55 protein-coding genes (1 of these 55 running past the window's edge) are annotated in these 57,671 nt (G+C 56.6%); 31 read left to right on the top strand and 24 right to left on the bottom strand.

All coding sequences use genetic code 11. From position 1 onward, the window contains the following. Window positions 1-153 precede the first annotated feature (153 nt). The 5 genes from HCU74_RS08170 (at window position 154) to HCU74_RS08150 (ending at window position 2,952) form a co-directional block, all read left to right on the top strand. Complete coding sequence (locus HCU74_RS08170) at window positions 154-348, top strand: hypothetical protein (RefSeq protein WP_168449889.1); 195 nt, start codon at window positions 154-156, stop codon at window positions 346-348. A 277-nt stretch (window positions 349-625) separates the two neighbouring features. After that, window positions 626-925: a hypothetical protein gene (locus HCU74_RS08165; RefSeq protein WP_168449888.1), complete on the top strand. Its 300-nt coding sequence runs from the start codon at window positions 626-628 to the stop codon at window positions 923-925. Then, a complete protein-coding gene (locus HCU74_RS08160) occupies window positions 922-1,482 on the top strand; it encodes a DUF1643 domain-containing protein (RefSeq protein WP_168449887.1) in 561 nt (186 codons plus the stop codon). The genes HCU74_RS08165 and HCU74_RS08160 overlap by 4 nt, the downstream gene beginning before the upstream one ends. A 1-nt stretch (window position 1,483) precedes the next feature. Beyond that, complete coding sequence (xisR, locus tag HCU74_RS08155) at window positions 1,484-1,699, top strand: excisionase family protein (protein WP_168449886.1); 216 nt, start codon at window positions 1,484-1,486, stop codon at window positions 1,697-1,699. Then, window positions 1,696-2,952: a tyrosine-type recombinase/integrase gene (locus tag HCU74_RS08150; protein ID WP_168449885.1), complete on the top strand. Its 1,257-nt coding sequence runs from the start codon at window positions 1,696-1,698 to the stop codon at window positions 2,950-2,952. The genes xisR and HCU74_RS08150 overlap by 4 nt, the downstream gene beginning before the upstream one ends. Window positions 2,953-3,327: 375 nt before the next feature. Here the strand turns inward: HCU74_RS08150 and HCU74_RS08145 are convergent, their stop codons facing one another. Further along, a complete protein-coding gene (locus HCU74_RS08145; protein ID WP_168449884.1) occupies window positions 3,328-4,779 on the bottom strand; it encodes a hypothetical protein in 1,452 nt (483 codons plus the stop codon). 283 nt (window positions 4,780-5,062) lie between these two features. Further along, window positions 5,063-5,425, bottom strand: a complete 363-nt coding sequence (locus HCU74_RS08140; protein WP_246864556.1) for a VOC family protein — start codon at window positions 5,423-5,425, stop codon at window positions 5,063-5,065. Window positions 5,426-5,446: 21 nt separating this feature from the next. On the opposite strand from HCU74_RS08140, the gene HCU74_RS08135 reads away from it, so the two are divergent. From HCU74_RS08135 to HCU74_RS08095, 9 genes are all read left to right on the top strand, one after another. Next, the gene (locus HCU74_RS08135) at window positions 5,447-5,809 is read left to right on the top strand and encodes a hypothetical protein (protein WP_168449167.1); all 363 of its coding nucleotides are present in this window, start codon (window positions 5,447-5,449) and stop codon (window positions 5,807-5,809) included. Between the two features lie 110 nt (window positions 5,810-5,919). Further along, entirely contained in the window at window positions 5,920-7,605 is a 1,686-nt protein-coding gene (locus HCU74_RS08130) for a hypothetical protein (protein ID WP_168449882.1), read from the top strand. Continuing rightward, window positions 7,602-10,454 (top strand): tetratricopeptide repeat protein, encoded by a 2,853-nt coding sequence (locus tag HCU74_RS08125; RefSeq protein WP_168449881.1) that lies wholly within the window; start codon window positions 7,602-7,604, stop codon window positions 10,452-10,454. The genes HCU74_RS08130 and HCU74_RS08125 overlap by 4 nt, the downstream gene beginning before the upstream one ends. After that, entirely contained in the window at window positions 10,438-11,073 is a 636-nt protein-coding gene (locus HCU74_RS08120; RefSeq protein ID WP_168449880.1) for a tetratricopeptide repeat protein, read from the top strand. The genes HCU74_RS08125 and HCU74_RS08120 overlap by 17 nt, the downstream gene beginning before the upstream one ends. Further along, complete coding sequence (locus tag HCU74_RS08115; RefSeq protein ID WP_168449879.1) at window positions 11,070-11,402, top strand: hypothetical protein; 333 nt, start codon at window positions 11,070-11,072, stop codon at window positions 11,400-11,402. The genes HCU74_RS08120 and HCU74_RS08115 overlap by 4 nt, the downstream gene beginning before the upstream one ends. Window positions 11,403-11,452: 50 nt before the next feature. Then, a complete protein-coding gene (locus tag HCU74_RS08110) occupies window positions 11,453-12,094 on the top strand; it encodes a MotA/TolQ/ExbB proton channel family protein (RefSeq protein ID WP_168449878.1) in 642 nt (213 codons plus the stop codon). Between the two features lie 3 nt (window positions 12,095-12,097). Then, entirely contained in the window at window positions 12,098-12,688 is a 591-nt protein-coding gene (locus tag HCU74_RS08105; protein WP_168449877.1) for a biopolymer transporter ExbD, read from the top strand. Further along, on the top strand, window positions 12,685-13,212 hold the full coding sequence (locus HCU74_RS08100; protein ID WP_168449876.1) for an ExbD/TolR family protein: 528 nt from the start codon (window positions 12,685-12,687) through the stop codon (window positions 13,210-13,212). The genes HCU74_RS08105 and HCU74_RS08100 overlap by 4 nt, the downstream gene beginning before the upstream one ends. Then, window positions 13,209-14,186, top strand: coding sequence for a hypothetical protein (locus HCU74_RS08095; protein WP_168449875.1), 978 nt, complete (start codon window positions 13,209-13,211; stop codon window positions 14,184-14,186). The genes HCU74_RS08100 and HCU74_RS08095 overlap by 4 nt, the downstream gene beginning before the upstream one ends. Window positions 14,187-14,192: 6 nt before the next feature. Here HCU74_RS08095 and gspG read toward each other — a convergent pair whose 3' ends face one another. The 7 genes from gspG to HCU74_RS08060 all read right to left on the bottom strand — a co-directional run bounded on the left by gspG (window position 14,193) and on the right by HCU74_RS08060 (window position 20,398). After that, window positions 14,193-14,654, bottom strand: coding sequence for a type II secretion system major pseudopilin GspG (gspG, locus tag HCU74_RS08090; protein WP_168449874.1), 462 nt, complete (start codon window positions 14,652-14,654; stop codon window positions 14,193-14,195). A 56-nt stretch (window positions 14,655-14,710) separates the two neighbouring features. Continuing rightward, window positions 14,711-15,751, bottom strand: a complete 1,041-nt coding sequence (gene sohB / locus HCU74_RS08085; protein WP_168449873.1) for a protease SohB — start codon at window positions 15,749-15,751, stop codon at window positions 14,711-14,713. Window positions 15,752-15,808: 57 nt separating this feature from the next. Beyond that, entirely contained in the window at window positions 15,809-16,459 is a 651-nt protein-coding gene (locus tag HCU74_RS08080) for a hypothetical protein (protein ID WP_168449872.1), read from the bottom strand. Then, on the bottom strand, window positions 16,446-18,182 hold the full coding sequence (locus HCU74_RS08075) for a FimL-related protein (protein ID WP_486813334.1): 1,737 nt from the start codon (window positions 18,180-18,182) through the stop codon (window positions 16,446-16,448). Before HCU74_RS08075 ends, HCU74_RS08080 begins: the two co-directional genes overlap by 14 nt. Before the next feature lie 220 nt (window positions 18,183-18,402). Beyond that, on the bottom strand, window positions 18,403-19,122 hold the full coding sequence (gene dnaQ / locus HCU74_RS08070) for a DNA polymerase III subunit epsilon (protein WP_168449870.1): 720 nt from the start codon (window positions 19,120-19,122) through the stop codon (window positions 18,403-18,405). 51 nt (window positions 19,123-19,173) lie between these two features. Further along, on the bottom strand, window positions 19,174-19,605 hold the full coding sequence (gene rnhA / locus HCU74_RS08065; RefSeq protein WP_246864555.1) for a ribonuclease HI: 432 nt from the start codon (window positions 19,603-19,605) through the stop codon (window positions 19,174-19,176). Window positions 19,606-19,636: 31 nt separating this feature from the next. Next, window positions 19,637-20,398, bottom strand: a complete 762-nt coding sequence (locus HCU74_RS08060) for a class I SAM-dependent methyltransferase (RefSeq protein ID WP_168449868.1) — start codon at window positions 20,396-20,398, stop codon at window positions 19,637-19,639. A 91-nt stretch (window positions 20,399-20,489) separates the two neighbouring features. On the opposite strand from HCU74_RS08060, the gene gloB reads away from it, so the two are divergent. The 10 genes from gloB to HCU74_RS08010 all read left to right on the top strand — a co-directional run bounded on the left by gloB (window position 20,490) and on the right by HCU74_RS08010 (window position 32,127). Continuing rightward, complete coding sequence (gene gloB / locus HCU74_RS08055; RefSeq protein WP_210425150.1) at window positions 20,490-21,260, top strand: hydroxyacylglutathione hydrolase; 771 nt, start codon at window positions 20,490-20,492, stop codon at window positions 21,258-21,260. Window positions 21,261-21,267: 7 nt separating this feature from the next. Continuing rightward, window positions 21,268-22,890: a lytic transglycosylase gene (locus HCU74_RS08050; RefSeq protein ID WP_246864485.1), complete on the top strand. Its 1,623-nt coding sequence runs from the start codon at window positions 21,268-21,270 to the stop codon at window positions 22,888-22,890. A gap of 58 nt (window positions 22,891-22,948) precedes the next feature. Then, on the top strand, window positions 22,949-23,977 hold the full coding sequence (locus HCU74_RS08045) for an ABC transporter permease subunit (RefSeq protein ID WP_168449867.1): 1,029 nt from the start codon (window positions 22,949-22,951) through the stop codon (window positions 23,975-23,977). After that, the gene (locus HCU74_RS08040; RefSeq protein ID WP_210425149.1) at window positions 23,977-25,038 is read left to right on the top strand and encodes an ABC transporter permease; all 1,062 of its coding nucleotides are present in this window, start codon (window positions 23,977-23,979) and stop codon (window positions 25,036-25,038) included. The genes HCU74_RS08045 and HCU74_RS08040 overlap by 1 nt, the downstream gene beginning before the upstream one ends. Beyond that, the gene (locus HCU74_RS08035; RefSeq protein WP_246864484.1) at window positions 25,031-26,905 is read left to right on the top strand and encodes an extracellular solute-binding protein; all 1,875 of its coding nucleotides are present in this window, start codon (window positions 25,031-25,033) and stop codon (window positions 26,903-26,905) included. Before HCU74_RS08040 ends, HCU74_RS08035 begins: the two co-directional genes overlap by 8 nt. Further along, complete coding sequence (locus HCU74_RS08030) at window positions 26,902-27,897, top strand: ABC transporter ATP-binding protein (protein ID WP_168449866.1); 996 nt, start codon at window positions 26,902-26,904, stop codon at window positions 27,895-27,897. The genes HCU74_RS08035 and HCU74_RS08030 overlap by 4 nt, the downstream gene beginning before the upstream one ends. Further along, window positions 27,890-28,885, top strand: a complete 996-nt coding sequence (locus HCU74_RS08025) for an ABC transporter ATP-binding protein (protein WP_210425148.1) — start codon at window positions 27,890-27,892, stop codon at window positions 28,883-28,885. The genes HCU74_RS08030 and HCU74_RS08025 overlap by 8 nt, the downstream gene beginning before the upstream one ends. Before the next feature lie 90 nt (window positions 28,886-28,975). Further along, the gene (locus HCU74_RS08020; RefSeq protein ID WP_168449865.1) at window positions 28,976-30,091 is read left to right on the top strand and encodes an AraC family transcriptional regulator ligand-binding domain-containing protein; all 1,116 of its coding nucleotides are present in this window, start codon (window positions 28,976-28,978) and stop codon (window positions 30,089-30,091) included. After that, complete coding sequence (locus tag HCU74_RS08015; protein ID WP_168449864.1) at window positions 30,088-30,978, top strand: tyrosine-protein phosphatase; 891 nt, start codon at window positions 30,088-30,090, stop codon at window positions 30,976-30,978. The genes HCU74_RS08020 and HCU74_RS08015 overlap by 4 nt, the downstream gene beginning before the upstream one ends. Before the next feature lie 6 nt (window positions 30,979-30,984). Beyond that, window positions 30,985-32,127: a methyltransferase gene (locus tag HCU74_RS08010; protein ID WP_168449863.1), complete on the top strand. Its 1,143-nt coding sequence runs from the start codon at window positions 30,985-30,987 to the stop codon at window positions 32,125-32,127. Between the two features lie 14 nt (window positions 32,128-32,141). Here the strand turns inward: HCU74_RS08010 and HCU74_RS08005 are convergent, their stop codons facing one another. Then, entirely contained in the window at window positions 32,142-33,527 is a 1,386-nt protein-coding gene (locus HCU74_RS08005; RefSeq protein WP_168449862.1) for a TRAM domain-containing protein, read from the bottom strand. Further along, window positions 33,527-33,787 carry a hypothetical protein gene (locus HCU74_RS08000; protein WP_210425147.1) on the bottom strand — a complete coding sequence of 87 codons (261 nt, stop codon included), beginning with the start codon at window positions 33,785-33,787 and terminating at the stop codon, window positions 33,527-33,529. Before HCU74_RS08000 ends, HCU74_RS08005 begins: the two co-directional genes overlap by 1 nt. A 129-nt stretch (window positions 33,788-33,916) precedes the next feature. On the opposite strand from HCU74_RS08000, the gene HCU74_RS07995 reads away from it, so the two are divergent. Next, the gene (locus HCU74_RS07995; RefSeq protein WP_168449860.1) at window positions 33,917-34,996 is read left to right on the top strand and encodes a 3-deoxy-7-phosphoheptulonate synthase; all 1,080 of its coding nucleotides are present in this window, start codon (window positions 33,917-33,919) and stop codon (window positions 34,994-34,996) included. A gap of 260 nt (window positions 34,997-35,256) precedes the next feature. Here HCU74_RS07995 and HCU74_RS07990 read toward each other — a convergent pair whose 3' ends face one another. From HCU74_RS07990 to nfuA, 4 genes are all read right to left on the bottom strand, one after another. Beyond that, window positions 35,257-36,000 (bottom strand): endonuclease/exonuclease/phosphatase family protein, encoded by a 744-nt coding sequence (locus tag HCU74_RS07990; RefSeq protein WP_168449859.1) that lies wholly within the window; start codon window positions 35,998-36,000, stop codon window positions 35,257-35,259. Between the two features lie 6 nt (window positions 36,001-36,006). Then, entirely contained in the window at window positions 36,007-36,468 is a 462-nt protein-coding gene (locus HCU74_RS07985) for a YchJ family protein (RefSeq protein ID WP_168449858.1), read from the bottom strand. Next, window positions 36,468-36,887, bottom strand: coding sequence for a thioesterase family protein (locus HCU74_RS07980; protein ID WP_168449857.1), 420 nt, complete (start codon window positions 36,885-36,887; stop codon window positions 36,468-36,470). The genes HCU74_RS07985 and HCU74_RS07980 overlap by 1 nt, the downstream gene beginning before the upstream one ends. A 66-nt stretch (window positions 36,888-36,953) precedes the next feature. Beyond that, entirely contained in the window at window positions 36,954-37,556 is a 603-nt protein-coding gene (gene nfuA, locus HCU74_RS07975) for a Fe-S biogenesis protein NfuA (RefSeq protein WP_168449856.1), read from the bottom strand. Window positions 37,557-37,736: 180 nt separating this feature from the next. Here nfuA and metH point away from each other — a divergent pair, with 180 nt between their 5' ends. From metH to HCU74_RS07950, 5 genes are all read left to right on the top strand, one after another. Continuing rightward, on the top strand, window positions 37,737-41,432 hold the full coding sequence (metH, locus tag HCU74_RS07970; protein WP_168449855.1) for a methionine synthase: 3,696 nt from the start codon (window positions 37,737-37,739) through the stop codon (window positions 41,430-41,432). A gap of 104 nt (window positions 41,433-41,536) precedes the next feature. Continuing rightward, complete coding sequence (locus tag HCU74_RS07965) at window positions 41,537-41,755, top strand: DUF2970 domain-containing protein (RefSeq protein WP_210425146.1); 219 nt, start codon at window positions 41,537-41,539, stop codon at window positions 41,753-41,755. A 546-nt stretch (window positions 41,756-42,301) separates the two neighbouring features. Further along, window positions 42,302-43,945 (top strand): nitrite/sulfite reductase, encoded by a 1,644-nt coding sequence (locus tag HCU74_RS07960; RefSeq protein WP_168449854.1) that lies wholly within the window; start codon window positions 42,302-42,304, stop codon window positions 43,943-43,945. Beyond that, window positions 43,938-44,426 carry a DUF934 domain-containing protein gene (locus tag HCU74_RS07955; protein ID WP_168449853.1) on the top strand — a complete coding sequence of 163 codons (489 nt, stop codon included), beginning with the start codon at window positions 43,938-43,940 and terminating at the stop codon, window positions 44,424-44,426. Before HCU74_RS07960 ends, HCU74_RS07955 begins: the two co-directional genes overlap by 8 nt. Before the next feature lie 126 nt (window positions 44,427-44,552). Then, window positions 44,553-45,719, top strand: a complete 1,167-nt coding sequence (locus HCU74_RS07950; RefSeq protein WP_168449852.1) for a cation:proton antiporter domain-containing protein — start codon at window positions 44,553-44,555, stop codon at window positions 45,717-45,719. A 12-nt stretch (window positions 45,720-45,731) separates the two neighbouring features. On the opposite strand, the gene HCU74_RS07945 is transcribed toward HCU74_RS07950, so the two are convergent. The 3 genes from HCU74_RS07945 to HCU74_RS07935 all read right to left on the bottom strand — a co-directional run bounded on the left by HCU74_RS07945 (window position 45,732) and on the right by HCU74_RS07935 (window position 48,129). Beyond that, window positions 45,732-46,301: a YceI family protein gene (locus HCU74_RS07945; RefSeq protein ID WP_168449851.1), complete on the bottom strand. Its 570-nt coding sequence runs from the start codon at window positions 46,299-46,301 to the stop codon at window positions 45,732-45,734. 149 nt (window positions 46,302-46,450) lie between these two features. Next, a complete protein-coding gene (locus tag HCU74_RS07940) occupies window positions 46,451-47,380 on the bottom strand; it encodes an electron transfer flavoprotein subunit alpha/FixB family protein (protein WP_168449850.1) in 930 nt (309 codons plus the stop codon). Next, window positions 47,380-48,129 (bottom strand): electron transfer flavoprotein subunit beta/FixA family protein, encoded by a 750-nt coding sequence (locus HCU74_RS07935; RefSeq protein ID WP_168449849.1) that lies wholly within the window; start codon window positions 48,127-48,129, stop codon window positions 47,380-47,382. Before HCU74_RS07935 ends, HCU74_RS07940 begins: the two co-directional genes overlap by 1 nt. Before the next feature lie 372 nt (window positions 48,130-48,501). Between HCU74_RS07935 and HCU74_RS07930 the strand changes: the two genes are divergently transcribed. After that, the gene (locus tag HCU74_RS07930; protein WP_168449848.1) at window positions 48,502-50,157 is read left to right on the top strand and encodes a 4Fe-4S dicluster domain-containing protein; all 1,656 of its coding nucleotides are present in this window, start codon (window positions 48,502-48,504) and stop codon (window positions 50,155-50,157) included. Window positions 50,158-50,278: 121 nt separating this feature from the next. Here the strand turns inward: HCU74_RS07930 and HCU74_RS07925 are convergent, their stop codons facing one another. From HCU74_RS07925 to lon, 6 genes are all read right to left on the bottom strand, one after another. Then, on the bottom strand, window positions 50,279-50,827 hold the full coding sequence (locus tag HCU74_RS07925; protein ID WP_168449847.1) for a DUF1285 domain-containing protein: 549 nt from the start codon (window positions 50,825-50,827) through the stop codon (window positions 50,279-50,281). 24 nt (window positions 50,828-50,851) lie between these two features. Beyond that, window positions 50,852-52,021, bottom strand: coding sequence for an NAD(P)-dependent oxidoreductase (locus HCU74_RS07920; RefSeq protein ID WP_168449846.1), 1,170 nt, complete (start codon window positions 52,019-52,021; stop codon window positions 50,852-50,854). Between the two features lie 46 nt (window positions 52,022-52,067). Beyond that, complete coding sequence (locus tag HCU74_RS07915; RefSeq protein ID WP_168449845.1) at window positions 52,068-52,835, bottom strand: 4'-phosphopantetheinyl transferase family protein; 768 nt, start codon at window positions 52,833-52,835, stop codon at window positions 52,068-52,070. Between the two features lie 83 nt (window positions 52,836-52,918). After that, entirely contained in the window at window positions 52,919-54,799 is a 1,881-nt protein-coding gene (locus tag HCU74_RS07910; RefSeq protein ID WP_168449844.1) for a SurA N-terminal domain-containing protein, read from the bottom strand. A gap of 109 nt (window positions 54,800-54,908) precedes the next feature. Then, window positions 54,909-55,181 carry an HU family DNA-binding protein gene (locus HCU74_RS07905; protein WP_168449843.1) on the bottom strand — a complete coding sequence of 91 codons (273 nt, stop codon included), beginning with the start codon at window positions 55,179-55,181 and terminating at the stop codon, window positions 54,909-54,911. 254 nt (window positions 55,182-55,435) lie between these two features. Next, window positions 55,436-57,671 carry the 3' portion of an endopeptidase La gene (gene lon, locus HCU74_RS07900; protein ID WP_168449842.1) on the bottom strand. 191 nt of this gene lie beyond the right edge of the window, so 2,236 of the gene's 2,427 nt are visible here — the last part of the coding sequence; its start codon lies off the right edge, out of view; its stop codon occupies window positions 55,436-55,438.

Raw genomic sequence — 57,671 nt, 5'->3', positions numbered from 1 at the left:
GACCCTGACGGCAGCATGTGCAACCAGTTGCACGTTGAGTTTTTTACTGGCCAGAAGTGAGTCAGTTAACCTTGCATTAACGGGCGCGTAGCAACGCGGAGCGTCCGAGCCGAAGGCTGAAGTTAAATGCGTTGTTATGTTTTGGAGAGCACGATGGAACCTAAAGATTTAGAGAAAGAGCTGGCAGAAGCCTACAAGAGCCTTGATAAAGCAGACCGCCAGATTAAAAACCTGCTCATTGAGCGTAAGCAGAATCAGATGGTGCTGGAGCTGCTGGAGACTGCTGGATTTATCTCAGAGGGCAAACTGCAAGAGGCCCGCGAGTTTGTGCAGACGTTTAAAACATAACCCTTTTATTCAGCAGCCGAAGGTCTGGCTGCAATTACTTGTTATTCGCTGGGAGTGAGGATGATGGAAATAGAATGCCCCATATGCACCGAGGAGGTCGAACTGGATTGCGACGATCTACCGAGTCACGCATGTGATGACGCGGAATGGGAGTGCCCAAACTGCGAAGCAACAATGACGATAGGCTGGTATGCGACTGCCGAGGTTCGTGGCAAAGCAACACCAAGCGAATAACACTGGATTATCAAGACAACGCAAGGTAGGGGTCTGAGAATCAATGACTTACAGAACAACACGCAAAGCCAAGAAGCTGTGGAGCGAAAACGCCAACGCTGCTCGGGAACGCAAGCGCATGGACAGTGCCGGAACCGCACCCCTGCCGCCCCCGATCGATGACGAAATTACAATCACGGTCACCCGAAAACTGACGGGGGAGGTGGCCACGTTTGAGCTGTTACCCGGTGATCGTGTCGACAACTACAGCGTGTACTGTAACAACCGCCATCTGGGCATCATGGGTATCACCCGGGTGTGCGAAGGCATCAGAAAGGCATTGCCCAGGGTAAGAGCAATATGAACGAACTCGCTTTCATTGAACCCGAAATCCACAAGGCCGCCACGCTCAGCCACTGCGGGAAGCTGCGTTGGTCTCTGCGCCGCTGGTGGCGCGTGGACAGCCGCGTGTGCTGGGTGATGCTGAACCCCTCTACCGCCGATGCAAGCGCTGACGATCCTACCCTGAAGCGCTGCATACATTTCTCCCGGGCATGGGGCTATGGCGGTTTGATTGTGGTGAACCTCTACCCCTTCAGATCCCCTTCCCCGGCAGACTGCCGGCGCTGGGCTGACTGGGAAAGCAACGGCCCGGACTGGCACGTGCGGGATGTCTTAATGCGGAATGAGGCCATCGTTGTCGAGGCCTGCCAATCCAGCGACCTGATCGTCGTTGCTTGGGGGAATCAGCCCTGGGCGATGGCATGCTCCGAGCACATGCTGGAAGCGATACAGGAAAACATCGACAAGCCTTTGCACTGCTTGGGTATCACCAAGAACGGAAGCCCGAAACACCCAATGGCCCGCGGCAAGCACCGTGCGCCAGTCGACCAACAGCCTGTAATTTGGAGAAATATCTAACATGTCTGCAGCAGAGAAACTCGACCAGCCACACTACGCAGCAAAATGGGTGCGCGGGAACGTTATGGAATCCACCTTCGGCATTACCCAGGAGGCTGCTCGGAAGTACCGCGAGCGCGGTGTTTGGCTGGAGGGGCGGCACTGGCGCAAAGACCCCCAAGGCCGCATTGTGTATTCCCCTGCAGCAATCGATACGTGGTTTGAATCTGGGCAATGAATTTACCCAAAGGCATGGAGAAGCCGCCCAAGGGTGTCGAGGTGCGGGGCAACCAGGTGCGCATCGCGTTCACCTACCGCGGGGAGCGGTGCAGGGAGCCGATCGAAGGCTACAGCAAAATCACAAAGGCTGTGCTGGCTTACGCCGACAACAAGCGCAGAACGGTGCTGGCTGAAATCAAGGAAGGGAAGTTCGACTACGCCGCCCACTTTCCCAATTCAGAGCGCGCTCACCGGTACTCAGGCTATGGCGGAAGTGTTGCAGATCGTACTGTCGTCCGTGGCGTCAAAAAATGGTTGGCCGTGCAAGAAGCCAAAAAGGCGCCCAGCACATATCGAAACTACAGGCACAAAGCCGCCCATGTCGAACGGAAATGGCCCCATGAGCGCATCCGAGATCTGAACAAATCCGACATCGAGCTTTTCCAGTCAGAGCTGCTTAAGAACGATCTGGCGCCCAAAACGGTGAACGATATATTTACCGTAGTGCGAGGGGTCTGGTCAGACGCCTTTCACGATGGGGTGATTAAGTCCGACCCCCTGCAGCGCATCAAAAACATTGAGCGCGACGACAACGAGGAAACCGCTGACCCCTTCTCCCGCGAAGAACTAAACCGGATCGCCAGTACAAAGACGCACCGCCAACAAGACATCAATATGATTATGTTTGCCTCTTGGTCGGGACTATCGCTGTCGGAGGTCATCGCCCTGGCGTGGGAGGATGTGGATACCACCAACTGGACGATCAAGATTCAACGTGCCAAGGTCCAGAATGAATACAAGGTACCCAAGGAAAAATCACGTGTCCGCATCATTGAACTGATCGACCCTGCAATCGAGTGGCTAAAACGGCAAATGCCGCACACAGCAATGCTGACCGCAAAGCCAGTCACCATCAGACAGCGCGACAATGTCACAATGAGAGAGGAATCCGTTCGCTTGGTGTTTCTGAATGGCAAAAGCCGTCAGCCTTGGCACGATTCATCTGTACGTAGGTGGTTCACCAGCCATCTGCGAAAAGCCAAGGTACGGCACCGGGGGCCCAATCAGTGCCGCCATACATTTGCCAGCCAGCTGCTCTCGAACTACGTTCCTATGGAGTGGGTGGCGCGCCAACTTGGCCATTCCGACACCAATATGGTCAAGAAGCATTACGGCCGCTGGATCCCCAGCGACACCAAGAGCATGGCCGGGATTATTTCGGAGATGATGGGTTTTCGGGGCGAGAAAGAATCTGGGATAAAATTGGGATAAAAGCAGGGCCTTTTATGTCCGTTTCTGTCCTTTTTGAAAATAAGAACTCTTTAAATACCGCGGACTTACGCGGACTACACCACCCCCGTTGAGGGTTCGAATCCCTCCCTCACCGCCATTACTAAGCGAAAGCCCCGATAAATCGGGGCTTTCGCGTATTTGGCATCCTGGTTTTAAACACCCGCCGGGGTCTTTCCTTAAAGCAGGACAGACCCCTCGCATACCCGCAATTTTTTACATGACTGTAGCGCACCAAAAAAATCGCAACATTGTGCCAATTATAAGCGCGACGTGAATCTAGCAATAAATATTGGCCGCTGCGTAGAACTCCGGCGACCAAAACCCTGGCTGCGTAACGCACGCACGCCCTCGTCGTTACGCTACGCTTTCGTCAGCACTGTCTTCGGCAACTTGAGGAGGAACGACAACTTTAATATCTTCGGATGAAACATCCTCGTCACTATCCCGCGTAAGCTCCAAGCGGTCAGCCTCCTCAGAAAACGCCCCGGAAGTTACATTAATACTGGAACGTTCACGCTCCTTCTTTTTGATTTCAGGAGCCTTCGGCTGCCATTTTGTCAGCTTCTGACCAATAGTCTTGTAAAAGAATTTGAGGCCATTTTCCGACTCATCAACAAAAGTTTGCGAACCTCGAAATTTCCCAGCCAAATCAACAACGATTACAACTTCCAACTCTTTGGGGATTTCCTTGCAGTTCTCCGGTATTAGCAGCTCTGGCTTGTCGTGCGCCAACTCCAGACTCGCCACCGTCATTGCTATTCGCTTCGGCCAATGCACTCGAACAGTAACAGAAGCCTTGTCTTTCACATCTTTTAGCTGACGCGTAAGCCAGTTTATCGCCGCCGTAGGGCGCTTAATGTCTTGAGGCGACTGGAGCTTCATAGATACAGAAAGCACTCGTCTAGCAAAATCAGCAGAAACATCCAATGGCGCGGCCGCATTAGGTACCGTCAATGACGCGTCCAAACAATTGGATTTAGTCAGATTCAGTATTAACTCTTGCTGTTGGGCCGGAGCGTCGTCTTGAAACCGCCGTTGAACTACTAGTTGAACTGCCGAGGCAGTAGCAATGCTTAGCCTCAGACTAAGAAACTTCATTAGCTGCAACCAACTACCGATAGCATTTTCTACGTCTTGCTGAATGCCTTGCAATGGCGCGCCCTGTTGCACTCTGTCACAGACCTCCCTCCAGCCTGGCCCCATCCGTGTGAATGCTGATACACCTGAATTCGGAGAGTTAAAATAGCGAATCATCTCTGCCAATAAATATGCCTGCTCTGGGTCGTCAACAACTTTATTTTCTGAGAGCAGGATTGCTTTACAAATTAGGCTGAGCCAAGAAAAGTGGAATATGTTGACTTTTTTCGCGAGGGCTTTGTTGATCTCGACAGGATGATGGGTTGGTAGTGCTGCAAATTCATTGGATATTGTGACAAAAGCATCGGCTCCTAACTGTTTGACTGCCTGCGCGTAACTCTCGACTTGCTCAGGTTTTAATCCAGCATTGCCAATTTTCGACTCGACTAGCGCACTCCACTCCTTTTTGCCGCTATAAACGACTATTAGTCCATCAGGCCGAATCCCTTTCAGCGCGTCACCCTTGAAAGTCACCTCTGTGTAACACTCGACCCTTGCTCGAGCTCCGACACTTGCCCCCGTCAGTTCCAGAACATCTTTAGCGAAGCTGGGAACCACCCTGAAAATTGACAATAGAACAGAGGTAGCACGCTCTTCCTTCTTACTATCTGGCAACGTCGGCACCAACCTTGCCAGCTCCCCTGTTTTTAGCTTTTCTACAATTGCCATACCTGACTCCATTCAGTTTTTCTTTCAAATGTAGAGGAAAAAGCGATGCGTGTCACACGGGATGGCATTTCGGGCAGCTGGGTCTCTAGGAATACTTCCCCGCTGATCAGGCTAAAGCAAGCGTGAATTTAATCAACCAGATGGGACTAAGTCACGAAGCGAGAGGCCAGCCCTGTCCGCGCCTAAGTTGAACGGCTCCCGAGATCGGCTTCCTTGCAAGTATTTACCAGCAGCTCCCATCTGTTCATGTACAGACGCCACTCCAGCTGTCGGGCCCGCGGCATCACTCGTCGCTAAAGTTCAGTTCATAGAGAATTCCCGCGGGGTCTTCAACAAATAGCTGCCGAAGCCCCAGGCTTGTTACGTGACGCTCGCGAAAGTGAACGCCACTGGCGACGATGCGCTCGCGCATTTCGTTATGGTCACTGCAGTTAAGCGCCACATGATGAATAGCGCCACTGCCAAAGGGCGGCGCGTCGGGCACGGGTTCTCCCGGTGCATTGGGGATATCGGCGCGTACGATATGAAGCACGGCATGGCCTTCGCTGTCGCAGACCCAGGCGACTTTTTCCATTGAGTTTAGGCCTTGAACCGGTCGTGGAACCAAGCCTAAGGTATCGCGCAGAAACGCGAGAGTGCTTTCCATTGCGCCAGTGCGGATGTTGATATGGTCAATGCCATGTACGGCCATGCTGGACTCCGTTGCTGTGAAACTCGTTTTTGGGGTATGCAGGGGCCTGTTCATCCTGCGCGCGAGCCGCCTTGGTCAATTCATTGCCGCGCCTGCCAGGTGCTCGAGTATAAATTATTAAAAACATCGAACAGGGATGCACTGACGCGCCCTTCCCTTTTGCTGTTCTCATTGTCCCCTATGTTTTCTCTGTTGCTTTATCGCTTCTTCCCGTTCTGTTTTTACGCCCTTTATACACAACCTCATGTACTGGCACGGCTATTGCTCTTTCAAGACCAAGTACAGCACCACCCGGACAACTTTGCCAATATCAGGATACTCTTGTGTGGACGCGTTTAAATCCATCAGCTTTACAGCGGAATAATAGTGCCGGACAAGCGCGATTCGCCTCTGTTTGGTGCTTGCTGCTCAGCGCTTTGCTACCAGCTTTGGTGCATAGCGACCAGCATGTGGGCATAAAAACCGAGGCGCTACGGCTCGACCTTGAGGTTCGCAGGCTGGCAGATCAACACCCCTCTGTCGCCCACCCGCCATCGTCAGTGTATTTAACAAGTCGTGCTGACACGCTGGTTATTCAGTCGGCCACACTGCGAATCGACGACCAAAAACACCGTTACGACTATAGCCTCACCGAGGCCCATGCTATTAATGAAGGCGCTGCCCACCCCCTGGTTCGGCTGCCCCTCTCTCCGGGTGAGCACCGCCTTCGCGCAGAGGTTGTCGCGCTGCCGGGCGGAGACCCCAGGGGCAAGCGGGTGGTTGCCCGAATAGACCAGCCATTCTCCCTACCCGAGACCGGTGGCAATATTGAACTCCACCTCGACAACAGTGGTATGAAACACTTGCTGGGTGGGGCCTCGCTGCTTGTTAGGCAACACGGCGCAGCGGATTTATCTTTGACCTCACCCAGTGCGCAGTTTTTCACCGTGACCGGCCAATATTTCCAGGCGATCAGTGCCCTGCAATATGCTGCCTCCCGTGGCGTTCATATTTCGCATGCCACCCTTACAGAAAACACTCGCGCCTACGGTATCGCCGCTGCGAGTCCACCTGTAAACGACCCGGTCTATGACCGCTACAACCAGGCGGTCGCATTGCTGGAGTCCGGCTCAGACGAGCAGGGGCTGGCGATGCTGAAGGCGCTGGTCGACGCTGATTACGAGGACTACGACAAGCAACAATTGCAGGATAAAGTCAGTTTGGCTTTGGGCTATTACTACCTCTCCCGCTACTTGCCCAGTGAAGCCCAGGAGCATTTTCGTCGAGTGCGCCGGTTGACGGACTACGCCAATCACGCCCTGATTGGGCTCGGCTGGGCCCTGCTCAAACCGGATAATCCCGCACTCGCGGGTAGCAAGACCGCCGCCCCGGCCCCCGGCCAAGCCGGAGCGAACTATCTTTGGTCCAGCTCTGATGATGAAGTAGCCTGGGCCCGTCGCCGAGCGCCGTTCAGACGCGCGTGGTCAGTCGTCAGCGGCGCCATGAAGGAAGATCTGCGCAATGCGCTGGTGCCGTGGATGGAGTTGATTGCCGACGATCCCTTCGACCCAGCGGTTCAGGAAGGCATGTTGATTATTCCCTACGCGATGACCCATATGGGCGATTTCGCGCAGGCAGAGCGCTATTACCTGCGTGCCCAGGAACAACTTCTCACAGTGCGCAGCAGTATTCAGGCGCGAATGCAGCATGTACAAAGCGGTCAACTCAGCACAGGTATCGACCTGTATCTACAGCGGCGTGACAACGGCTGGGACGCGTGGCTGGCACGGGTGATTGCCGACCCCGCCACCGAATACGTCAACGACCTGATCAGCAACCCCGGTTTCCTCGATGCGGTGCAGGACTACCGCACTCTCTCTGAGCTCGACGACGCAATGCGCGAGCACCGGCAGCACCCCGCCCTTGAGATTGACGAGGCTCAGCCTCTGCGCGACGGCATAGACGCCGTGCTGGCGAGAATTCACAGTGAACGCCACGATGCGCGACAACGCATGGAGCTGGCGGCCCTCGCATCCCTATCAGTGCACTATAACCGGGTGGAGACCTATCTCGCCGAAGCCGGCTTCGCCCTTGCCCGCATTCACGATTCGCCGCGGCTGTCCGGCGGCGCAACGCCCCAGGGAAGGCGCCCATGAATCGACTACTTGCTACCGTGCGCCCGATCAGCAGACCGTCTTCACGCCCCGCTCGTCTGCTGCTCATGCTCGCCATAAGTTATGCCCTGGTTGCCTGCGAGTCTCACCCACGCACCATCGGTGAGTTGATCGACAGCAATGGGCAGAACGCCGACCGGCTGCGGATGAAACGCACCGCCGCCACTGCAACCGTTCAGGCACCCGAACAAAACGCGCAAACCGCTGTGGCCCACTACGAACAGATTCTAGACTTGCACGCCGCACCGGAAACCCGGGCCGAGGCCCTGCGGCGGGCTGCCGATATTCGAGTGCAGGCTGCAGATTCCGAACAGGCTGGCACAGTGGATTTGCCCCGCGCTATCGCCCTGTACCAGCAATTGCTCAGCGAATTTCCTGACTATTCCAATACTGCCCATGTGCTTTACCAACTGGCGCGGGCGCAGCAATTGAACGGCGACGACGATGCCAGTATTGATACCCTTCGCCAATTGGCGGACCGTTATCCCCGCGCCCAGCGGTCGATTGATGCGCGCTTTCGCGCAGCGGAATCACTTTTTGTGCACCGCCGATATGAGGAGGCCGCACAACAGTACCAGCACATCATCGACCTGCAGGACCTCACGCCATTGCTAGACATGGCCCGGTATAAATACGCCTGGACCCAATACAAACTGGCCGATTACGATGCGGCAATCTCTACGTTTATTGCGCTGCTCGACGAGCTGTTACCCCCACAAACCGCCGACACAGCAGATGAATTGCTCGCCGCCGTGCCCAATCAGCAGCGGGAAATGGCACGGGATTCCCTGCGCGCCCTAGGCCTGTCGCTGGCCGCCGATGACGGCGGTCGCAGTATCGCCAGGTACTTTACGCCAGTGGGGACCCAGGACGTTGGCAACTCACCCTATGTCACGGTGGTGTACAGCGATCTCGGCGAATTATTGCTGGAGAAAAAGCGCTACAGCGACGCCGCCGGCGTATACCAGACCTTTGTAGAGCAATACGCCGCCCACCCCCGCGTCCCGGAGTTTGCCAGTCGCGCAATAAGTGCCTTCGACAGCGGCGGGTTCAGCGAACCGGCGCTACTGGCACGACAGTCCTTTGCCGAGCGCTATCGCCCCTCAGCACCCTACTGGCAGGACCGGGAGGTTGATGCCGACACCCTCACGAAGGTGCGCGACGCCATGCAGGACATCGCCCTCGCCCACCACGCCAGCGCGCAGAAGGCAGAGAAAGACAGTGCAGAAAGCCTTCAGGGCTTTGACACTGCCGCCGCCTGGTACCAACAACTACTGGAAGACTTCCCCGAGGACGCCGAGGCCAGCACATGGATGCACCAGTACGCCGACGCCCTGTTCGACGCGGGCAAGCTCGAACTGGCTGCCCAACACTATGCGCAGGCGGCCTATCGCTTTCCCGGCTATTCGGCCGCGCCCCGCGCCGCACTGGCAGCGGTCTCGGCCTGGGCGCAGCTCTGTGACAGACAACCCGACCACCGCCCCTTTGTCGATGCCCGAGTGAATGCCAGCGTGAAATTGGCGGAGGTCTTTCCAGACCACCCGGACAAGCACACAGTGCTGATCAGCGCAGCGGAAAATCTGTTCGCTATGCAGGACTATAGCCGCACCATTAATATCGCCAGCCGAATCGACGAAGGCCCCGTGGCCACCCGCTCGCTGAGTCTGCTGGCTGACGCGTATTTTGCTCAGGAACGCTACGCCGACGCCGAGCGCCGCTACCGCCAGTTACTCGCACGGCCCGACACTGACGCCGGGCTGGTCACCCTGGCCACCGAGCGCCTTGCGGTCGCGGTATACCGCCAGGGCGAAAAGGCGCGTCACGAGAACAAGCTGGCTCTGGCAGCCACCCTGTTTCAGCGCGCCGCAGAGGTGGATCCCGCCACGGCATTAGCCGCTGACGCTACCTATGACGCCGGTGCCGCGCTGTTCGAACTGGAGCAGTGGCGGGAGGCCAGCGCTCTCCTTGAGACCATGGGGCGACATTATCCCGAGCACCGTTTGATCGCCGATGCCGACAAATTACTGGCCACCGCTTATGAGCGCGAGGGCCGCTCCGGTCTCGCCGCTGCGACGTATCAGCGCATTGCTGCGAGGCCAGAGGAAACCCATGCCACTCGACGTTCGGCCAGCTTGCTTGCCGCGCGCCTTTACGACTCGACCAATCAAACTCAAAACGCAGTGGCAGCCTACCAAAACTACCTGCGCCAATACCCGCAGCCATTGGAACCGGCGATTGATGCTCGCCGCCGGCTTGCCGATATCGCAGCGACACGGCGCGACCACAACACCTATCGGAATTGGTTGCGGGACATTATTGCCAGCGATGCCAACAACCCGAGCACCCGCACTGCCCACACCCGTCAGGCGGCAGCACAGGCGAGTCTGGAACTCGGGCTTATCGCAGTGAAAGCCGCTAACAGTATCATGCTCGACGCGCCGATTTCCGCCAGCCTGCCTCGGCGTAAACAGGCTATGGAGCAGGCTATCGAGCTGCTTAATCAGGCCGCGGGCTACGGCGTTGCCGAGATCACCACAGCGGCCACCTTCGAACTGGGGGGGCTTTATCGCCAGTTTGCGACCGCCTTGCTGTCGTCGCCGCGACCCGCACTGGGCGCCGACGCCCTGAGTGAATACCAGTTAATGCTGGAAGATCAGGCATTTCCCTTTGAAGAAAAAGCCATTAACGCCTTTGAAGCCAACCTGAAACGCTTGCAACAGGGGCATTGGAATAACGGCATACAAGACAGCGCGGCGGCCCTCGCGGAAATGGTTCCCGCCCACTATGGCAAGCATTGGCGTACGGAGACCCACTATGAAACCCTTGATTAGAATCGCTACCCTGTGTGTGCTCGGCACATTACTCGGTGCCTGCGCCAGCAGCCCAACAACGTCTTCAGGCTACCGTTCCAGCACGACGGCAAAACCCGCAGCCACGGAGGTGGAGTCTGAGTTTCGCGCGGCGCTGGAATTGATGAATATGGGGCGCACCGACGAAGCCACACAACAATTCGCCCATCTCGCCCAGCGCCACCCTGGCTATTCCGGGCCCTGGACCAACCTGGGTATTTTGCAGGCCCAGGGCGGTTACCTCAACGACGCCCACAATGCCTTTCAGAGCGCCCTGCGCGCCAACCGCCACAATGTGGTAGCCATGAACTGGCTTGGCTATGTCTGTGCACAGCAAGGTCAGTGGGCACAGGCACAGCACTGGTACGAACGCGCCCTTGCCACCCAACCCGACTACGCCCTGGCGCGGCTCAACCTGGCCCTGCTCTACGACACCGCCCTGCGGCAGCCCCAACTCGCCCTTGAGCACTACCGCCGCTACCGCGCTCAGGCCGACAGCGACAATGTCATTGTCGAAGCCTGGATCAGAGAGCTGGAAAGCAATACCGCAACCGTGCCTCGCAATGCCCAACTCACCACTGAGCCCCGGAGCGCATTATGACCTCTCGCTTTCTGCAGAGCCCCCGGCGCTTTTTCCTCACCGCATTCTTTTTTGTTGGCACAGCGGTCGCAGAAACCACCGAAGACATGCCCGCACTGCCCGCTGCCACCACGCTCGAAATGGGCACCACCATCATCGGTGACAACGAAGCCGCCGTCGGCCTTTTTTTGATGCCCTGGAGCGAGGAACCCATGGGCGATGTCGATCGGCCTCCGCGCCTGTTGGAAGAGAGGCTGGAACCGATCAACGCCGAACACTTCAAGCGTGAGGCCGAATGGCGGCGCGCCCAGGCTGACTATCGCTCACGGCGACTGCAGGCCAATTACTAACCGGGCGACTCAGTGTCTGCCCGGAACATAGACCAACAGGAGATGTACCCATGGAGCTAATCGCCGCCATTGCCCATTATTTCGAGCTGGGTGGCTCGTTTATGTACCCCATTGCGGTGGTCTTGGCCGTAGCCACAGCGATCGCACTTGAACGACTGATTTTTCTCGGCAAGGCCATTCGCGAGAATCGGCGATTCTGGAGCAAGGTAGCACCACTGATCGCCAGTGGCGATCTCGACGCAGTAGACAAAATGACAAGTGACTCGTCCACCGCCGTGGCGAAAATTCTCGCACGTGGACTGGAGCAGTCCCGCATCGACAGCCGCCGCAGCGAGGTGGAAATCGCCACCGAAGAGGGGCTGATGGAGTTGTTGCCCGCCATTGAACGGCGCACCCACTACTTAGCCACCTTTTCCAACGCCGCCACCCTGCTGGGCTTGTTGGGCACGGTGATTGGCTTGATTACCGCCTTCTCGGCCCTGGGCGGCGCCGACCCGATAGAAAAAGCCAATATGCTGTCTGCCGGTATTTCGGAGGCGATGAGTTGCACCGCCTTCGGGCTAATGGTGGCCATACCGACATTATTGATGCATGCCTATCTGCAAAGTCAGACGACAGAGCTGATAGACACCCTGGAATCGGCCTGTTCGCGCCTGGTGAGCACACTCTGTCGTAAATCAACCCTGGGCTAGGCAATGGGTCATATACATCAACCGAATCAGGTCGACTTTACTGGCAGCGACGATACGACTGAGGATCAGGCTCGGCGATCACTCTACAGCCGCCGCCGCGAACGCCGGCGGCGACGAAAACAACAGTGCGAACTCAACATTGTCTCACTGATCGATATCTTCGCCGTTATTGTATTCTTTTTGTTGATCGGCTCATCGGTGTCCGCCAGCCGCCTGCACGCCTTGAAACTCGACATACCCTCGGCCGCTCCCCCAATTCCCCCCCCCGGCGACGAGCGCCCCCTGCAACTGCGCGTGGTGCTGCACTCCGACGGCATCGTGCTGTCCAGCCGTGAGGGCCAACTGGCCAGCTTTGCCAACTCCGGTAACGACGGCGACACCGCCTCCCTCACACAACACTTGATGGTATTGAAGCAGCAGCACCCCGACGAAGAGCGGGTCAGCCTGCTGGCCGCTGCGAATATTCCCTATGCCCGTATCGTCGCCGTCATGGATGCCATTCGCAGCCATCGGGAAAACGGTGTCGATCAGCCCTTGTTTCCGCTGATCGCACTGGGCGATGCGCCAGTCACGCCGAGGAGTCCTCAGCCATGACCAGTCGCCGACGAGAACGCCGCGCCGAACAGTCGGCAAAACGCGCCGAGCAATCAGGCGAGATGAACATCGTTTCGCTGATCGATATTTTCGCCATTCTGGTGTTTTATTTGTTAGTGAACGCGCTGGTGGTCGAGGTGATCCCGGCCTACGAAAATCTCACTCCCCCCCTGTCGAGTGCTCGAGAAACACCTATTGAAACCGTGAATTTGGCGGTCAGTCGCCGGGACATTCTGGTGAACGACCGCGTAGTAATGACCCTCGACGAGGCATTGGCAGCGGGCACCGGGCCCTTGGCTGCTCTTACCCGAACCCTACTGCCACTGGCCGGGAAGGCACCCCGGAGCTCCGGCACAGAGTCCACAGCGACAAGCGCCGCGGTACCCCTTAATGAAATCAATATCGTCGCTGACGAAAGCATTCCCTACCATCTGTTAAAACGCATACTTGCCAGCTGCACCGAAGCGCGGTTCGAACGGATATCGCTGGCAGTAGAGCAAGCACCGGGAGCGAGTGAGGTATGAACACCATTGCTATCAGCACAGGTCGGCTGGGTCGGGACAGTTGGGGGATTACCGACGCTGCCGACCGGCGCTTTTACCGCATTTTGTTTGAGGTATTTGCCCTGTGGTCAATTTTTTTTGCGGTGTCGTCCTTTTTGCCTGAGGATGTTTCGGTTACCGACCACCGCGAAACCACCCGCCACTTTCTGGAGCTATTGCCCGATACCCCGGTCGCCACACTCGAGCCGGTTCCGGTCGCGGTGCCGCCGGAGCCCGCAACACCAATCGCCCGGCAAGCCCCCAAACCCAAGACTAAAATCACTCCGCCTGCAGAAACACCCAAGCCCCGGCCCAGCGCCGAGCAACAGCGTGCCGCAGCTCGCGCCGCCGCCGAACAGGCAGGCATTGCCACCATTCGCGAACAACTGGCATCATTGAAAAACAGCGACGAAGCCGCGCTGGACAGCAGCATGGCGCTGCGTAGTTCGAGCAGCAATACCCCCATCAACAACCAGGTCGATGTTATCAGCAGCGCCCGCAGCAGCAGTAACGGCGGCGTGGGGGCCGCGAGTCGTTCGGTGTCCAGCAGCCAACAGAACACCGCGCTGGCGGGTCATCAAACCCAGCGGGTACAGGGGCCGTCAACGGCAAAGGGGTTTGCCGCACCAGCGGGCGCCGCCACAGGAGGAAGTAAAGTCGCGGGCCGGACTCTGGAGGAAATTCAACTTGCCTTCGACCGCAGCAAGGGGGCGTTTTACGCCATTTTCAGCCGCGCCGCGCGCACCGACCGCAGCATCGCCGCCGGCACCATCCTCGTCAGTTTAACCATCAGTCCCGACGGCAGCGTGACCGCCTGCGATATCGTGTCGTCAAGCTTTCGCAACGCTGACCTTCATCGCCGCATTCTTCAACGGGTAAAATTATTGAAATTTGCCCCGAAGGACGTGCCCCCATACACCTACCCCAGCTATCCGATCAACTACTTGCCGTCGTGACGGCAATCAGTAATCGGCATCGCTGAAAAATTTGATCAGCACATCGGCGTTGCGACTTTCGCCGCCTTCCTCGCCATCGGCACCCAGGGTTTTGATTTCAAAATGCGGCGGTGCGTCAGAACTGTCATAGAGATAAGGCCGCTTCCAGGGATCGACCAACAGGTCTTCACGGCTGAGGTAGGGGCCATTCCAGTCCTGCGCAACAGGGCCGGTGTCCGGGGGGTAAACCAGGGCCTTCAAGCCCTGCTCTACTGTCGGGTAGCGTTTGTTGTCCAGTTTATATTGGTGAAGTGCATTGGCAATACGCTCCAGCTCAAGCTGGGTTTGCTGCGGCACAACATCGTCCATTCGGGATTTCACCACCTGGTTCAGCCATACCGCGAATATGGCGACAATCAACAACACGACCAGAATTTCGCGGCGGGTAATCCCTCTGCTGCGATATAGAGAGCTATGCAGAACCTTCATAATCAGTGCGAACTACCTTGTTTACTGCATTGCGCTAGCCATGAGCTATCGGCCCTTCAACCGATAAAACGGCTATTGCGCAGTTTTTCAATTATTTTCCAGGTTCCCCGGTCTACCGCAGCCTCAGCGGCAAATCCAAGACGCTCCGGCAAGCTGCGTTTTTGTTTGTAGTGCACGGCAAAAATATCGGTAGTTTCACGGCGCGACAGCAGATAGTCGTCACTGGTCGCCACTTCGTCAATCAGAGCCTTGTCCACAGCGCGGCGGCCGTACCAGACTTCGCCGGTGGCGATGCTGTCGATATCGAGCTGAGGGCGGTACTCGCTGACAAACTCCTTGAACAGCACATGGGTTTCCTCCAGCTCCTCGACAAACTTTTTGCGCCCTTCCTCGGTGTTTTCACCCAGCATGGTCAGCGTACGCTTATGTTCGCCGGCGGTGTGCAGTTCAATATCCACATCGTGCTTTTTCAGCAGACGGTGGATATTCGGCACCTGGGCAACCACCCCAATTGAACCAATGACCGCAAAGGGCGCCGCCAGCAGACGGGTGCCCGTACAGGCCATCATATATCCACCGCTTGCCGCCACCCGGTCTATCGCAATGGTCAGCGGTATGTTCCGCTGCCGCAGGCGCAGCAGCTGTGACGCGGCAAGACCATAGCTATGCACCAGACCGCCAGGGCTTTCCAGGCGAAGCAGTACCTCGTCTTCAGGACGAATAATGGTCAATATGGCGCTGATTTCCTCGCGCAGGTTATCCACCGCCGAGGCCTGAATGTCACCGTCGAAATCCAGTACGAACAGGCGTTTGCGCTCAGGTTTGCTGTCTTTTTTACCTTTCTTTTCGGCTTTTTCCTGCTTTTTTCTGTCTTTTTGCAGTTTTTTGTAGTCGCCCTCTGGCAGCACCGAATAGGCCATGGTGTCCTGCCAATCTTCAAAGCGATGGTGCAAGGCGGTCACTTCTATCTGGCCATCTTCACCTTCGCGCTTACTGCGCTGACTCATTGAAAACACGGCGCCCAGGAGCAGGACAATGAACAACAATGCCGTTATTGATTTGGCCAAAAACAGGCCGTATTCCACGATAAAATCCAAGTATTTCTCCACAAGCGACGCAAAAGATCGCCATATTGGTATGGCGGCGCTCGCCAGTCAAGCAGACCAATCGCGCAGGGCCTGAATAGCGATGGGATTCTCCGGCTGTATAAACATGCCGCTGCGTCCCAGATAGATGCCATAGGCCGCGCCATCCACCAGCGGCGCAAACACCCCGCTACCGAAATCCACATCGACCCAGCGCCAGATCAGGTCACCCTGGCGCAGCCACCGCCAGGTATCGACCACCTCGTCGCGGTGGATATTGTGCTCGGTGGCCGCCGACACGGCCTGACGACCGAGGTCAGCATAGCGGCCCGACACACGCTGTAATTTCACCAGGTTTTTCACACCGGTGCTGGCAATCGCCTTGTCCCAGCGAATTACCCGCGCTTCCAGCCGCCATTGATCGCCGTGCACCCGGTATTGCGCTACTTCGCCATCGGGGTGTTCAAGACGCAAGGTAAATTCCCGCGGCGAGTTTTCGACAATATAGATTGCGCCGATCTTGTCTTCTTCAGCCAAATTCCGGTAGGCCATCATGTCGTGACTGACCAGCAGCAGCCCGCCACTGAGAGGGGTTAGCACAACGAGCAGAAGTAATGACGAGCCAGGCCGACGGCGCAGGCGCAACAGAAAAATCAGGTTGAGGGCCACCACCGCCGCGGCGACGGCCCACAGCACAGTGTGCAGATCAAGCTCCGGCATGGCTCCGCGGCTCGGTAGACACAGGGAAACCCAATTGGCTCAGGGCATCTTCAGCGACCTGGAGGATTTTTGCATCGGGCAAGTGCCGTCGCTCCAGTTCACCAAGGTAGTATTCGATACTAATCATCGCGTCGGCCAGGGTTTCCAGCGAGTGGCCGTCCTTGCCTGCGTCAGACTGGCTATGTGCGATATAGCGGCCAACAAACTCCGCCGAGGACTGGCACACCGCGGTCAAGCGCTGCATTTTCAGAATTTGAAAGGCACCGCGTACGGCATTCAGGCTGGGGGGCACATTGGCGATATGGGTTTGATCGAAGCCCGAGTCTATATAGGCCGCAATGGCCCTTTTCACCATACTGATGGTGTTTTTCGCCTCTTCAATCACGATGCTGACCGCCTCATTCACCTGGTTATCTGCGCTGATGGCGTCGCGCTTGTCCATACTCAGATCGTTGAGTTCCTCATAGTTTAATTTGCGGCGATCAATCTGCGCCAGACTGCTTTCGATAAACAGCAGGGTTTCAGCAAGTTCCTCCAAACCGTCGCGATGCTGACTCAGGTCCTTGCCGATAAAGCCGAGCAGTGTTTTGGCGTGCTCACCCAGCACCTCTGCCAGGGCGGGTAAATTCAGCACCAGCAGTACATCAGCGCTTTGCTGGAGCAGTTCGCCCAAAGGCCGCAGTTCCTCGTCTTCGCTGCGACCGTGCTGGGCAACCAGTTCAAGGATGTCCTTGGCGTGACGCAATTCCATACGCAGTTCGCTGAGTACCGACGACACCGTGTCGTAGCTCAGCCCGAGCATTTGCTGACGCAGCTTGCGCACTTCACCTTCATTTACCGCAAAGGTTTTCACTTTGGCGGCGCGAATCAGCTTGCCGGCAAAGCCCTCCTGCCAGGCAGACAGGCGCAGCAAGAACATCAGTTCCTGTTCCAGCACTTCGTCATGGGGTTTGCCACTCCCCAGATTACGCAGCTGTCCCTCCAGTGACGCCAGCAGCCGCTTGCGCTGCATATTGAGTTCAAGGCCCTCATGCAACAGGGCATCGACCACCGCACTGGCCAGCAGCCAAAATCGCTGCCGTGGCCCGGCTTCAAGGCCACTGCACAGGCGCTGCAGGGCGCGCGACAACAGGGTGAGTTGCAAGCCTGGCTGGGCTTCACGCAGCAAGCCAAGCAAACCCGATTGGTAGAGTTTGCGCACTCGAGTCAGCAGCTCGGCAAAGGCACTGCCAGAGACATTGGCGCTGCGCAGCTTCAACTGACTGTCGCGGCTGAAAAGATAGGGACCGGGGTCATTGAAATAACTGTCGGGCAACAGTAACTGCTTGTGCGCAGCGCGCAGTTCGTTGGCGTGGGAGATAGCCATCAGCGGAATTTCATAGCCGTTGCCGTTGACAAATTCGAGGTAGCGAGGGATGACAAAAAATGCCGTGCTGAGGGCATTGAGCTGGCCTTCCGGCACCGCTACGGTACTGGAAATTATGCTTTTGCACAGAGCACGCATCTCGTCTGCCAGCAGCGCGGCGCCGGGCACCTCGATCAAACGCAGAGTACCGCCAATCTGCCGCAGATCGCTTTCGCACTGTTCCAGCAGTGACAGGTCGTGACGCTCGGCGAGATAGGTCTCAAAGATATTGGTAGCCTGTTGCAGCGTATTGCTCAGTTCTGCGCTGACCAGCGCATAGGAACTGGAATTAATTTCTCGCTTGATCTGGTCTTGCATCGGCACCCGGGACTACTCCGTGAAATTACCCAGTTTCGACTCACCCCAAGGCAAAGCCGATCACTGATTTTATCTTCAATAACGCAGCACCGAGATCATACCTTCAAATACTGCTGTACAGCGCGGCATCAGTTACCGCCTTACACCGCTTTTTAGCAGCTAATGGAGCGCGAGCACAGGGGGAAACCGCGGAAATACCTACCAGTACTCAGAACGCCGTTCAGGAATCGCCGGATCGCCATAAACAGTTGCCGCCGCTGCTTTTGTCGATGATGTCCAACTGCTCCTGGTGGGCCGCCAGCTCCTCTGCCGAGGCGCGAATGACCTTGAGGGGGGGACGGTCAGCACTGACTCTGCGCAGGGTGCTGCTGCCGTCGGCATTTTTGCTGTCGCCGCTTTCGGCGGCCAGCGCCAAATCCGTTTGCCCGCCGGTCATCAGCAGGTAGACGTCTGCCAGAATCTCGGCATCCAGCAGTGCCCCGTGAAGGTCCCGCTGGGAGTTATCAACGTAGTAGCGCCCGCACAGTGCGTCCAGGGTATTGCGCTGCCCCGGGTGCTTTTTGCGCGCCATTACCAGGGTATCGACGATCGAACACACCTGTGCCAATTTGGGAAAGCCGCGATTCAGTCTGGCCAATTCCATATCGAGAAAGCCGACGTCAAAGGGGGCGTTGTGAATCACCAGCTCCGCGCCCTGAACAAACTCAAAAAACTCGTCGGCAACGGCGGCAAACAGCGGCTTGTCGCGAAGCATTTCATTGGTAATCCCGTGAACCTCGATGGCCCCCGCCTCGACCTCCCGCTCGGGATTGAGGTACTGATGAAAATGCCGACCGGTCAGTTTGCGGTCGATAAGCTCAACGCAACCGATCTCTATGATGCGGTGCCCGTCATTCAGGTCGATACCGGTGGTTTCGGTATCCAATACAATCTGGCGCATAGTTTTCCCGGAGCTGTATGTTTGCCGCGACTTGGCGGCAAGATGAAGGGATCAGAGTTCTTCTATACCGCGATTGGCAAGCTGGTCGGCAATTTCGTTTTCGCGGTGCCCGCTGTGCCCCTTGACCCAACGCCAATCAATGCGATGGCGACTGTTCAATTCGTCGAGCAGCTGCCAGAGGTCGGCATTTTTCACCGGTGCCTTGGAAGCGGTACGCCAGTTACGCTTTTTCCAATTGGGCATCCACTCGGTAATGCCCTTGCGCACGTATTGCGAGTCGGTGGTTAACACCACCTCACAGGGCTTCTTTAACGCCTTCAAGCCCTCGATGGCAGCGGTTAATTCCATTCTGTTATTGGTGGTGGCGCGCTCGCCGCCGTGCAGGGTTTTCTCCTGCCCCTTGCTGCGCAGCAGCACTCCCCAACCGCCGGGACCTGGATTTCCCTTGCAGGCTCCGTCAGTAAAAATTTCCACTACATTCAAATCTGTCATTCAGTACCTTATACAGAACGGGTTAATCCCGCACATTGCGTGTCGCGCCCGCCAGGCTCGGGTGGCGCAGAATTTGGCCCCGCTTTTTAAAGTCTGCCGCCGGTGTCAGTGGCGCCCGGTATTTCGTCGCGGCCAGCACAAATACACCGCCCAGGGGCACTTGGCTGGATAAACTGGCATGATTCATGAAATAAGCCGGTCGGTTGATCGGCAAACGATGAAAAGCGTAGCGCGCATTATAGGATTCAAACCCAAGCAAAGACAGCCAGTCGTTGATGCGGTTGATGCTCAGACTGTGGTTTTGCCACATGGCACTGCGCTTGAGACGCCCCAAACGGCCGCGCAGACCGAGCAAGGACCAGGGATTAATACCGCACACCACCACCTTGCCGTGGGGAACCAATACCCGCTCAACCTCTCTCAACACTTTGTGAGGATTCTCAACGAATTCAAGGAGGTGGTGAAGCACAACGATGTCCTGTGACTCGTTGGCAATCGGTAGCTGGTGAAAGTCGCAAACCGCGTCCAGCACCTGGCTGAAGCCGTACTGGGCGATATTGCCGAGGTTGAACTGCCGCTGATTAAAGGCAGCCTCCAGATTGCAGCGCTCGGGAATCGCGCTTAGTTTAAGCAGGCAGCGCCCGGCGGTGCTGCGATCACTCAGCGCATCGACAATCAGCGCCTGCTCTTCCTGCAACACCGTTTGCCCCACCGGAGTGCGAAACCACTCCCGCAGCGCGGGGTGCAGAATATCGGGTGAGTGCTGTGTTCGCCAACGTGACATTGCTGAACCTCCCTTGCCAAGGCGCTGGACCAGCGCGCGACTTGTCTAACTAACAAGATATGTTTACCCTGAGCACCACGAGGTAAAAATAATGACCCAACTGTCAATATCGCCTATACCGGCGTTCAGCGATAACTACATCTGGTGTATCACATCCGGCGCCGACGCTGTGCTGGTTGATCCCGGCGAGGCGGCTCCAGCCCTCGCCTATTTGCGCGAGCACCATTTGCAGCTTACCGCAATTCTGGTGACGCATCACCACCCAGACCATGTCGGTGGAATTGGCGAAATTATCGAAAAATGCGGCGATGTACCGGCAATTGGGCCGAAATCATCGACATCTGCATTAAACTGCGTCGTTGCTGACGGCGACACTGTCGCCGTACACGGCGTCGAATTCACAACGATTGGCGTACCCGGTCACACACTTGACCATGTTGCCTACTTTTGCGCAGAAAATAAGCTGCTATTCTGTGGGGATACCTTGTTTGCCGGCGGTTGCGGTCGGCTGTTTGAAGGAACCCCGGAACAGATGCTCGAATCGCTAGGTCGGCTCCAGTCCCTACCCGCGGACACCCGAGTGTACTGCGCCCATGAGTACACCCTTAACAACCTTCGTTTCGCCCTGAAAGCGGAACCGGAAAACGCCGATTTGCAACAGCGCTATCGGGAAACCGAAGCCCTGCGCGCGGCCAATCGAATCACCCTTCCCTCGACCATCGCCGTCGAACAAAAAACCAACCCGTTTCTTCGTAGTGCCATACCGAGCCTGCAGCGCAATATTGCCCGCGAGCACGATCTGGATAACTACACGCAGGTCGAGATTTTTGCCGCCCTGAGAACGTGGAAAGATAATAGTTGAAGCCATCATGACAAACCTGACCTTATCCGGCCTGATTCGGCCCTTTACTGTGACCTTGATTAGCGCCGCATTGCTCAGTGCCTGCGCCAGCAACGCACCGCGACAGTACAGCACCTACAATAAACAGGGACGCTGCAGCAAGCCGGAAAACGCCGCGCTGATTCAGTGTCAGGCCTATATGAAAAAGGCCATTAAAAAGAAAAAAATCGACAACACAGAATTTGTCGAGCCCGAGGACATTGGCGAAAGCGAAGCCCTGGCCAGCTACGCCAATGTGTGGGATCGCATCAGCGACAAGCTGACATTTGCCGAGCACGTCAGCCGCAGCGAGGTCGACGCACTGGAGGCCTGGTACGCCGAGCACAGCTACTACCTGGGCAATGTCAGCAAACGCGCTGGCCGCTATATTCACCATATCGTCGAGGAGCTGGAAGCCCGGGATATGCCGGTTGACCTGGCACTCCTGCCCTTCGTAGAAAGCGCCTACGACCCCTTTGCCTACTCCCACGGCCGCGCCGCAGGACTGTGGCAGTTTATCCCCAGCACAGCCAAGTACGTGGGTATTGAACAGAACTGGTGGTATGACGGTCGCCGCGACGTACTGGTGGCCACCGACGCCGCGCTGAATTATCTCAGCGACCTGAACCGGCGCTTTGACGGCGACTGGATGCTCACCCTCGCCGCATACAACGCCGGCGCAGGCACAGTTAACCGCGCCATACGACGTAATCGCAAAGCGGGTAAGCCGACCGATTTCTGGTCCCTCGATTTACCCAAGGAGACCGAGCGCTACGTGCCCAAGCTGTTGGCACTGGTAAAAATATTTGGCGCGCCGTCCAGCTACAACCTGACACTGCCGGAAGTGCCGGACACCCAGCACTTTGTTAAAGTCGATGTCGGCAGCCAGATCGACCTGGCCAAGGCCGCCTCCCTCGCCGATGTCACCCTCGACGAGCTGTACCGCCTGAACCCCGGATTCAACCGCTGGGTCACCGCACCGGAGGGACCGCACTACCTGCTGATTCCCGAAGCCAAGGCCGACCTGTTCAGCCAGAACATCGCCGACCTCGCCCCGGAAGACCGGGTACGCTGGACCCGCTACAAGGTTGAAAGCGGCGACAATCTGATTACCATCGCCCGCAAATTCCACGTCGATGTTGCCAGTTTGCGCACCAGCAATAATCTCGACTCGGATTTACTGAAAGCCGGCCAGCTGTTGTTGATTCCCGGCGGGTCGAAAAACACGCCCTTGCAGTCGCTCAACCGCGGCACCGCGAGCACTAAAAAGCGGGAATACCGGGTAAAATCCGGCGACACCCTGAGCGAGATCGCCAGCGCCCACAAGGTATCCACTCGCGACCTCATTCGCTGGAATCGCCTGGACAAAGGGGCTTTGATCAAGCCGGGCCAGACGCTGGCGATCTACACCAAAAGCGGCCACAACCCCGACGGCCATCTCAAGAAGGTCGGCTATCGAGTGCGCAATGGCGACAATCTCTCGCGTATCGCCAGCCGGTTTAATTTGAGTGTGAATGATATCGTCAAATGGAATTCACTGCGTCCCGGTCGCTATTTGCAACCCGGCCAGGCACTAACTCTGTATGTGGACATCACCACAGCCGATCTTTGAGGTAGACTAGGGAAAATTTTGCGGAAGGTGTTGCCCTCCCCGAGGGCTACAGACATATATGGCAGGTTATTTTTTACGCCGTTTTCTCCTGATTATTCCCACATTTATCGGCATTACGCTGCTCGTTTTCGCCATTACCCGAGTGGTACCGGGTGGGCCCATTGAACGCATGATGACCCAGGCACAGCTGGGCGGCGAAACCGGCGGCCTACAGCGCAGTCAGGGCGGCGGTACCCTGTCGGAAGAGCAGATGGCCGAGTTGGAGAAATATTACGGCTTCGACAAGCCGATTCTCACCGGCTACGCCCTGTGGCTCAAAAAAGTGCTGCAACTGGACCTCGGTCTGTCTACCCGCTATCAGGATCCGGTGTGGCAGATTATTCGCGAGCGCTTTCCGGTATCGATTTTCTACGGGGTCACCACCCTGATTCTGACCTATCTGGTGTGTATTCCCCTCGGCTTGCTCAAGGGCATGTATCACGGCGGGCGCTTCGACGGCGCATCGTCTGCGGTGGTATTTCTGGGCTACGCCCTGCCCAGCTACGTTATCGGTATTGCGCTGATCTCTCTCTTTGCCGGCTACTACGACTGGTTCCCGCTGGGGGGCTTTGTGTCCGACGATTTCAGTGAACTTAGCCCCTGGCAAAAGACCAAAGATATCTTCCATCACGCGGCGCTGCCGCTGATTGCCTACCTGGCTGGCAGTTTTGCGGTCACCACACTGATGATGAAAAACGCCCTGATGGATAATCTGTCCACCGACTATATGCGCACCGCTGCCGCCAAGGGGCTTGGCCTGGGCCAGAGTGTGCGCCGCCACGCCCTGCGCAACAGTCTGATTCCGGTGGCCACCTCCTTTGGCAGCAATATCTCCCTGCTGATCAGCGGCTCGTTTCTGATCGAGACCATTTTCAATATCGACGGCATTGGTCTGTTGGGCTACGAAGCTATTATTGAGCGGGACTACCCGATCGTGATGGGGATTCTGGTGATCTCCTCCCTGCTTTATCTAATCGGCAATATTCTTTCCGATATTTGCGTCGCTCTGGTCGACCCCCGAATTCGCTTCGGCGGAGGCGTTCACTGATGGCTCTGGTATCACGTTTGCTGCGCAACCCCGTCGCTAGAAAGCGCTGGCAGCGCTTCAAGCAGTCCCGGCGCGGATACATCTCTGCCTGTCTGTTGATCCTGCTCACCGGCCTCAGTTTTGCCGCCGAAATGCTCGCCAGCCATCGGGCGCTGGTGGTGTACTACCAGGGGGAGCTGTATTTCCCTACCTACGGTGCCACCCATAGCGGGCGGGATTTCGGTCTGGACTACGCCTACGAGGTCAACTACCGGGAACTCAAGTCTCAATTTGCCAACGCCGACGAAGGCAACTGGGTATTGATGCCGCCGGTGCCCTTCGGCCCGTTGGAGACAGACCTTATCGCCGGGGATTTCCCCCCCCATGCCCCCTCCCTGACCAGTGGTCACCTGCTGGGCACCGATACCAGTGGCCGCGATGTCTTTGCCCGGTTGATCTACGGGTTTCGCACCGCCATGGTGTTTTCGCTGCTGCTGCTGGGTTTTACCTATCTGGTCGGCGTCGCCATCGGCTGTTTGATGGGCTATTGGGGTGGAAAATTCGACCTGTTCTTCCAGCGGATTATCGAGATCTGGTCCAATATCCCCTTCCTTTACGTGATTATGATCGTCGCCTCGGTCATTACTCCGGGATTCTGGACCCTTTTGCTGATAATGGCCTTTTTTGGCTGGACCAGCATGACCTGGTATATGCGCACCGCCACCTATAAGGAAATGGCCCGAGACTACGTTATGGCTGCGCGGGCGCTGGGCGCCTCGGGCAGCCGGATTGTGTTTCGCCACATTCTGCCCAATAGCGTTTCCACATTGATTACCTTTGTGCCCTTTTCCGTTGCCGGCGGCATCACCTCCCTCACCGCTCTGGACTATCTGGGCTTTGGCTTGCCACCACCGACCCCCAGCTGGGGAGAGCTGCTAAAACAGGGCACCGAGAACCTGGAGTCACTGTGGCTGGTGGGCTCTGTGGTCACAGCGATGACCCTGATACTGATGCTGGTCGCCTACGTTGGCGAAGCCATTCGCGATGCCTACGACCCGAGAAAATTCAGCTTTTATGAGTAACTACTGTCGTCATTTTTCGTCAATGCTGGGTATCCTCAGTCTCGCGCTGCTGTGCAGCCTGTTCGCCACGCCCTTTGCCTTGGCCGAACAAGGCGAAAACCGCGCGGCCGACGACACCCTGCATTTACCCGCCACCCTGCCCCCCGGGCTGACCTGGGAAACCAATACCAGCGACGCTCCCTTTGCCAGCCCTCAGGCAAAACGCGGCGGGCGCTTTCGTGATTTTATTACGACCTTTCCGTTGACCCTGCGTCTGGTTGGCCCCGACTCCAATGGCAGCTTTGCCAACTATATGCGCGCCAACAATCTGAGTCTGGTGGGCATTCACCCCAACACACTCAACCCGATTCCCGAGCTCGCCACCCACTGGGCCTTTGGCGACGATGGCCACAGCATTTTTTTCCGCCTTGACCCCGACGCGCGCTGGTCTGACGGCACGCCGGTCACCGCCGACGACTTTGTGTTCGCGCTGGAGTTTATGCGCTCGCCCCATATTCTGGCTCCCTGGTATAACAACTACTTCACCGAGGTGATACGTGAGGTGGTCAAATACGACGACCACACTCTGGGGGTACTGGGTGCGGTGGCCAAACCCCGGGACGAAATGCTGTTCGAATACAGCCTGTCGCCGGTGCCCCGGCAGTTCCACAAGCTCGATGAAAACTGGGTCAGAGACTACAACTGGGCCATTGAGCCCAATACCGGGCCCTATATCATCGACAGTATTCGCAAGGGCAAGTACATCGAGTTTCGCCGCAAGGCCGACTGGTGGGCCAACGACAAGCGATTCTTCAAGCATCGCTACAACCCGGATTTTATTCGCGTCAAATTGATTCGCGACATCAATATCGCCTACCAGTATTTTCGCAAGGGCGAGCTGGACAGCTTCCCGTTGATCATGCCGCGCCTGTGGCATAAAAAGGCCCAGGGTGACATCTACGACAAGGGCTATGTCGGCAAAATCAAGTTCTATAATGATGTGCCGCAACCCATATCCGGCCTGTTTTTAAATGAGGATGCGCCGCCCCTCGACGACATCAATGTGCGCCACGCCCTCGCCCACGCACTGAATATCGACAAGGTCATCAACACCGTATTACGGGGGGATTACGAGCGGCTTGAAACCGCCCATGTTGGTTACGGTGACTACACCAATCCAACGATTCGGGCACGCCGTTTCGACATTGCCAAAGCCAGCCAATTGCTTGAGGCATCCGGCTGGACGGAATTCGGCAGCGACGGCATTCGCCGCAAGAATAATCGCCGCCTGGAAATCCGGGTCACCTATTACAACAGTGGCCATAACGACCGACTGGTGGTGCTGGCTCAGGAGGCACGCAAAGCGGGTATCGACCTGCAACTGCGCCTGCTCGACCCTTCGGCGGCCTTTAAGCAAATTCTTGAGAACAATCACCAGGCGGCGTGGATGGGCTGGTCCGGTGGGGGTCTGTCCCCGAGATACTGGCAGTTCTATCACTCCGACAACGCCCACAAGCCGCAAACCAACAATGTAACCAATACCGATAATCCGGTAATCGACGCCAAAATCGACGCCTACCGCAAGGCCACCGCGAAAGAAGAACGGGTGCGTCTGGCCCACGAACTGGAGCAGTTGGTGCACGACCAGGGCTCGTTTATTCCCACCTTTATGGTGCCCTACACCCGCGAGGCCTTCTGGCGCTGGCTGAAACTTCCCGAACACTACGGCACCCGTACCAGCGACCGCTTGTTCGACCCGCTGGGGGGCAGTGGCGGCCTGTTCTGGATCGACGACGAGGAGAAGCAGCGCATCGAAACCCTGAAAGCCGACGGCAAGCCCCTGGAGCCACTGATGATTCTCGACAAGCGCTGGCCGGAGGCTCCATGACTGATTCCTCTCCCCTGCTGTCGGTTGAGCAGCTTCATGTTGCCATCCGCAACGATCACGGTATCTCCCGGGATATGGTCAGCGGCGTCAGTTTTACCGTTGCCGCAGGAGAAACCCTTGGCCTGGTGGGCGAATCCGGCTGCGGCAAAAGCCTGACCGCAATGTCGATTCTCGGGCTGCTGCCCCGCCCTCAGGCGGGTATCAGTGGCGGCCAGGTACGCTACCGGGGCGAAGACCTTGCCGGCGCTTCCCGGCAGCGACTGCGCACGCTGCGCAGCGCCGAGATCGCGGTGATATTTCAGGATCCCATGACCGCGCTGAACCCGGTGCACACCATAGGACGGCAGGTCGAGGAAGTACTGCGCCTGCACTTTCCCGGCCTCAAGGCCGGTGACCGTCGGCAGCGGGTACTGACACTGCTGGAGGATGTCGGCATTCCCGCAGCAGCAGAGCGAGTCAACGCCTACCCCCACCAGCTGTCGGGGGGAATGCGCCAGCGGGTGATGATCGCCATTGCCCTGGCCGGTGAGCCCAAATTGCTGATTGCCGACGAACCGACTACCGCACTGGATGTGACAATTCAGGCGCAAATTATCAGTCTGCTGATTTCCCTTCAGCAACAGCGTGGCATGGGGATGCTGTTTATCACCCACGACCTTGCCCTGGTCGCCCAGTTGGCCGACCGTATTGCAGTAATGTATGCGGGTAAAATTGTCGAACAGCAACCCGCAGAGCAACTGTTTGCCTCGCCCCGACACCCCTACACCAAGGGCCTGCTCGCGGCGCTGCCCGCCGCCGCGGAACAGCCAAAAACCCGCTTGGCGGCGATGACCGGCCAGGTTCCCGGTATCGATCAGATGCCCACCGGCTGCCGCTTTGCCAACCGCTGCCCCCACGCAGATGATCTTTGCCTGAACACCGACCCGGCCCTTGAGTCGTTCACCGACGGCGCCGCGGTGGCCTGCCACCACTGGAAGAAGCTCAATGATTAACCCCTTGCTCAAGGTTGAAGACCTTACCTTGCACTTTCCCCAGAGCCAGGGGTTTTTACAGCCAAAACGCCTGCTGCGGGCGGTTGACGGGGTCAGTTTCAGTATCCAGCCAGGAGAGACACTGGGGCTGGTCGGCGAGTCAGGCTGCGGCAAAAGCAGCCTGGGCAAGGCCCTGCTCAATTTGCACCGGCCCACCTCAGGACGAGTGCTGTTTCGTGGCGAGAACATTGCCGGGTTGAGCGATCGCGAGAAGCGCCCCCTACGCCGCAAGATGCAAATAATCTTTCAGGACCCCTCGGAATCCCTGAACAGCCGCCATACGGTGGGTACCATTATCGAGGAACCGTTGATTATTCATCGTCTGGGCGATCATCGCTCCCGTCAGGCACGAGTGAACGAGCTGCTGGATATGGTCGGCCTGCCCGCCAGCGCCGCCGACAAATACCCCCACGAATTCAGCGGTGGCCAGCGCCAGCGCATCGGTATCGCCCGGGCGATTGCCTTGAAGCCCGAGTTGCTGGTGTGTGACGAGGCGGTGTCCGCCCTCGATGTATCGGTACAGGCACAAATTCTCAATCTGTTGCTGGATATTCAACAGGAACTGTCGCTGAGCATGCTGTTCATCTCCCACGATATTTCGGTGGTACAGCATATGAGTGACCGCATTGCGGTCATGTACCTGGGCCGCCTGCTGGAGGTCGCCGGAGCCTCCAGCGTTACCGGCAAGCCCCGCCACCCCTACACCCGCGCATTGATGGACTCAGTGCCGAAAATCGGCAGCAGCCCCGTGGAGCGAGCACCACTGAGCGGTGACTTGCCCTCCCCCATGGCAATTCCCACTGGCTGCCGCTTCGCCGCCCGCTGCCCCCACAGGACCGAGCTTTGTACCCGGGAGGAACCGGCGCTGATTGCCGACCCGAACACCGCCCACCAAACAGCCTGCCACCACTGGCGGGAAATCATTGCCACCACAGCCAGCGCCGTGTGAGCACAAGGGAGAAATCAATGATGGTTTACCGTAAACTAGCAAAAGCCGAGACATGCGCTCTATTGCTATAAAAACAATCTGGTAAACCCTGTGCCCCCTTATACCAACGCCCACAAAGATCCAGTGCCCCTCAAGTACGCCCGCAGCATGTTGCAGGTGGCTGAAGCCCAGGGCTACGACAGCGCCGAACTGCTGCGCTCACTGCAACTGCCCATTAACCCCATGGCCGAGAACGCAGATCTCGATGCGCCCATTGATGCCCATTACTATTCTCTGATCTACCGTCGGGTGATGTGGCTGTTACAGGATGAATCCTTCGGCCTGGGGCTGCGCCAGCGCACCCCGGCGGGCAGTTTTCGCATGCTCACCCTGTTTATCATTCATTGCGAAACCCTGGAACAAGCCCTGCGCCGTGCCTCTGAGTTTATTATTTTTTGCCGCACCCTCAGCGACGTACCCAGCGCCGCCCACAAACCCGTAGAGCGGCTCGGCAATGGTACCGCTTTTTACCGTTTTCCCAGCGATACCGAACTGGCTGAAAGCGACGATACCGACGAACAGCGCCACACCATCGCCTACACCATGGCGATCTGGCGTCGTTTCTGCCAATGGCTGATCGGCAAACCGCTGGAGCTGATCGCCGTTCACCTCCAGTCCAGCAAGCCCGACAACACTCGCTATTTCGAGCAGCTATTTGGCTGCGAAATAGTCTATGGCTGCGACCACAATGCCTTTCTTCTGGCGGAGTATTGTCTGGATTGTCCGCTGGTACACACCGAGGAATCCCTGCGCAAATTTTTGCGCGACGCTCCCTACCATCTACTGGTGTCCCAGGAAGACGACGACAGCTCTCTGCTGTCACAAATGAAACGGATTGTCGGTAATGATTTGAGCCACGAATTCCCCAGCGTCGTGGCCATGTCGGCCCACCTTAATATGTCGGTGCGCACCCTGCGCCGACGACTGAAGGATTTTGGCACCACCTACCAACAATTCAAGGACGAGTTACGCAAGGAACACGCAATGCGCTGGCTGAACCAGCCCGAGCTGAAGATCAACGCAGTTTCCGCGTTGCTGGGCTTCGACGAACCCAGCGCCTTCCACCGCTCATTTAAAAAGTGGACGGGTATGACCCCCGGCGAATATCGCGCCAGCCGTCAGCCCGCCGCCTACGCCGATCAGCACCAATCCAAGGAAGCCCCATGAAGCGCTCAGAAATTATCAATGCCATGCACAGTGATGAGTTAATGACCCAGCAGGATATCGCTGAAAACCGGCCTTTGCCCCAATTGCTTGACCCCGAGCATCGGGAGGCCCTGCGCAAGCTGCCCTTTGACCACGTGCACAATTTTCGCGATCTGGGTGGCTATTTGACCGAAGACGGCCGCCGGCTCCGCTGGGGCAAGCTATACCGTTCTGACAAACTGTCTGCCCTGAGCGAAGAAGACCAGAAATACCTCGCCCGGCTCGAGGTCAAGCGCATTGTCGATTTCCGCTCCGACGACGAGCGCACCAATGCTCCCCACCGCCTGCTTAAAGAGCATGAGGTGCGCATCGACCCCATGCCGATTACCGTTGAGGCCGCACAGGTGGACAGGGTAACCGTGCGATTGATGCAGGACGACGTAACCCCCGCTGATATGGAACAGTACCTGGTCGATGCCAACCGCGAATTTGTCGCCAACTTCACCCCGGTATACCGCGAATGGCTGCACTCCCTGCTCGACGCCTCCAGCTACCCGCAGGTATTCCATTGCACCGCGGGCAAGGATCGCACCGGGCTTGCCGCCGCCGTAGTGTTAATGGCTCTGGGGGTACACAGAGACGTGATTATGAACGACTACCTGGCGACCAATACCTACACCGCCGAGCGTATCGACAGCCTGCTCAAGGGTATTTTCGAGCGCAAGAATTGGGCGGTCAGCCCGGAAACCTTACGCGTACTGTTCCAGGTACAGCCACAGTTTCTCAACGCCGCTTTTGAGCTGATCGACGAGCACTACGGCAACGTCGACAATTATTTGCGCCAGGGCCTGGAATTTGGCGACGACCACCGCCAGCGACTGGCCGACTTGCTGCTTGAGGCTGAATAGTCGCCAATGACCGACACCAAGTTATTGGACACTCCCTTTGGCTCGTTTCAGCTCCTGCGCCGCCCCCGCCGGCGCAATGAAGTGCTCCAGGCCTGGGACGCTGCCGACAGCTATCTGTTGAACCAGTTGGCCGAGCAAAACCTGCCTCCACAAAGCCGTATACTCATTGTTAACGACAGCTTCGGCGCCCTGTCCTGCGCGCTGGCAAAGTTCGACTGCAGCCATTGGTCTGACTCGGTGAGCGCCCAGCTCGCCTGTTGTGAAAACGCCCATATCAATACATGCCGGGAACCGGAGTTTATCGCCAGTACCGACCTGCCCGAAGGTCACTTCGACCGGATTATTTATCGACTTCCCCGCAGCCATTCGCTGATGCGCTATCAGCTGGAGCGCCTGCGCCCCCTGCTACGCGCCCCGGAACACTTTGTTGGCGCCACCATGGCCAAGTATCTCAATGCTTCGACGCTGGCGCTTATCGGCGAGAGCCTGGGTGAGGCCCAGGCCAGTCTGGCCTGGAAGAAGGCCAGGCTGGTAGCCGTGAATAGCCTTTGCAGCGACCATGAAGGGTACAGCGACGACTGGGAAGTCACCCGCGACGACGGCCTGGGAGTGATTCTTGGCAATCACGCCAATGTCTTTTCCCGAGGTAAATTCGACCGTGGCAGTCGAGTGTTGCTCGACGCCCTGCCCAAACTCCCCTTGGACCGCGACGCTTCCGCCCACATCGCCGACCTTGGCTGCGGTAATGGCCTGCTCGGTGTTGTGGCTGCCCGCCACTGGCGGAACGCCCGGGTTGAATTTTTCGATGAATCTCACCTCGCGGTGAGCAGCGCCCGGCGCAACGTGCTGGGCAACCTGGAAGATGGCAGCCGATGTGGCTTTCATCGGGATGATTGTATGTCCGGCTACAGCGGACCACCTTTCGACCTGGTGTTATGCAACCCGCCGTTTCATCAGGAGCAACAGATCGGCGACCATATCGCCCAGCAAATGTTTGAGCACAGCTTGCGGTTCCTCCGACCCGGCGGGTACCTGTGTGTTGTCGGCAACCGACACCTTGGCTACCACACCACACTGGCCAAACGTTTTACCCAGTGCACCACCCTCCACTCCGACGCCAAGTTCGTGGTATTGCTGGCGACCAAATAATGCACTAACGCGGTTTATTTCAAGCCGCTGCGGGTCAAATACACCATGCTTTCCAGGTGGTGGGTCTGGGGGAACATATCCACACTGATAGCGCCCTGAACCCGCCAACCGCCCTCGGTCAATGTTACCAGGTCACGGGCAAGAGTCGCGGGGTCGCAGGAGATATACACGATTTCAAGCAGTGTTTTGTGCCCCGCCAGCCGTTGACACAGGGCCTTGGCACCGGCGCGGGGAGGATCGAGAACCGCCTTGTTTATCCCTTTTGGCAAGGCAATCTGCCCCTCATCAAACAGGTCAGCAAGGTGAAAGTTAATGGCAGGCTCGCCAGGGTACCGCGCTGACACCTGTCGCGCGCGCTCGATCATTGCCGCACCGGCATCCATTGCCACCACCCGCGCACCGCACTGGGCCAGAGGAAAGGAGAAGTTACCCAGACCGCAGAAAAAATCGGCGATAAGGTCCCCCGCCTGGGGCTTGAGCCAGCTGAGGCACTGCTCTACTACCCGCTGATTAATCGCCGGATTGACCTGGGTAAAATCGCCGGCAAAAAACTCGCCGCGACCCTGGCTGGAATCGGCTTCGTCGGTGTCGGCGTGGCGAAAAGAAAAATCATAGTTCAGCGGCATTGCTTCAGGGTGGCACCATTCACCACCGACGCTGCTGACCCGCTGTAGCATCACTGCCGGCGCCAGCGCTTTCGCCAGCGCCATGCACCATGTCGATGTCCGCGCCGCCTGATCTTCCAGGCTCAAGCCAACCGCCACCTCCCCCGTCGCGGTAGTGCCCAGAGCAAAATGCAGTTCGGCACTTTTGCTCGGTTTCAACGCCGCCAGCAATGGCCCGCGAACCGCATCAATTGCCCCTTCCAGTTCGGGCATCAACACCGGGCATTGAACAAAATTTTCCACCTCGTGGCTGGCCCGGCGACGAAACCCCAGATGCCCAAGGCGATAGCTGAGACGTGCGCGATGACGGTAACCGAAAGCCGTAGAAGGCATTGCACCAACTGCCACATCGTCAGCGATCCCGGCAATGATTTTTTTCAGACGCTGTTGCTTATATTCAAGCTGCCCCCGGTAATTCAGGTGCTGTAGCTGGCATCCCCCGCAATGCTGGTATACCCCGCAGGTTGGTTCAACCCGCAGCGGCGAGGGGCTGTGTACGGAAAGACACCGGGCTTCATCGAAGCGTTTGCCGGTTTTTATCAACTCCGCGTGAACCTTCTCCCCCGGCAGTGCACCGTCAATAAAGACCACCTTGCCGTTGTCGATGGCGATGCCGCGACCATCATCGGCGTAGCGCAGGACCTCGAAGTCTCGTTGACTCGTAGCGCCGGCGCGATGATTGCGCGGTTTTTTCGATGATGACTTACCCTTGGATGGTTTGAAAATCCGTGCCATTAGCGCAGCCCTTTTTCAGGAATAAACTGCCGATAACGCTCGACACACTGCTGCTTGCGCTGGGCAAGCCGGGCCTTTTCACCGGGGGATTGCGGCTGTATCAGGTGCAACTGCTCACAGGGCACCGCGGAGTAATCCGCATCGACAATACGCAGCTGGGGGCCCAGCTTCACCACCGGCAGCGCATCACCTGCCTCGTCATCTGCCGCGACATTGCCACTCGCCATCGCTAACAAAAGGACTAATGTCCTCATCATCATTTCAAAATCACCCGCGAAATCCCGTATTTTAGCCTTGTTTCCCCCCGGTTGATATTTTAATGCCCGCCATTTCAGTTAGAATGTCAGGCTTTACTGCGATTGTAGCCAGGATCAGAATCCGGAAACCCTATGTCTGAAACAGTTATTGAAAACCTGAACGTCGAAGCCCAGGAAGTTCTTATCACCCCTGCCAAACTCAAGGCTGCCCTGCCTTTGAGTGACACTGCCAAAGCAGTTGTTGCGGCGGGACGCGACACCGTGCGTGATATCCTGGACGGCAAAGATCACCGTATGTTTATTGTGGTAGGCCCCTGCTCTATCCACGACGTCGAGCTGGCCAAGGATTATGCCGGCCGCCTGAAAAAGCTCGCCGACGAACTCAGCGACACCCTGGTGATTATCATGCGGGTGTATTTTGAAAAGCCCCGCACCACAGTGGGCTGGAAAGGTCTGATTAACGACCCCTATCTGAACGATACCTTTAAAATTGAGGAAGGCCTGCACATTGGTCGCAAGCTGCTGCTGGACATCAGCGAAATGGGCCTGCCCACCTCTACCGAGGCACTGGACCCGATTTCTCCCCAGTACTTGCAGGACTGCATTTCCTGGTCGGCGATAGGTGCCCGCACCACTGAGTCCCAGACCCACCGGGAAATGGCCAGCGGCCTGTCTTCGGCGGTTGGCTTCAAGAATGGCACCGATGGCGGCCTTGATGTTGCCATGAACGCCATCGGCTCGGCGGTGAAGCCCCACCGTTTCCTCGGTATTAACAACGAGGGCCAGGTGTCAGTTATCCACACCCGCGGCAACCGCTACGCCCATGTCGTGCTGCGCGGCGGCAGTGCTGGGCCCAACTACGATTCGGTGCATATCAAACTCTGCGAGCGTGCACTGGAAAAGGCCAACTACCCGAAAAACATCATGGTCGACTGCAGCCACGCCAACTCCGACAAGAAGCCGGAACTGCAGCCCTTGGTGATGGAAGATGTGACCAACCAGATTCTGGAAGGCAACACCTCCATCGTCGGACTGATGATCGAAAGCAATATCAATCCCGGTAACCAGAAAATTCCAGCGGATCTATCCACTCTGGAATATGGTGTGTCGGTCACCGACGGCTGTATCGGCTGGGAAGATACTGAAGCCGCGCTGCGGGATATGCGCGACAAGCTGCGGGATGTTCTGCCCAAGCGCAAGCGGTTGGTCTGAGTTTTCGCGAATACCACGTAATGTCAAAGGCGCCCACGGCGCCTTTTTTTACACCCTCAATAACTCGCTTGCACTGGAATGTGACATATTTCAATCCAGCAGCGAGTCTTTCGCGTAAAGAATTAGGTGCTTCTATACCATCTATGGCCTTGCCCCGGTTCTCCGGGGCTTTTTTATTTTCCCGCCGGGCTTATTGCCAACCGCCCAGTAGACGATTCGCCCCGGGGCTTGATAACAACTGCAGTGCTTTATCGGCTTACTTACCTCGTCGAATAACTCAGCTCGGTATACAGCGCGCAATGGTCAGACAGCGAGCGCCAGGGCTCCCCACGCAACACCTCGGCGGCGCTCACATCAAAGCCGCGAAAATAAATACGATCCACCGGCAGCAGTGGCCGCTTGGCGGGAAAAGTTTGCGCTGGTCGCCCCTGGATTTCGGTCAGCGCTTCGCGCAGACCAAGGTTGGCACACATGGGCCGATGCAAACGCAACCGCCAGTCATTGAAGTCCCCGGCAACGATCAATCGGGCGGTGGCGGGCACCCGCTGATGAACAGCCTTACTCAGCAGTTGAAACTGGCGCTGACGCTCCCACCCCATCAATCCCATATGCACACAGATTAAGTAGATATCCGGTGCTACCATCGCCATCAGCAAGCCGCGATGAGAATTGCGCGATACCGAAACATTGATATTGTCGCTGTGAATAATTGGATACTTGCTGAGAATGGCGTTGCCATGGTGACCGTGCTCGTACACCGCATTGCGGCCATAGGCAAAGTGGGGCCAAACACTGTCGGCGAGATATTCAAACTGGGAGGCATCAACCCAGTTATCCAGCCGCCGGGCATGTCGGCGGTTTTCGCCAACGATCTCCTGCAGAAACACCACGTCAGCATTGACCTCGCGGATGCTCTCGCGAATATCGTCCAGCAGGTAACGACGGTTGCCGACGTTAAACCCCTTGTGCACGTTGTACGACAAAATTCGCAGGCTGTTTTTCATAGCGACTTAATCCGGGTGGCATTTCTTCCGTTTCTGACCGCTGCCGCAGTAGCACGCGTCATTTCGCCCCAGCTTGAGGTCGGGCAGAAACCGACCTTCAAGGTAGTACCACTGGCCACCCTCTTCCACAAATACCGACTCTTCATGGAGTTGAGCGAGCTTTCCTCTGTCGTCGCGATAAAAGGCGGCAAATTCGACAAGGTCTCGGCCTTTGACCTGTTCCGCGCGAAGAATTCGCAGCCCTAGCCAATTATTCTTGCCGAGAGAACGCCGAAACTGGTCCAGGGTTTCTTCTCCCCGGGCTGAGGGATGCCAGGTGTGGTACAGATAATCCGCATCGCCAACCACATAGGCGCTGTAACGGGAGCGCATAAGTTGTTCCGGGCATGGCGCCCATTCACCCTTGTGGAAGCGACCACAGCAGGTGGAGTAGTCAGCACCGCTGCCACAGGGGCACAAACCCGGCATCACCGCCCTGGCACAACCGGAATCAACGCGGGATCGGTGGGCGCCCAATCTGTCGGGAAAGGGGTGGAACGACGGGTTTTGAGGTCGAAGCCGACCAGTACCGATTGCGACGTGGTGGCAATTTCACCATCGGCAAAGATCAGGTGCTCTATGGTCATGCTTTTTGTTCCCACCCGCGAACACCAGGTCGCGATTTCCACCTTATGATCGAACCGAATTTCCCGCAGCATATCCATTTTGACGCTGGCCACCACATGGTGGGGGCGCTTAACGGTGGACATTTTTTCAACTTCTTTGAAAAAGTCGATGCGGCCCATATCGAAATAGGAGGCATAGTTGCTGTTGGACACATGTCCGATCATATCGAGATCTGAAAAACGCACCTGCATAAGGGTGCATGTATAGGGCAAAAGAATCACAACGATGTCCTGTGAGCGGGAGAGATAAAGCGACGCCCCGACGCGCGGGGCGAACATCGGGCTGGACTATTTAATGTAGGCGTTCTCGGTGTTGCTGTGATCAGTCACGTCCTTAACCCCTGCGAGGCCCGGCACTTTCTCGATCAATGTTTTCTCCACCCCTTCCTTGAGGGTGACATCGACCATGCCGCAACCCTGACAGCCACCACCGAATTTCAAAATCGCGTAGTTGTCCTCAGTCAGCTCCTGCAGGGAAACTTCACCGCCGTGGGCCGCCAGGGACGGGTTCACTTCGTTGTACAGCACGTAGTTCACCTGGTCTTCCAGCGGACTGTCGGCGCTGATTTTGGGCAAGCGGGCATTGGGCGCCTTGATGGTCAATTGGCCTCCCATACGATCCTTGGCGTAGTCGATAAATGCTTCGTCGAGAAACGGCACGCTGCGCCCCTCGAAGTAGGCCTTGAACTGGGGGTAATCCACCACCTCGTCGGCGTCTTTCAAATCACCCTCGCGGGCATAGGCGATACAGGTCTCGGCCTTTGGCGTGCCCGGCTGAGTGATAAACACTCGAATGCCCATCACGTCTTCTTGTTTGGAAAGCAACTCGGCCAGATAGCCCTGGGCGGACTCGGTGATAGTGATATTGACCTTGCTTTGCTCTGTACTCATGTTCACCTCTTGTATGCTCCGGACGAGCGTCGATGCTAACGAGCTGTAACTCAAAGTTATATGCTCGGCGGAGTATCTGTTAGAATTCGCAAGTTTACCACGAAGCGCAATCCGGCCCCAGCCTCAATAGGCCGCCGCAATCGCATCGATATCGCCCATAGCCTAATCATCAGGATGTACATGAATCAGACAACACCACGCACCGAATTACTGAAATCATCCCTCAAAAACCGCATTCTGGTGATTGATGGTGCTATGGGAAGCATGATTCAGACCCACAAGCTAGAAGAAGCGGCCTACCGGGGCGAGCGTTTTGCCGACTACCACAAGGATCTGCGTGGCAATAACGACCTGCTGACATTGACACAACCAGAGTTGATTCGGCAAATACACCAGGATTTTCTTGATGTTGGCGCCGATATTATTGAAACCAACACCTTCAACTCCACCGCCGTTGCCCAGGACGACTACGAACTTGGCGAGATCGCCGAAGAGTTGAACGTCGCCGGTGCCCGCCTCGCCCGCGAGGTCGCCGACGCCGAGACCGCGAAAAACCCCGATAAACCGCGCTTTGTTGCCGGTGTGCTCGGGCCGACACCGCGCACGGCGTCGATTTCGCCGGACGTCAATGATCCCGGTGCGCGCAATATTAATTTTGACAAGCTGGTGGCAGATTACTATGCCGCTACCCGCGGCCTGATTACCGGCGGTGCCGACCTGCTGCTGATCGAAACCATTTTTGACAGCCTGAACGCCAAAGCGGCGGTTTTCGCTGTGCTGCAGTATTTCGAAGACCATCAGGTCGAACTGCCAATCATGATATCGGTGACCTTCCCCGACACCAGTGGCAGGACCCTGTCGGGGCAGACCCCAACCGCATTCTGGAACAGTATCGCCCATGCCAAACCGCTGATTGTCGGCACCAACTGCGGCAGGCGTTTCAGCGAGATACGCCCCTTTGTCGAGGAGCTGGCGGAAGCCTCTGAGTGTTATTTCAGCGGCCACTTCAACGCGGGCCTGCCCAATGAATTCGGCGAATATGACGAAACCCCCACCGATATGCAGCTGGAGCTGCATGAGTTTGCCCAGCGCGGTTTTCTCAACCTCGTCGGCGGCTGTTGTGGCACCACCCCGGCCCATATCGAAGCGATTGCCAAGGCCGTTGAAGGCGTCGCCCCCCGCGAGGTCAAGCCCCGCCCAACCGCCTGCCGACTGGCCGGGCTGGAGCCCTTCCACATTGACAGTAACAGCCTGTTTGTCAATGTCGGTGAGCGCTGCAACGTTACCGGCTCTGCGGTCTTCAAGCGTCTGATCCTGGAAGGCAACTACGACGAGGCCCTGTCGGTGGCTCGCCAGCAAGTAGAAAACGGCGCCCAGGTGATCGATATTAATATGGATGAGGGGATGCTCGACGCCGAAAAGGCCATCGTCACCTTCCTCAACCTTATTGCCTCGGAGCCGGATATTTCCCGCGTACCGATCATGGTGGATTCCTCCAAATGGGAGGTCATTGAGGCGGGGCTGAAGTGCATTCAGGGCAAGCCCATCGTCAACTCCATCTCCTTGAAGGAAGGCGAGGATGAGTTTCGCCAGCGCGCTCGCCAATGTATGAAATACGGCGCCGCCGTGGTGGTGATGGCCTTCGACGAAGACGGCCAGGCCGACACCTTTGCCCGCAAAGCGGAAATTTGCAAACGCTCCTACGATATTCTGGTGGAGGAAATTGGCTTTCCGCCCCAGGACATTATTTTCGACCCGAACATTTTCGCCGTTGCCACCGGTATCGACGAACACAACAACTACGCGGTGGATTTTATTGAGGCCACCGCCTACATCAAAAAAGAGCTGCCCCACGCGATGGTATCCGGAGGGGTGTCCAATGTGTCGTTCTCCTTCCGCGGCAACAACCCGGTGCGTGAGGCCATCCACTCGGTGTTCCTCTACCATGCCATCAAAGCCGGCCTGGATATGGGGATCGTCAACGCCGGCCAGTTGGCGATTTACGACGACCTGCCCGAGGAACTGCGTGAGCGCGTAGAGGATGTGATTCTCAACCGGCGCGACGACGCCACCGAGCGCCTGCTGGATATCGCCGAGAAATACCGCGGCGATGGCAAGGGTATAGAGCAGAAGGAAGATCTCAGCTGGCGCGAGTGGCCTGTGGCCAAGCGTATAGAGCACTCGCTGGTAAAAGGCATCGCCACCTATATCGAAGAGGACGCCGAAGCCGCCCGATTGGAGGCCGCCAAACCCATCGACGTTATTGAAGGCCCGCTGATGGACGGCATGAACGTTGTCGGCGACCTGTTTGGCGACGGCAAAATGTTCCTGCCCCAGGTGGTGAAATCCGCCCGGGTCATGAAACAGGCAGTGGCCTATCTCAACCCCTATATCGAAGCCCTGAAAGAAGTCGGCGCCAAGGCCAACGGCAAGGTACTGATGGCGACGGTAAAAGGCGATGTCCACGACATCGGCAAGAATATTGTCGGCGTTGTCCTGCAGTGCAACAACTTTGAGGTCATCGACCTTGGGGTGATGGTGTCCTGCGACAAAATCCTGGAAACCGCCAAGGCGGAAAACGTCGATATTATCGGTCTGAGCGGCCTGATTACCCCCTCTCTGGACGAAATGGTCCACGTCGCCTCGGAGATGCAGCGACAGGGTTTCAGTGTACCGCTGATGATCGGTGGAGCCACCACCTCCAAGGCCCACACCGCGGTAAAAATCGAACCCAAATACCAGAACGACGTCACCGTGTATGTGCCCGATGCGTCGCGCAGTGTCGCGGTCGCCACCCAGCTGATCAGCGAGGACATGAAGGAAAAATTTGTCGCTGAACGCCGCGACGAATACGAGCGCGTAAGAGCCCGCCGCGACAACAGTGGCAAGAAAAAGCGCTTGCTATCCTATGAGCAGGCCCGTGAGCGTGGCCTGCAGTTTGATTGGGCTAATTATCAGCCCCCCGTACCCAGCTTTCTGGGCACTCGGGTATTCAATGATTACTCACTGGACCTGCTACGGGAAACCATCGACTGGACACCGTTCTTTATTTCATGGGGACTGGCAGGAAAATACCCGCGCATTCTCAGCGATGAAAAGGTCGGCGAAGCCGCCACCAACCTGTTTAACGATGCCCAGGTCATGCTCGACAAACTGATCGCCGACAAGCGCCTGCGCGCCAACGGCGTCATCGGCTTTTGGCCGGCACAGCGACACGGCAGCGACGACATTGCAGTACTGGACGACCAGGGCGAGCAAATTGCCCTGCTACACCACCTGCGTCAGCAGGCGCAAAAGCCCGACGACAAACCGCAGCTGAGCCTCGCCGACTACATCGCCCCCGCCGACAGTGGTGTGCAGGATTATGTGGGCGGCTTCGCGGTGACCACAGGCCTTGGTGCCGATGAACTCGCCGCGGAATACGAGCAGGCCAACGACGACTACAGCGCAATTATGGTCAAGGCACTGGCCGACCGCCTTGCCGAATCTTTCGCCGAGCACTTGCACCTGCGGGTGCGCAAGGAATTCTGGGCCTATGCCAGCGACGAGTCACTCAGCAACGAGGAGCTTATCAAGGAAGCCTATCGCGGTATTCGTCCGGCCCCGGGCTATCCCGCGTGCCCGGACCACACCGAAAAAACAACCCTGTTCAAGCTGTTGCAAGCGACAGAGCAGACCGGCATCAGCCTGACCGAACATCTGGCCATGTACCCGGCAGCGGCAGTCAGCGGCTTTTATTACTCCCACCCCGATTCCCGCTATTTTGCCGTAGGCAGGGTCGGCAAGGATCAGGTCGCCGATATTGCCCGACGCAAGGGCATGGAAATGGCAACGATGGAGCGCTGGCTGTCACCGATTCTGGACTATGATCCCTGAGTCTGTGCGCTTCGCTCGAATTAGCTAAGCGAAAAATCCGCTTAGCTAATTCGCCGCTTACGGCCTACCATTACGGGTATCAGAAACCGGAGACATTATTTGCCATGAATCGAGCCATTGACGACAACAAGCAAAAGCCGGGGCCACTCCAGGTGATAGGCAGTGTCATTTCCGCTGCCTTTGGTGTGCAGAGCAGCCAGAATCGCGAAAGGGACTTTAACCACGGTCGCTTTCGCAACTATGTGATCGCGGCAATTGGTTTCGTGTTGGTGTTTATCGGTACGGTGTACACCGTGGTGCAGGTGGTACTGAACAGCCACTAGCAAGGGGAAAAGGAATTATCCAGCCGTAAAAAAAGCCGCATATAGCGGCTTTTTCAAATGTGGGCCAGTTTAGCTGGGCATGCCTGCCAACCAATACACCACAGTGGAAACCACAATCGTCAGGATAGCAATTGCAGCGCAGGCATCGGCAAAACTATCTTCGCGTTCTTCTTGATTCAACTCTGACATGACAACCTCGTAAATGTAGGGCGTTTCTCCGGCGACTGGACAGTCGGCCGGAATGGCAAAAACGATATTATAACGGGGTTTTGGCAAAATACCGAGCTATCCAATCTCCATATTGGGCATTCTCACCACTAATCGGTGCTCCACATAAGTCATATCCGTAAAAAGCGTTAGCGGATATGCCGATAAATCTTTAAAATTGCGCGCACGTTTGCGGTAAGAAGCTCCGTTTCCCTTTTTGGACAACCGGGTGCAGTCCGCGCAGAGTGGCCACATCACTGCGCCCTGCCCTCCCGTCCAGCCCTCGGCAGCTCGGATCACAGCATATCAACTCACAGTACTGAAGTTTCAAAGGTAGCTATGTACGTATACGACGAGTACGACCAGCAGATTATCGATCAGCGCGTCGCGCAATATCGCGACCAGACCAAACGTTATCTTGCAGGAAAAATCACCGACGAACAGTTCCTGCCGCTGCGTCTGCAAAATGGCCTGTATGTACAGCGTCTCGCGCCCATGCTGCGCATCGCCGTGCCCTACGGCACCCTGAACAGCACCCAGCTGCGCAAGCTGGCGGAAATCAGCCGTCACTACGACAAGGGCTACGCCCACATCAGTACTCGGCAGAATGTACAACTTAACTGGCCCAAACTGGAAGAGGTCCCCGACATCCTCGCGGAACTGGCCAAAGTGCAAATGCACGCGGTGCAAACCAGCGGCAACTGCATTCGCAATGTCACCGCCGACCAGTTCTCCGGAGTCGCTGCTGACGAAGTCGAAGACGCCCGCCCCTGGTGTGAAATTATTCGCCAGTGGTCCACCTTCCACCCCGAATTCGCGTTTCTGCCAAGGAAGTTCAAGATCGCCGTCTGCGGCTCGGAAACCGACCGCGCCGCGGTAATGGTGCACGACATCGGCCTACAAATTGTCAAAGACGACAACGGCGACACGGCGTTTCGCGTACTGGTTGGGGGCGGCCTTGGCCGCACCCCGGTCATTGGCAGTGTAATTCACGAACAATTACCCCCGCGTCATTTGCTCACCTACCTGGAAGCTATTCTGCGGGTCTACAACCAGCTCGGCCGCCGCGACAACAAGTTCAAGGCCCGCATCAAGATTCTGGTACGCGCGATGGGTGCCGAAGCCTTCAAGGCCAAGGTGGAAGAAGAATGGGCGCACATTAAAGACAGCGCGCTGGAACTCAGCGATGAGGAAATCGCCCGGGCCAAGTCTTTCTTCACCGCACCGGAATACCGCGACTTACCGGCGCAAGACATGCAGGCGCTGGCGCTGGAAAGTGCCGACTTTGCTCGCTGGCTGAACCACAATGTTCATCCCCACAAGCAGACCGGCTACGCGATTGCCACCCTGTCACTGAAAACCACCGGGGTCGCCCCCGGCGACATCACTGCGGAACAGCTCGAAGCCGTAGCTGCTCTGGGCGAAGAGTTCGGGTTTGGCGAGATTCGCAGTACTCATCAGCAAAATCTGGTGCTTCCCGACGTCCCCCAGCACCAGTTGTTCGCACTGTGGCAAAAGCTGGTCGAGCTGGAGCTGGCGTCACCGACCGTTGGCACCCTGAACGACATTATTTGCTGTCCCGGCGGCGACTTCTGCTCGCTGGCCAATGCCAAGTCAATCCCCATTGCGGAAGCCATCCAGCGCCGCTTTGACGACCTCGACTACCTGTACGACCTCGGCGAAATTGAGCTGAACATTTCCGGCTGCATGAATGCCTGTGGCCACCACCACATCGGTCACATTGGCATTCTCGGTGTCGATAAAAAGGGCCAGGAGTTTTATCAGGTGTCACTGGGCGGCAGTCAGGGGCTTAACGCGTCGCTGGGTAAAATTCTTGGCCCGTCCTTTGCCCAGGACGACATTCCCGACGTGATTGAGAAGGTTCTCAACACCTACGTTGACCTCCGTCAGGAAGGCGAACGCTTCCTCGACACCTACAACCGAGTCGGTCTTGACCCCTTTAAGGAGCGCGCATATGCCTAAGATCATCAAAGACGCACAGGTACAGGACGATAACTGGGTGTTGTGGCGCGACAGCGAAACACTTCCCGATAGCGCGCCGGTTATCGTGCCCCTGAACCTGTATCTCGCCCACCGCGAAGCACTGGCAAAGCTTGGCGAGGTCGGCGTGATGCTGGCCAGCGACGAGTCACCCAAAGCACTGCCAGCCGATACACTGGCGTCGCTGCCGGTGATCGCGATCGACTTTCCCAAGTTCGCCGACGGCCGCGGCTTCAGCTACGCCCGCGAGCTCCGCGAGCAACACAGCTATCAGGGTGAAATCCGCGCAGTTGGCGACATCATTCGCGACCAACTGTTTTTTATGAGCCGCTGTGGCTTCAGCAGCTTTGCTCTGCCCGGTGACGAACTGGAGGAAGCCCTCGCCAGCCTGAACGATTTCAGCGAAGTCTATCAGCCGGACACTCGGCAGTCGCTGCCCCTGTTCCGCCGCCGCTCAGCCTGAACACCAGGCGGCCGGCACTCGGCTGGCCGCCTCCCCGCCAAACACTTCTTATCGAAAAATACTGCCCTGACAGCTACACTGATACCACAATGTGGTTTATTCCCCAGCTATAAGGCGACCAGTCGAGTGGAGGCCAGTCTTACTTTTTCGTTTTTTTTGATTTTCAGTGGCGCGGCGTTGCTGGCCTCTGTGGCCCTGTTCACCCGCCAGCCATTGCTCATCGCCTATATCGCCCTGGGCGCGCTGATAGGCCCCTATGGCGCAGGCTGGGTGACCGATCTGGAGTTACTGGCGGAAATCGCCGAGTTCGGCATCATCTTTCTGTTGTTTTTACTGGGCCTCGACATGCAGCCCCAGGCGTTGCTCCACAGCCTGCGTAAAACCCTCAATATTGCCCTGTTAAGCTCCCTGTGCTTTTTACTCATTGGCTATGGCGTCAGCTGGGCCTTTGGCTTCAGCCAGCGCGAAGCACTGATTGTCGGCGCAGCGATGATGTTCTCCAGCACCATTATCGGTATCAAGCTGCTACCGACCACCGCCCTGCACCACCGCCTTAACGGTGAGCTGATGGTCGGCATACTGCTACTACAGGACATGATCGCTATTCTGGTACTGCTGCTGCTTATCAGCATGGGGCTGGGGGAGTTTTCTGCCACACAGCTGGGCAAAACCCTGCTCGCCGTGCCGCTGCTCATCGCCTTTGCCGTCACCACAGTACGCTATGTGCTACTCCCACTGCTGCAACGCTTTGACCGCTTCCACGAGTATATTTTTCTTGTCGCCATCGGCTGGTGTCTGGGCTTAGCGGAAGCCGCCCATGCGGTGGGCTTGTCGGCGGAAATGGGGGCATTTCTGGCGGGTATCAGCCTGGCGACCAGCCCGATTTCCCAATATATTGCGATTAGCCTCAAGCCACTGCGGGATTTCTTTTTAATTCTGTTTTTCTTTTCTCTGGGCGCCCGCTTCAACCTGGGCTTGCTCGGCGAGATCATCATTCCCTCCGCCGTATTGGCGGCGCTGATTCTCAGCGTTAAACCCATCAGTTTTCGCTACCTGCTCCGCGGCGCACTGCACTCGCGGAAACTGGCCTGGGACCTGGGCTTTCGTCTGGGCCAGATCAGCGAGTTCTCGCTGCTGATTGCCTACCTGGCGGTGGAGACTCAACTCATTGGCAGCGCGGCCTCCCATCTTATTCAGGCCACGGCGATCATCAGCTTTATTGTGTCATCGTATATCGTAGTGATGAATTACCCGACGCCCATCGCCATCAAAGACAGCCTGCGCCGGGATTAGTATTAACCAGCCCTAGCGGAACACCACGTCAAACATCACCGGGATAGTTGCGTTGATCGCCTGCAAGCCTGCCAGTTCACGCAGCTTTTCTACCCCCGCCCCCATGCCAAAGGCTGTCGCATCGACGAATACCGGCTTCGTTGTGACCGCACTGAATGCGCCGTCGGCACGCTTTGTCACGATAACAGACAGGCTTGTGCTTTGGGATTCGCCGTGTAGCGAGAGCTCCCCGGCGATATCCAGCTGCTGTTGCTGACCCACTGACAGCTCCTGTAATTGCTCTATCGGCAAAGTGCCGCTAAAGCTCGCCTGTGGAAAGCGGTCGATTTCAAACAGGAATTTACGCATCCGCTCATTGCGAATCGGGATACCGCTGGCGACGCTGGCCAGCCCAATTTTTACCGCAAATTTACCCGATGCATCGTCGATAGTGCCCGTCAGGTTTTCAAAACTCATTGACTCGGCAACACGGTTGTTTTTTACACTGACAAAGTGCAGGGTCGAATTATCCTTGTCTAAAGACAGCGCCTGCAAATGGCTTGCAGCCAGCGTCATCAATACACCTATCGTCAGATTTTTCACTGTTACTCTCCTGATTTTCACAACATGGCAAAAAGGGTTACTACGCCGTCAGGCTAGCATATAACATGCCGCTCAGCCGAGAAGCACCAAACAGCAGACAAAAAAAAGCCCGGCGAGAACACCGGGCTTTGCTATCAACTGACTGCCAATCAGATTGAGCTTTCCAGCTCTGGCAGTGCGTCGAACAGGTCAGCAACCAGACCGTAGTCTGCAACCTGGAAGATCGGAGCGTCTTCGTCTTTGTTGATGGCAACAATGACTTTAGAGTCCTTCATACCGGCCAGATGCTGGATCGCACCGGAAATGCCCACAGCGATGTACAGCCCCGGAGCAACAATCTTACCAGTCTGACCCACCTGCATGTCGTTGGGAACGAAGCCCGCGTCGACCGCTGCACGTGATGCACCAACCGCAGCACCAAGCTTGTCAGCCAGAGAGTACAACATGCTGAAGTTGTCGCCATTCTGCATACCACGACCACCGGATACTACGATATCCGCAGCAGTCAGGTCTGGACGATCGCTCTTGGCCAGCTCTTCTTTCACATAGCTCGAGTTACCAGCATCGTGGGCGCTGCCCACTGCTTCAACTGCCGCAGAGCCGCCTTCAGCAGCAGCGGCATCAAAGGCTGTTGCACGCACAGTGATAACCTTGATCGGGTCAGAAGACTGGACCGTCGCAATAACGTTACCTGCGTAGATCGGACGCTTGAAGGTATCGCCACTTTCAACAGAAATAATTTCTGAAATCTGGGCAACATCCAGCAGGGCCGCAGCACGAGGCAAGGTGTTTTTGCCGTTGGTGGTCGCGGGAGCCAGAATGTAACCGTAGTCTTTACCCAGCTCAGCAACCAGCAAGCTGACGTTTTCCGCCAGCTGGTGGCCGTAGGCCGCGTTGTCGGCAACCAAAACCTTGCTGACACCGTCGATTTTCGCTGCGGCTTCACCGGCAGCGGCACAGCCTTCGCCAGCGACCAGCACAGTGATATCGCCACCGATCGCTTTCGCGGCGGTAACTGTGTTCAGGGTTGCCCCGTTGATGGAGGCGTTGTCGTGTTCTGCAATGACTAGAATGCTCATTAGATTACCTTCGCCTCGTTTTTCAGTTTATCAACCAGCTCGGCAACGTCTGCGACCTTGATACCCGCTTGACGCTCTGCAGGTGGCTCGACTTTCAAGGTTTTTACACGGGGAGCGACTTCCACACCCAGATCGGCGGGTGTAGTGACATCCAGAGGCTTTTTCTTGGCCTTCATGATGTTGGGCAGAGACGCATAGCGCGGCTCATTCAGACGCAGGTCTGTAGTCACAACCGCGGGCAGAGACAGCTTAACAGTCTGCAGACCGCCGTCGATTTCGCGAGTGACTTCAACGCTGTCACCGTCAACAGCAACTTCAGAGGCGAAAGTACCCTGAGCCATTCCAGACAGTGCCGCCAGCATTTGGCCAGTCTGGTTGTTGTCGCCATCGATGGCCTGCTTACCGAGGATAACCAGCTGAGGCTGCTCTTTGTCTACGATCGCTTTCAAAACCTTGGCAATGCCAAGCGGCTGCACTTCTTCGTCGGTTTCTACCAGGATACCGCGGTCTACACCCAGTGCCAGCGCAGTACGAATCTGCTCCTGAGCAACTTTGGGGCCGACAGATACGGCTACGATTTCAGTGGCGATGCCTTTTTCTTTAAGACGTACCGCTTCTTCAACAGCGATTTCACAGAATGGATTGATCGCCATTTTGACATTATTCAGATCAACGCCAGTACCGTCCGACTTGGGACGTACTTTGACGTTGTAGTCAACGACTCGTTTGACAGCAACAAGAACCTTCATGGATTCCCCAGTAAACGCGTAAATGAATTGAAATGGCTGACCGTCCTTACGCCGCGAAGTGTGTAACCAACCTTCGACCAGACGGAGCCCCTTTTGAAAAGCGCCGTTATATTGACGCTTATGGCCTGCGAGGTCAACCAATGGGCGTCAGAATCCATGGGCTAAGCCACTGGATTTACCCGATAAAGGGCGATATTCACCATAACTGATATTTATAAAGCGTATAATCGATTATAGGGGGCTAAATCAGCAGCTTAGCCCGGTGCGCTAGTGGCCTTTTCCACCGCAGGCACCTATAATTCCGCCCTTTAACGGCGACAAGGGCTCAACCTATAAGGGCTCCGCCACCCCGAGTTACAGAGGAGAGAGTCTGTGGAACGCGAATCAATGGAATTTGACGTCCTGATCGTCGGTGCGGGCCCCGCCGGTCTGGCGGCAGCTTGTAGAATACGCCAGTTGAGCGAGAGCACCGGCAAAGACATCAGCGTCTGCGTCGTTGAAAAAGGCTCCGAAGTCGGCGCCCATATCCTGTCAGGTGCGGTATTTGAGCCCAGTGCGCTGAATGAGCTGTTCCCGGACTGGAAAGAAAAAGGCGCTCCGCTGAACACACCGGTAACCGGCGACGATATCTACTACATGACCAGCGCCGAAAAGGCGATCAAGGTCCCCGGCTTTGCCGTCCCCAAAACCATGCACAACGAAGGCAACTACATTATCAGCCTGGGTAATCTGTGCCGCTGGTTGGCCGAGCAGGCCGAAGGCATGGGCGCGGAAATCTATCCCGGTTTCGCCGCCTCCGACGTGCTGTACCACGAAGATGGCAGCGTAAAAGGCATCATCACCGGTGATATGGGTATCGCTGAAGATGGTAGTCAGAAAGACAGCTACATGCCCGGCATGGAACTGCACGCCAAGTACACCCTGTTTGCTGAAGGCTGCCGCGGACACCTCGGCAAGCGCCTGATGGAAAAATTCAACCTGAACGAAGGCCGTGACCCCCAGCACTACGGTATCGGTATCAAGGAATTGTGGAAGATCAATCCCGAAAAACACAAGGAAGGCCTGGTTCAGCATGCCACCGGCTGGCCTCTGGCTGAAAATGGCGCCTTTGGCGGCAGCTTCCTGTATCACATTGAAGACAACCAGGTATCGATTGGTCTGATTACCGACCTCTGCTACGACAACCCCTGGCTGTCACCCTTTGAAGAATTCCAACGCTTCAAGCAACACCCCGTGGTCAAGCAGTACCTCGACGGCGGCGAGCGTATTTCCTACGGCGCTCGGGCGATCGCCAAGGGCGGCCTGCAATCCCTGCCGAAGATGACCTTCCCCGGTGGTCTGCTGATCGGCTGTGACGCCGGCACCCTGAACTTTGCCAAGATCAAGGGCAGCCACACCGCAATGAAGTCCGGCATGATCGCCGCCGAAGTGGTGCACAAGGCAATCACCGAGGAAGAAAAGTCCGGCGTTGAGCTAACTGAATACACCGCCGCCTTTGAAAGTTCCTGGCTGTATAAGGAACTGCACGAACAACGCAACTTTGGCCCTGCTCAGCACAAGTATGGCAACCTGGTCGGTTCCGCCTACGCCTTTATCGACATCAACATCTTCGGCGGGAAACTGCCGTGGACCATGCGCGACGACCACGCCGATCACGCACAGATGAAGCTGGCCAGCGATTGCAAGAAAATTGAATATCCCAAGCCGGATAACAAGATCAGCTTCGATCGCCTGACCTCGGTATTCCTGTCCAATACCAACCACGAGGAAGATCAGCCCTGTCACCTAACGCTGAAGGACCCCGAGCTGCCGATTCGTGAAAACCTGCCCAAGTACGCTGAGCCTGCCCAGCGCTACTGCCCGGCCGGGGTATACGAAGTGGTTGAAGACGACGCCGGTGAACCGCGCTTCCAGATTAATGGACAGAACTGTGTTCACTGCAAGACCTGCGACATCAAAGATCCAGCGCAGAACATTGTCTGGGTAACCCCTGAAGGTCTCGGCGGCCCGAATTACCCGAATATGTAGACAGAAAAAACTCGAAGAGCACACGCTAAGCCCTTAATTTATTAAGGGCTTTTTTATGGCTTAATGAAATTAAACAACAACCAGGACGGCACAGCTTGTGCACCGCTGAAAGTGGGTTTAATCAGGAAAGACGACCCAGGGAGAACACACCACCGCTAGTGCGCAACACCAACTCCTCGCCGTCCTGCTCGGCGAGCTCAACCAAGCGGTAGAAACTGGCGCGATTGATCCGCGCCCACAGCCCGTGGCGGGTCAACACCGCGGGGCGCGGCTCGTCAGTGTTTTTATCTGCTTCGACCTTGAGGGGGTGATTTTCACCCAGCTCGAACCAACTATCGACATTAGTCTTAACCACAATGCGCTGGGCGCCGCTCTGGTCGGCCTCAGCAACTTCGAAGTCCACTACGAGCAGGGGAAGGTCTTCGACTTGAACCCGCCATTTTTCAACGGGCGTTACCAGGTAATACTCGCCATCTTCTTCCCGACGCAGTATGGAGGCAAAAAGTTTCACCAGTTCGTGGCGTTTTATTTCACCGCCTTCGTGAATCCAACGACCATCGGCGCACAGACGAATATCGATATCACCACTCAATTCCGGCTGCCATTTTTCAATTGGTGGCTGACCGCGCTGATCTTTCAATAGCTTTTCGAGTTGCTCGAGATTGCTCATCCGCCGCCCCTGCCGCTGGTCCACTCAGATATGCCGAACCTTGATCACGCCGTCCAGCGCTTCTATGTCTGCCAGCAGCGCGTCGCTGACTTCACTGCCGACATCGATAAGATTATAGGCAATTTCATCGCGGCTTTTGTTCAACATGTCGACGATATTAATATCGGCATCGGCCAGGATAGACAGAATGCTCCCCAGAATTTTGGGCACATTGCGGTTCACCACCGCCAGCCGGGCCTTGCCGCTCCGTTCCAGTTGCAGAGACGGAAAGTTCACCGAGTTAGTGATATTGCCGTTACAGAGAAAATCGTCCAGTTGATTAGCCGCCATAATCGCGCAGTTATCTTCCGCCTCGTCAGTGCTGGCGCCAATATGCGGCATCAGTATCACATCGTCACGTCCGATCAGCTCCGGCGTCGGGAAGTCAGTAATAAACTGGCGGAGCTTGCCTGCTTCCAGAGCCTCTATCACGCTGTCGACGTTAACGATTTCTTCCCGGGCAAAGTTCAGCAAGCAACACCCGGGCTTACAGTTCGACAACAATTCCGCATTGACCAGGCCCCGCGTCGCGTCCAATACAGGAAGGTGAAGGGTAATGTAATCGGCGCGGCTAAACAGGCTACCCAGGTTTTCCATGCGTTTTACTGCACTCGGCAAGCGCCATGCGGCGTCTACCGACAGCGCGGGATCATAACCCACCACATTCATTCCAAGGTCGAGGGCCGCATGGGCGATCAGCGAGCCAATGGCACCCAACCCAACGATACCGAGTGTACGGCCCGCCAACTCGTTGCCTTTGAATCGCTTTTTCTCTTTCTCGAGCAGCTTGGCCAGCTCTGCGCCGTCTTTCATATCGCCGAGGGTGTTGACATAGGCAATACCCTGCAGAATTCCCCGTGAGCCCAGTGTCAAACCGGAAATCACCAACTCCTTGACCGCATTTGCATTTGCGCCGGGGCTGTTAAACACCGGAATACCGCGGGCGGTGCAGTCGGCTACGGGCACATTATTGGTGCCGGCTCCGGCCCGAGCAATGGCCTTCACTGACGGCGCGATATCTGCTGGCGCCAGCTTATGACTACGCAGCAGGATGGCATCCGGGGCGGTAAATTCACTGGCAATTTCGTATTGGTTCCGGGGCAACCGCTCCAGACCTTTTATCGAAATCTGGTTCAGGGTAAGAATTTTGAACACGTTTAGGCTCCTAAAAAACCGTTGCTACGGAAATACTCTGCGGCCTTCAGTTGGCAGGCAGAATATCCTGAAGTGATGCCAATTCCCGCGACGAGATCAGTGGCATAGAATGAAAGGCGTTCAACTGACTGATTTTTCCGTCCACCGCGACAGCCGCAGTAAAGTCATTGTCCTGGGCCAACAACCGAAAGTCCCAGCGCGCCGCATCAGGGCCGATGAACTGAGTCACGTTCATGCCATCGAGCAGAAAGGAAAATTCGTGAAGTGCAATGGACAAGCCCTGCCCCCTAGCCTTGAGGTAGGCTTCTTTCAGCGTCCAATAACGGAAAAACGCCGACAATTTCTGCTCTTCAGCAACCGAACGCAATGCGGTCGCCTCGTCGGCTGAAAGATAATCGTCGGCGGCATCGAGCATTCCCGCACTGTCGGTCTGAAACTCAACATCGATACCCACAGCTTGACCACCACTTACCGCGCAAAGGGTTAAACCGTGGGTGTGGGCGGCGTTAAAACAGATATGGCGTGTCGCCTCTCCGAGTAATTCGGGCTTGCCGAATTCATTGGTACCAAAGCTCAATGCTTCGGGAGCGAGGTCGCAATATTCTGACAATACAGTACGCAATAGTGCTCGGCTGACCAGATAGGCACCGGCCTGGGTGGAGAACTGGCGCTGGCGGTACTCTTCTTTTTCCTCATCAGAAAGTATGGCTTCGTAGCGTTCATACTGGTTCAGCAAACGCGGCTCGTCGGTAGCACAACACCAGACATCGACTTGTCCTGGCTCGAGGCGACGAATAGTACTCGTCCTGTTCATTATTTATTCCTTGCTGCCCGGACGACACAACGGGTCCGGGCAGAGACTACTTGTAATTATTCTGATTAACAGCACAGCGGCTATCAGTTGATCTTAACCTCTGCCTCCGTCCACAGCGTATTGAAATAGGCCGAGAACGCCTGCGACGACGCACTGCGCATCACACTGCGCTCGACATCAGCAATCGCCTTCGGCGTCAGCTGCGCCCGTGAACCCTGCTCAACCGCCAGCAGCTGCAACACGATGTAGTCACCATTCTGACGCTTGAACAGGCCCAGCGACGGTTGAGACGCCGTTGGCGCGGCGAGACTGAACACCCGCTGGCGCAGTTCGCCGTCTACACTGATATCACTGCGCTTGATATCGCTATTGGTGCTGAAGGTGTACGATCTGGCCTTTGCCAGTGCCTCGGCCGATTCGCCTTTTGCAATTTTTTCCCGCAGTTCCGTTGCCGTCTCACTGGCGATGGCCTCGGCTTTTTTACGCCGCAGGGTCACCTTGATATTCTCGCGAACATCGTCATAAGCCAGTGTAGCGGGCGCCTGATAGTCATCGACATGCACGACAATATAATGCTCCGGCGACAACTCAATCACTTCACTGTTCAGCCCCTGCTCCCGCAATTCAGCACTGAAGGCCGCCCGACGAACTTGCTCGTGGGCAAATATTGAATCATTGGAGGATTGAGACAACCACTCCGACTGCTGCACTTTGACGCCGAGTTCCTCCGCGGGCATCCGCAGGTTTTCCGCATTGAAGACCAGGTCGCGCAGGGATTCCACCGTGGACACCATCACTGGCTGGGCTTTTTGCCGACGCAGACGCTCGGTAATTTCAAGGCGGGACTCGTCCAAGCTGGGTACCTCACCCTCTTTAACGCTGACCAGTTTAATCAGATGCACACCTGCCTCGGTTTCAACCGGCTGGGAGATTTCGCCAACCTCAAGGGCCGCCAAGGCGTCTTCAAATTCCGGGGGAAAACTATCACCCGCCGTGAAACCCAGGTAGCCGCCATCGCTGGAAGAGCCAACATCTTCTGATTCAGCCTTGGCAACATCAGCAAAGCTGTCACCGGCTTCAATCCGGGCCTTCAACGCCGTCAGCTCCGCGATGGCTGCCTTGCGATCGCGCTCGTCGTTCACCTCGAGCAGTATATGTGCCGCCTCGCGCTCGGCAGAGCTATCCAGGCTGGCGATGTAACGTTGATATTCCGCCTGCACCTGCTTTTCTGACACTGGCTCGTAGAACTGCTCTTCCTTGATTTCAATATAGGAGAGCTTCACTTTCGGCTCGCTCTGGAACTGCTGGGGATTGGCGTCGTAATACGCCTTCATCTCGTCGTCACTGACGGTGACGCTGTCGAGGAATCCGGACAGTGGCAGCTCGATAACATGAAAATCGCGAGTTTCATGAACAAAGCCAATAGCCTTGTCCACTTCGTCGGCGGTGATAAAGGCAGACGAGGCCATCGACGCCGACAGTTGTTGAATAATGAGATCGGAGCGCAGTAGTTGCTTGAACAGCGCACTGCTATAGCCCTGCAAACGCAGCACCTGCTGATAGCGTTCTTGCGAGAAGCGACCGTCCTCATGGAATTGGGGCATTCCGGCGATGACCGAATTCAGCTGCTGGTTTGAAACTTCGATGCCGGCATCAGCAGCGGCCTGCAGCAACAGTTGCTGCTTGATAAGCGAGTCGAGGGCGGGTTTGCGCAGCACGGCGTCGTCCAGCATTGCCGGATCGACCTGGTCGCCCATCATGCCGATCAATCGGCGTTTTTGCATAGTGATGGCTTGCTGCAACTCTGCTTCCGAAACGTCTTCACCGTTGATGATCGCCGCCGGCGGCTGAGCACTGCCACTGAACAGACTGTCGATACCAAATAGAGCAAAGGGAACCACGATGATGGCGATAACAACCTTTGCGGCGGTGCCCTGAATATTATTGCGGATATTTTGCAGCATTAACCTGTGACCTGAATAAATATAAAAAAAGCGCATCTCGCGATGCGCCTTTCATGCGAGGTTTGACCTCTAAATGACGTCCTTGCCTAGCATCCTCTCAGACGCAAACTTAGTTGCACGCGTCTTTCAGTGCTTTACCCGCTTTAAAACTTGGAATTTTCGCAGCGGCGATTTCGATTGGAGCTCCAGTCTGAGGGTTGCGGCCAGTACGGGCTGCACGCTCTTTGACACTGAAGGTTCCGAAACCGACCAGCGATACTGCGTCGTCTGCTTTCAGCGCTTCGGTGATAGCAGCAACAGTAGCATCCAGTGCACGACCAGCCGATGCTTTTGACAGATCAGCAGACTCGGCGATCGCGTCGATTAGCTCAGATTTATTCACTTAACCTTCCCCTTCAAATTTGTTTTTTAGAAACTCTATGACAACGCTGAGGGCGGCGGCTGCACGATAGACATACACTGCATAGCTCACCGTTTCAGAGATTGGGATTTATACCAAGTGCGTTATGGGTGGTCAAGGAATCTCTACATGACTAGGTAGATAATTCTAAAACCACGCAAAACCAAGCCCTATGCGGCATACAGGCCGACCATAGTTTGGCCGGCATGTAAAGTGACCACCGCTAACTTTGCAAATTAATGCGCACTCGGTCGAGTGTCGTTAGATTCGTCTTTTTTTGCTTCAATGCTTTTTCTCGCCTCATCCAGACCCGCCAGATACTCCTCCTCGGAGATTTCCTGGGGAATGGATTCCAGCGCCAGTGTCAGCACCTCGTCTATCCATTTTACCGGCTTGATGTCGAGATCCGCTTTTATGTTTTCCGGAATTTCCTTCAAATCCCGTTCGTTTTCCGCAGGAATCAATACCGTGCGAATACCGCCCCGATGGGCCGCCAACAGCTTTTCCTTCAAGCCGCCAATGGCCAACACCTGCCCACGAAGGGTGATCTCACCCGTCATGGCGACATCGCTGCGCACCGGTATACCGGTAATCACTGACACCAGCGCGGTGCACATTCCAATTCCCGCTGAGGGACCGTCCTTGGGCGTCGCGCCTTCAGGCATATGAATGTGAATATCGTGGCGGTCGTGGTAGATCGCGGGAATACCCAGTCGCTTGGAGCGACTACGCACCACTGTCATCGCCGCCTGAATCGACTCCTGCATCACATCGCCGAGGGAACCGGTCTGTACATGCCGACCCTTACCAACGACAGACACCGCCTCAATGGTCAGCAGTTCGCCACCCACCTGAGTCCAGGCCAAGCCGGTCACCTGGCCAATCTTGTTCTCTTCCTCAGCCTTACCGAAGGTGAAGCGATGCACACCCAGGTAGTCCTCGAGATTAGCGGAACTGACCTCAATGGCCGAGCTGTCATCGTTCAAGGCCACGTTTTTAACGATTTTGCGACAGACCTTGGCGATCTCCCGCTCCAGCCCCCGCACGCCCGCTTCGCGGGTGTAGTAGCGCACGATGTCCTGCACCGCATCGTCGCCGATACTGGCTTCCTTCGCCTTCAGCCCGTTGTTTTTGAGCTGCTTGGGAATAAGATAGCGCCGCGCGATATTGATCTTTTCGTCTTCGGTGTAGCCAGGTATGCGGATCACTTCCATACGATCCAGCAGCGCCGGCGGAATATTCAGCGAGTTGGAGGTGCAGATAAACATCACATCTGACAGGTCGTAATCCACCTCCAGGTAGTGATCGTTAAAGGCGTGGTTCTGCTCAGGGTCGAGCACCTCCAACAGCGCAGACGCCGGATCACCTCGATGATCCATGCCCATTTTGTCGATTTCATCGAGCAGAAACAGCGGATTGCGCACGCCGGTCTTGGACATTTTCTGCACGACCTTACCCGGCATTGAACCGATGTAGGTGCGACGGTGGCCACGTATTTCAGCCTCGTCGCGAACACCACCCAACGCCATGCGCACAAATTTGCGATTGGTCGAACGGGCGATTGATTCACCCAATGAGGTCTTGCCCACGCCCGGAGGCCCCACAAGGCAGAGCACCGGACCTTTAACTTTTTTGACCCGCTTCTGCACCGCCAGATATTCCAGAATTCGGTCTTTGACCTCTTCCAGGCCGTAGTGGTCGGAATTGAGTATTTCCTCGGCACGCTTGAGGTCATGCTTGACCCGCGAGCGCTTCTGCCAGGGAATATTGACCAACCAATCGATATAGCCTCGCACCACCGACGCTTCGGCTGACATTGGCGACATCATCTTCAGCTTGGACAATTCCGCCTTGGCTTTCTCCAACGCTTCTTTGGTCATTCCCGCGTCGGCAACGCGTTTTTCCAGCTCTTCCAGCTCGTTAACACCGTCTTCGGAATCACCCAGTTCACGCTGAATGGCCTTCATTTGCTCATTCAGGTAGTACTCGCGCTGGCTCTTTTCCATCTGTTTTTTAACGCGCCCGCGAATCCGCTTTTCAACCTGGAACAGGTCGATCTCGGACTCCATCATGGCCATCAAATGCTCCAGACGCTCGCGCTCGTCGCTCATTTCCAGCACGGCCTGCTTCTGCTCCAGCGCCATACTCATATGGGCGGCCACGGTGTCTGCCAAACGCCCTGGCTCGTCGATACCCGACAGTGAGGTCAGCACTTCAGCCGGGATTTTCTTGCTGAGGTTGATATATTTTTCAAACTGAGACACTGCGGAACGCAGCATCACTTCAGCCTCTTCCTCGGCAATTTTCTGCTCGTCCAGCGGGACGATTTCCGCGCGGAAGTATTCCTCCTCCGCCGCGATCACGTTAATTTGCGCGCGATAGCTCCCCTCCACCAGCACCTTCACAGTGCCGTCAGGGAGTTTAAGCAATTGCAGAATATTGGCGACGGTGCCGATATCGTAGAGATCTTCG

The sequence above is a fragment of the Spongiibacter thalassae genome (genome assembly GCF_012272835.1).
In the GTDB taxonomy this organism is placed as follows: Bacteria; Pseudomonadota; Gammaproteobacteria; order Pseudomonadales; family Spongiibacteraceae; genus Spongiibacter; species Spongiibacter thalassae.
The sequence above is the reverse complement of the archived record's forward strand: the minus strand, read 5'-3'. Positions and strand labels throughout refer to the sequence as shown.

What these genes read in the sequence shown, in the direction of transcription:
- gspG (WP_168449874.1), bottom strand. Translation starts at nt 14,654, where the DNA reads ATGAAGGTTCTGCATAGCTCTCTATATCGCAGCAGAGGGATTACCCGC.
- HCU74_RS08095 (WP_168449875.1), top strand. Translation starts at nt 13,209, where the DNA reads ATGAACACCATTGCTATCAGCACAGGTCGGCTGGGTCGGGACAGTTGG.
- HCU74_RS07925 (WP_168449847.1), bottom strand. Translation starts at nt 50,827, where the DNA reads ATGAGCAATCTCGAGCAACTCGAAAAGCTATTGAAAGATCAGCGCGGT.
- dnaQ (WP_168449870.1), bottom strand. Translation starts at nt 19,122, where the DNA reads ATGCGCCAGATTGTATTGGATACCGAAACCACCGGTATCGACCTGAAT.
- HCU74_RS08040 (WP_210425149.1), top strand. Translation starts at nt 23,977, where the DNA reads ATGGCTCTGGTATCACGTTTGCTGCGCAACCCCGTCGCTAGAAAGCGC.
- HCU74_RS08120 (WP_168449880.1), top strand. Translation starts at nt 10,438, where the DNA reads ATGAAACCCTTGATTAGAATCGCTACCCTGTGTGTGCTCGGCACATTA.
- HCU74_RS08150 (WP_168449885.1), top strand. Translation starts at nt 1,696, where the DNA reads ATGAATTTACCCAAAGGCATGGAGAAGCCGCCCAAGGGTGTCGAGGTG.
- HCU74_RS08145 (WP_168449884.1), bottom strand. Translation starts at nt 4,779, where the DNA reads ATGGCAATTGTAGAAAAGCTAAAAACAGGGGAGCTGGCAAGGTTGGTG.
- HCU74_RS07915 (WP_168449845.1), bottom strand. Translation starts at nt 52,835, where the DNA reads ATGAACAGGACGAGTACTATTCGTCGCCTCGAGCCAGGACAAGTCGAT.
- HCU74_RS08170 (WP_168449889.1), top strand. Translation starts at nt 154, where the DNA reads ATGGAACCTAAAGATTTAGAGAAAGAGCTGGCAGAAGCCTACAAGAGC.
- HCU74_RS08135 (WP_168449167.1), top strand. Translation starts at nt 5,447, where the DNA reads ATGGTCAATGCCATGTACGGCCATGCTGGACTCCGTTGCTGTGAAACT.
- HCU74_RS07910 (WP_168449844.1), bottom strand. Translation starts at nt 54,799, where the DNA reads ATGCTGCAAAATATCCGCAATAATATTCAGGGCACCGCCGCAAAGGTT.
- HCU74_RS08125 (WP_168449881.1), top strand. Translation starts at nt 7,602, where the DNA reads ATGAATCGACTACTTGCTACCGTGCGCCCGATCAGCAGACCGTCTTCA.
- HCU74_RS08030 (WP_168449866.1), top strand. Translation starts at nt 26,902, where the DNA reads ATGACTGATTCCTCTCCCCTGCTGTCGGTTGAGCAGCTTCATGTTGCC.
- HCU74_RS08000 (WP_210425147.1), bottom strand. Translation starts at nt 33,787, where the DNA reads ATGATGATGAGGACATTAGTCCTTTTGTTAGCGATGGCGAGTGGCAAT.
- HCU74_RS08110 (WP_168449878.1), top strand. Translation starts at nt 11,453, where the DNA reads ATGGAGCTAATCGCCGCCATTGCCCATTATTTCGAGCTGGGTGGCTCG.
- HCU74_RS08035 (WP_246864484.1), top strand. Translation starts at nt 25,031, where the DNA reads ATGAGTAACTACTGTCGTCATTTTTCGTCAATGCTGGGTATCCTCAGT.
- HCU74_RS08115 (WP_168449879.1), top strand. Translation starts at nt 11,070, where the DNA reads ATGACCTCTCGCTTTCTGCAGAGCCCCCGGCGCTTTTTCCTCACCGCA.
- HCU74_RS08080 (WP_168449872.1), bottom strand. Translation starts at nt 16,459, where the DNA reads ATGCCGGAGCTTGATCTGCACACTGTGCTGTGGGCCGTCGCCGCGGCG.
- HCU74_RS07965 (WP_210425146.1), top strand. Translation starts at nt 41,537, where the DNA reads ATGAATCGAGCCATTGACGACAACAAGCAAAAGCCGGGGCCACTCCAG.
- HCU74_RS07940 (WP_168449850.1), bottom strand. Translation starts at nt 47,380, where the DNA reads ATGAGCATTCTAGTCATTGCAGAACACGACAACGCCTCCATCAACGGG.
- HCU74_RS08005 (WP_168449862.1), bottom strand. Translation starts at nt 33,527, where the DNA reads ATGGCACGGATTTTCAAACCATCCAAGGGTAAGTCATCATCGAAAAAA.
- HCU74_RS07995 (WP_168449860.1), top strand. Translation starts at nt 33,917, where the DNA reads ATGTCTGAAACAGTTATTGAAAACCTGAACGTCGAAGCCCAGGAAGTT.
- HCU74_RS08060 (WP_168449868.1), bottom strand. Translation starts at nt 20,398, where the DNA reads ATGTCACGTTGGCGAACACAGCACTCACCCGATATTCTGCACCCCGCG.
- HCU74_RS07985 (WP_168449858.1), bottom strand. Translation starts at nt 36,468, where the DNA reads ATGCCGGGTTTGTGCCCCTGTGGCAGCGGTGCTGACTACTCCACCTGC.
- gloB (WP_210425150.1), top strand. Translation starts at nt 20,490, where the DNA reads ATGACCCAACTGTCAATATCGCCTATACCGGCGTTCAGCGATAACTAC.
- xisR (WP_168449886.1), top strand. Translation starts at nt 1,484, where the DNA reads ATGTCTGCAGCAGAGAAACTCGACCAGCCACACTACGCAGCAAAATGG.
- HCU74_RS08045 (WP_168449867.1), top strand. Translation starts at nt 22,949, where the DNA reads ATGGCAGGTTATTTTTTACGCCGTTTTCTCCTGATTATTCCCACATTT.
- HCU74_RS08160 (WP_168449887.1), top strand. Translation starts at nt 922, where the DNA reads ATGAACGAACTCGCTTTCATTGAACCCGAAATCCACAAGGCCGCCACG.
- HCU74_RS08075 (WP_486813334.1), bottom strand. Translation starts at nt 18,182, where the DNA reads ATGCAAGACCAGATCAAGCGAGAAATTAATTCCAGTTCCTATGCGCTG.
- HCU74_RS08015 (WP_168449864.1), top strand. Translation starts at nt 30,088, where the DNA reads ATGAAGCGCTCAGAAATTATCAATGCCATGCACAGTGATGAGTTAATG.
- HCU74_RS07955 (WP_168449853.1), top strand. Translation starts at nt 43,938, where the DNA reads ATGCCTAAGATCATCAAAGACGCACAGGTACAGGACGATAACTGGGTG.
- HCU74_RS08140 (WP_246864556.1), bottom strand. Translation starts at nt 5,425, where the DNA reads ATGGAAAGCACTCTCGCGTTTCTGCGCGATACCTTAGGCTTGGTTCCA.
- HCU74_RS08050 (WP_246864485.1), top strand. Translation starts at nt 21,268, where the DNA reads ATGACAAACCTGACCTTATCCGGCCTGATTCGGCCCTTTACTGTGACC.
- HCU74_RS08025 (WP_210425148.1), top strand. Translation starts at nt 27,890, where the DNA reads ATGATTAACCCCTTGCTCAAGGTTGAAGACCTTACCTTGCACTTTCCC.
- HCU74_RS07960 (WP_168449854.1), top strand. Translation starts at nt 42,302, where the DNA reads ATGTACGTATACGACGAGTACGACCAGCAGATTATCGATCAGCGCGTC.
- HCU74_RS08100 (WP_168449876.1), top strand. Translation starts at nt 12,685, where the DNA reads ATGACCAGTCGCCGACGAGAACGCCGCGCCGAACAGTCGGCAAAACGC.
- HCU74_RS08165 (WP_168449888.1), top strand. Translation starts at nt 626, where the DNA reads ATGACTTACAGAACAACACGCAAAGCCAAGAAGCTGTGGAGCGAAAAC.
- HCU74_RS07935 (WP_168449849.1), bottom strand. Translation starts at nt 48,129, where the DNA reads ATGAAGGTTCTTGTTGCTGTCAAACGAGTCGTTGACTACAACGTCAAA.
- HCU74_RS08010 (WP_168449863.1), top strand. Translation starts at nt 30,985, where the DNA reads ATGACCGACACCAAGTTATTGGACACTCCCTTTGGCTCGTTTCAGCTC.
- metH (WP_168449855.1), top strand. Translation starts at nt 37,737, where the DNA reads ATGAATCAGACAACACCACGCACCGAATTACTGAAATCATCCCTCAAA.
- nfuA (WP_168449856.1), bottom strand. Translation starts at nt 37,556, where the DNA reads ATGAGTACAGAGCAAAGCAAGGTCAATATCACTATCACCGAGTCCGCC.
- HCU74_RS07990 (WP_168449859.1), bottom strand. Translation starts at nt 36,000, where the DNA reads ATGAAAAACAGCCTGCGAATTTTGTCGTACAACGTGCACAAGGGGTTT.
- HCU74_RS08105 (WP_168449877.1), top strand. Translation starts at nt 12,098, where the DNA reads ATGGGTCATATACATCAACCGAATCAGGTCGACTTTACTGGCAGCGAC.